Source organism: Micromonospora sp. R311, assembly GCF_056780015.1.
In genome coordinates this window covers 1-57,671 of record NZ_JBSWCE010000014.1, presented here as the reverse complement: position 1 = coordinate 57,671, position 57,671 = coordinate 1, and the positions used below count along the sequence as shown (strand labels likewise).

Below are 57,671 nucleotides of genomic sequence, written 5' to 3'. Positions count from 1 at the left end.
TCGTCGGCCGGCTCACCTGGGCCGAGATGGGCGTCCGGGTCACCTACTGAACCAGGCGGGCGGGTGACGGTCACCCGCCCGCGCCAACCCGGCCGCCGGAACGACCGACGACCGCCAGCCACACACCGAACGATCGGACATGTCCGGACGCGGCGTCGCCGCGACGGGCGGGGCGGGGAGCTGATGACCCAGACCGTGAGCGAACCCGGCGTGCGGGAAGCCGTCCTCGACAGCGTGGGGACGCGACGGCCGGAGCCGGTGGCGGTCAGCCAGGGCTCGACCACCAGGGTGCCGCACCGCCTGCTCCTCACCGGGCTGTACGAAGCCGTGGACGAGCTCGTCCCGTACGCGCTGGAGCTGCGGCCGGTGCGACGGCGGCTGTACGCCTGGGTGAACCCGGCCGCCGACGCGCCGGCACCGTCGGCGGCCACCCTGGCCCGGCGGGTACGCGGCGTCGAACGGGCCTGGGTGATGGTGGTGACTCTCGGGCCGACCCTGCGCCAGCTGGCCGACCTCGTCCGGCCCGGCCGTTACCTGCCCCCTTTCCAGCTGCAGCTGTGCAACCTGCTCAACCAGGCCCGGCGGGCGTACTGCGCCGCGATCGCCGCGGCCCTCGACGCCGCGCCGGCGCATCGGATCGAGGCCCTGCAGAACGAGGGCGACCGGCTCGTGCACGAGTTCTCGACCAGGATGCCGTTGCTCTACCTGCACGACAGCAAGGGCCTGGCCGGCACCATCCGGGAGCTGGCCGACCAGGTCGCCGAGCTGGTCGCGCTGCGGGCCGAACGGGAATCCGACGCCCTGCCCGAGCGCGCCGCGGACGCCGAGACCGGCGTCGGCATGACCGACCCGGGCCAGGAGTGGTTCCTGCGGCGCCGGCTGCTGGCCGACCTGCAGAGCGTGCGCGACTACCCGTTCCACGACTACATGCAGCCGTACCTGCGGTTCAGCCAGCGGCTGAGCGGGATCAGCCTGGCGGTGCAGATCCTGTTCGTGCGCGAGCAGCTGTCCTGGCTCGCCGACCAGCCGCTGCTGCCCAGCGACGCCGCCGACCGGGCGGACGGCTACGTCGTCGAGCTCGCCGTGGCCCTCACCCACGTCGAGCAGAGCATCCTCCTGCACAAGCAGGGCAGATACGTCGAGGCGGCGGACGCGGAGCGGCTGGCCCGCGCCGTGCTGGCCACCGTCACCGGGCGACCGCAGTACCGGGAGGACGTCAAGGACCTCACCGACACCGTCGAGCTGCACCGGACGGCCAAGGCGGTGGCCGCCGCCGTGGCGATCGGCGTCGCCACCGCCATCACGGCCGGCGCCGTGGGCGCCGCGGCCGGCGTGGCGCTGGCCGCCGTCGTCGACACCACCACGGTGTTCGGTTCCCTCGTCGTCTCGGCGGGCGTGGTCACCACCCGCCTGATGTGGGAGACGCTCGTCGCGCGCAGCGGATCGGAGCTGCTGCTCGGGCCGCAGTCGATCACCGGGTCGTCGTTCCAGGAGGACCTCGCCTGGCAGGCGCTGCAGACGGCGGTCGTCCGGGTCGTGCTCTTCGGCTCCGGGGACATCTTCAAGGCCATCGCCCGGTCGGGCGACCGGGCCGAGCACGCTGCCCGGCTGGCCGTCGAGCAGATCACCACCTTCGGCTTCGGCGAGGTGCAGCACCTGGTCAGGACGGGCGAGCTGCGCAGCCTGCGGGACAGTGTGGTGGCCGCGGTGACGCAGGCCGCCACCACCGGCACGATCATGGTCGGCGGCCTGCTGGCGACGAGGTTCGTCGACCGGCTCGGCGACGCCCGGGGCGCGCTCGGCGTCGACGGGGAGCGGCGGCTACAGGAGTTGGAGGCCGAACGCGCCCAGGTCGCCCGGGACTTCGCCGCCGTCCGCGACGGCACGGCCACCCCGGAGCAGTTCCAGGCCTGGGCCGGCCGCGCCGCGGACGCCTGGAACGGGCTCGTCAAGCTCGTCGACGAGATGGCGCCGGGGGCGGAACGCGACGCCGCCCGACTCCGGCTCGCCGCGGCCAAGGGCGAGATCGAGCTGCGGCTGGCCGAGGCGGGCATCAGCGCCACGCTGACCTGGCCGGGCGCCGTACCCACCTTCGAGGGCCTGCTGCCCGGCCTGGTGGCCTACAGCGAGGACGGCCGGCCGGTGCTCGACGCCACCTACCCGCCCGGCAGCCGGAAGCCCACGGACATCACGGACGCCGTGCTCGTCCACGGCTCCGGCGGCCGGCGACTGCTCCTGCTGCCCGAGGGCGACCTGCCGGCGCGACCGGCGCCGCCGGAGCGGCTGGCCCACGTCCCCGAGGTGGGCCGGCGACCCGGAACCCCGCCCGAGCCGGTGGTGCTGCCCGGCGCGGCCACGGTGGGGTTGGCGCTGCTGCAGGCCGCCTACAACGCGGAGAACGCGGCGGCCATACTCGCCCAGGCGGCCAGGGGGCGGGAGGCGTTCCTGAGCCTGCTCGCGCACCCGGACCTGGCCAGCGTCGGAAAGATCCAGGCCCGGACGACGTCCCTGTACGGCCTGGCGTCGCATCCGGAATCGATCGCGTTCGGCCGGCGGTGGGGCCCGTTGCTCGTGCTGCGGCTACGCGGCCTGGGCAGCGTCGGTATCGACGACGTACTGCTGCGGGCCGAGGCGTTGCTGGAGCAGACCCCGGAGGCGGACCGGCCGGCACTGATCGACCGGCTGATGAGACGGACCGGCGACAAACTGCGCCGGGAGCTGGAGCTGATTCCGCCGCTGCGCCGGCCCCGCCGCACCATCACCCCGGACAACCTGGGCATCGACCGCAGCCACCCGAGCTGGCACGCCCTCGCCGCCGAGGTCGCCCGCCACCACCCCGACCTGACGCCTGGGCAGCGCGCCACGATGACCGACTGCCGGCAGGTCATCGAGGTCGCCGAGTCCGGCGCATTCGACCGGTACGTGCCGTCGACCCGGCTCGGCATCATCGACGCGTTCGAGCGCCGGATGGTCGACGGGCAGATCCGCGTCCCGGCACTGACCGCCGTGGCGAACGGGATGCGCGGCCGCCTCGCCGAGCACGTCTTCCTCGGGCCGCTGCCCATCCAGCAGCAGACCATGTGGTACCTCGGCGCGCGGACCACCACCTGGCTGACCGGGCGGTCCAACCTCGACGGCCACTGGACGACCGGCGACGTCCGGGGGTTCCTGGAGCTGAAGTCCGACGACATCCACCTGCAGACCGCCACGGAGCAGCAGGCCACCGCCCGGTTGTACCTGCAGCACGCGCTCGGCGACTTCGAGAACATCCCGCCGAACTCGCACTACCACCTGTGGTTCGTGCGGGACCCGGGGGCGGAGGGACGACAGCGGATGCTGTCCATCCTCCTGCCGAGCGGCGGGAAGATCACCGGGGTGCACTTCGGGCCGCAGCCGCCGGTCGCGGTGCCGCAACGGTGAGCACCGGGCGCCTCGCCGGCGTCGCGCCGGCCCCCTCCCGGCGGCGCCGCGGTGGCGAGCCGCCCGGTCAGCGCCGCGTCACCGCTGCGCCCCGGTGGGACGAGCCACCCGCGCGGCCAGCTTCTTCGGGGCGAGCCGGCAGTAGCTCTCGGTGAGCAGCTCAACGACCTCGTCCCAGTCGACGCCGTTGTCGAGGACCATGCCCAGCACGTCGGCACCCCAGTCGGGCTTGAAGAACGGGTGGCCGCCGGCGACCAGCGCGTGCACCTCGTCGGCGGGCGCCCGGAAGGTCAGCACGCAGGTCGGCTCGTCGGTGGCGGCGGCCCGCGCGTACGCCATCTGGTGGTCGGGGTCGACGGTGAGCACGTGGGCGAAGGTGCGCTTGCGGACCCGCCACCGGACGCCCACCCACGCCGGCTCCTCGTAGGTTTCCGGCAGCTCGCGACAGATCGGCCGGAGCCGGTCGAGGAACTCGGGTGGAACGTCGGCGGGAGCACTCACGCGAGGCACGCTAACCCGCCCCCCTGACATTTCCGGTGGAGGGAGTCATCGTCAGGCCCATGCCGGGCCCCATGGCGATCATGCCGTCGTGCTGAACCTGCAAGAGGCGGGCTCCACGTGCTCGTCACGGGCCGCTGGTCGCCTCGCCGGACGATTCGGCGTGTGCCCGCTCTCCGTCCTGGTCGAACATGGTGAGGATCTCGACCGGCCCGCCCAGCGCGCCGATGGAATGCGGAATCATGGTGGAGAACTCCGCCGCCTCGCCCGCACCGACCGCGATCTGCCGCTCGCCGAGGTGCAGCAGCACCGTGCCGCTGAGCACCGTGAACCATTCCCGCCCGGGATGAACGGCCAGGTGACCCGGGCCGGTGCGCCGTTCGGGAGTGATCCGCATCTTGGCCACCAGGCGGCCACCGTGCTGCGCCGCGTCCCGCGACAGCACCCACGTGGTCAAACCGGGCTCCTGGTGCTGAACCGGCCGGATGATGACGTCGGCGTCGTCGACGGGCTCCACGAGATGATCGATGGTGGTGCCCAGCGCCCGGGCGAGCGCGACGAGCTGGTCGAGGTCGATACGGCGGTTGCCCGTCTCTATCCGGCTCAACGTCGACGGACTGATGTGGCACCGAGCGGCGAGCGAGTCGAGGCTCCATCCGCGGGCCTGCCGCAGTCCGCGGATGCGTTGGCGCACCACCTCTGACAGATCGACTTCTGGCACAGCTGCCATGCTACGACTCCTTGCGGAAACTGCAAGAGACCTTGCCGCGATTGCAGCAGCCCGTACCGTTGAAGCAGCGGCCGTCGCCGTTCCCTCCCGCACAACCTCGCCAGGAGCCGAGCAATGAGTAAGCCCCACGGCCAGCACGGATCGCCGCACGCGGACCACCCCGCGTTCGGCCCGCAATGGTGGGAGCACCACTACCAGGAGCACCCGGCGAAACACGACTCGCCGAGCCCTCAGCTGGTGGCCGAGGTGACCGCCCTTCCCGCCGGGTCGGCGCTCGACGCGGGCTGCGGACGTGGAACCGACGCGCTCTGGCTGGCCCGGCAGGGTTGGCAGGTGACAGCGGTCGACGTCTCACCGACGGCGGTCAGCGACGCCAGGGACCTCGCCGCGCTCCACGAACCCGACGTCGCAGCACGCATCTCCTGGGTCGTGGCCGACCTGACAACCTGGCAACCGCCGAAGCGGTACGACCTGGTGGTGAGCCAGTACGTCCACCCCACCATGCCGTTCAACCAGTTCGTGGCCCGCCTGGCCGAGGCCGTCGCGCCCGATGGAACGCTCCTCATCGTCGGCCACGATCACGCCGATGAGCACTCGGCGGCCCACGCCCCCGACCAGGCCTCGATCGGTGTCGACGGCGTCACCGCTTCCCTGCGCGGGGAGCTGTGGGATGTCGAGGTGGCGGAGTCCCGAATCCGCCACACCGGGCATGGCTCGACCCGGATGAGCATGCACGACCTGGTCGTCAGAGCCCACCGCAAGCCGATGTGAGAGGCGGCCGCTCAGGCACTCCAGCCAGACGCCCGGAGCCGGGCCCGACGAGCCACAGCCCTCGCGACCGGGGAGTCGTCCAGGCAGATCAGTTCGTCCACCCACGACGTCAACGCCGGCCGCGCCACCTCGTCATGGGATGTCCACGCCGCCCCTCTTCCCCGCCTTGTCCCGTGGGTTGGACAGGCGTAACGCGAACGGCCGCCGCGCACGCTCTCCGAATGACGGCATGATCAGCTTTTGATCACCGCCCGATCGGGGAGGAACAATCCGAGACAGCACGCAGGACGCACCAGCGGGCCGCACGCCCGTCCGGGACACCGGCGGCGCGGGCCGGGCGACCGGAGGATCACATGCAGGGTGAGCTGCAACGCATCGTCGACGCACTCGCCGCCCACGCCGGACGCCCGGCGTTGATCGAGGACCGGCGGCAGCGGGTCGTGGTCTACAGCGAGCACACCGGCGTCATGGACGACGTGCGCAAGGCGTCGATCCTGCGCCGGCAGACCACGCCCGAGGTGATGGCCTGGTTCCGTGGCGTCGGCATCATGGAGGCGCGGGAGCCGGTACGCACGCCGGCGTCGGAGGAGCTCGACCTGATGCCCCGGGTCTGCGTGCCGATCCGGCACCAGGACCTGCTGCTCGGCTTCGTCTGGTTCATCGATCCCGACGGCACCATGGCCGACGCCGACCTCGAGGCCACCGGCCTGGTGAGCGAGCTGTCCCTGGCGCTGTACCGGGAGAACCTGCTCGGCGAGCTGGCCTCACAGCGCGAGACCGAGGCGGCGCGCACCCTGCTCGCCGAGAGCGAGGCGACCCGGGACCGGTCGGTGCGGGCGCTTCGGGAGGCCGGCCTGATCGCCGGTGAAGGGCCGGCCACCGCGCTCGTCGCGCAGCTGGTGACGGCCGGCCAGCCGCCCGACGAGGTCGCCCGGCTGGCGTTGGAGCAGGCGCTGGTGACCACCCGCCGCTGGATCGGGACGCGGGAGGCGTTGCACGTGGTCCGCGACGACCACGGGGTGCTGCTGCTCTGCGGCGGTCGGGTCGCCGGGCGGCCCTCCCCCGACGCCGCCGCCAAGCTCCTCGACGACAACCTGCGCCAGGCCACCCGCGGGCTGGCCGCCGTCGAGCGCACGGTCGTGGGGATCGGCCAGGCCCGCGCCGGGCTGGTCGACGCCGTCGGGTCGTACGGGGAGGCGCTGCGCTCCGCCCGGGTGGGCGTACGGCTGCCCGCCCTCGGCCGGGTGGTCTCCTGGTCGGGGCTGGGCATCTACCGGGTGCTGTCCCGACTGGACAGCGAGCAGCTCGACATCTCCGACGTGCACCCCGGGCTGGAGCGGCTGCTGCGCGAGCAGTCGAACCCGGTGCTGCTGGAGACGCTGGAACGCTACCTGGACCTGGCGGGCAACGCCCACGCCACCGCCGAGCAGCTGCGGCTGCACCGCACCACCCTCTACTACCGGCTGCAGCGGATCGAGGAGCTCGCCGAGACCGACCTCAAGGACGGCAACGAGCGGCTCTGCCTGCACCTGGCGCTGAAGCTCGGTCGGCTCACCGGCCGCTACCGGCCGGACGGCTGACCCTCGCCGGCTGGACGGTCCGCCGGCGATGCCGGGGCGCCCAACCGGCTGCGACTGCCGTACCTCGTCCGTCGTCACGCCGTCGCCGACCAGCCGACCGGCGGGTGCCTCGGGCGGGGCGCCGGCCACCGGCGCCCCGCCCGGGCGTTGCTACAGGCCGGCGGCGACCGCGGCGGCCCGGCCGCCGACCACCGGCAGTTCGATCCGGCTGCGGTCGAAGTGCACGGTGATCTCGGCCTGGTTCTGCTTGGCCCGGCTGGTGTACCCGGAGTACGAGCCGAGCAGCACCACACCGATCTGGTGGCCGGCCTCGAAGACGTAGTCCTCGGGGAGCAGCCGCACGTCGACGGCGTTCTTCCCTCCGGGCACCAGCGGCGTCGACGCGGTCAGCGAGCCGAGGTTCAGGCCGTCGAGGATGCCCTTGGTGACGAGCTCCTGGGGGTTGCTGGCCACCGTCTTCTCGGTCTGCCGGTAGCAGGCCTCCTCGGCGTGCCCGCCCCAGGTGGCCGCCGAGCCCCAGCAGTCCTCGCCGGTCAGGGTCCGGATGCCGTCACCGGAGGTGCTGAACCGCGGCCGGGTGCCGTAGTCGACGAGCAGCCCGGCGAAGCTGGTGTCCACGTCGTCGACCGAGGCGTTGATCTTGACGATCGGCGAGCCGGAGATGTGCAGCGGCGCCTGCAGCGGCCGGGACAGGAAGACCAACCGGTTCTCGGTGTTCGCCTGTGGGTCCGAGGGGTGCCGGATGGCGTTGGTCTGGCTCATCGACGGGGTGTCCCGGAAGCTCACCCGCGCGTTGCCGGGGTGCGGACGCACGGACAGCCCGCCGGCCGCCCCCTCGGCGCCGGGCTGGAGGAACACCTGGGTCGACTGGGCCTCGGGCAGCGGCCAGCCGGAATGGGTCTCCCAGACGTCCGGCGCGCGCTCGATGTCGACCATCGGCTCGGCCATGATGCCGTTGGAGATGCCGTGCAGCCAGAAGTCGAACCACCGGTGCAGGGTGTCGACCCACTCGCCCCGGCGGAAGTCGAACGGGTCGACGTGCCCGGTGCCGGTCAGCCAGAGCTTGCGCGGGACGTTCCGCTCGGCCAGCGCGTTCCACCAGGTGCTGAAGTGGTCCGGCCGGACGTTGTTGTCGTTGATGCCGTGCACGACGAAGACGCTGGCGCGCACCTGGCCGGCGAGGGGGACGTAGTCCCGCTCCGCCCAGAAGTCGTTGTAGTCGCCGGTGACGTCGTCGACCTGTTGGCCCAGCCGCTCGCGCACCGGCGCGCAGTACGCCCGCCGGGCCGGGTTGGTGACCGTGTTGGCCAGGCTGCCGGAGTAGTTGTTGGCCCGGGTGACCAGGCCGCCGCTGCGCGAGTAGTCGTACCAGCTGGAGATGGCCGAGATCGGCACGATGGTGGCGAGCCCGTCCACCCCGCTGGCAGCGGCCGCGTTCGCCAGCGTGCCGTCGTACGACTTGCCGATCATGCCGGTCCGGCCGTTGTGCCAGTCGGCGACGACCTCGCGACCCGCCGCGTCCCGCCCCGGCCGGCGGCCGTTGAGCCAGTCGATCGCGGTCGGCGCGCTGACGTTGTCGGCCCGCCCGCCGGTGACCGGGCAGCCGGTCGAGTTGTTGGTGCCGATCATGTCCAGCAGGACCACCGCGTAGCCGCGCGGCACGAAGTAGTTGTCGTAGAACAGCGGCCACTGGTCGTTCAGGCCGTCACCGTCGAGGTCGGCCTTGCACTCCCCCTCGTTGCCCCGGCAGACCGTGGAGTAGTACGGGCTGGCGTCCATCACCACCGGTACGCGCAGGCCGTCGTCGCTGGCCCGGGGCCGGATGATGTCCATCGCCACCACGTCGGCCGCCCCGTCGGCGTCGGTGTCGACATCGGAGGTGACGAAGACCCGCTCGCGGATCGCGTCGTCGTACCCGAACACCGGCTGGGTCACCCCGCCCTCGATGACCGGCCCGAGGCGCTCGGCCACGGGCTGCGCGGTCGCGGTGGCCGCCGGCAGGGCGACGGCCGTGGCCGCCACGACCACCACCGCCGCCCGCCACCAGTTTCTCGTGCTTCGCATCGTGCTCCTCCCTCTCCGGCACCGGCCGTGGCCGCCACGCCCGGTCCGGACGCGCTCACCGTGAGCACGGCGCTGTGATCGAACCCTACGAATGGGCCCGCGACCGGTCATCGGACACGTGTGGGAGGTGCTCGGCGATGCCTCCTACGTCTGTCGCAGGGGACGCCGCCGCGGCGTCCGGCCCGGCCCCCGTCCCACCCCGCGCCGGCGGCGTCCGCGCGGCTCCGCCGGGTACGACAGGCGTAGGAGGCGGCGGCACGCGATTCCAACAGGTGCCCGATGTTTCGACGGCCGGGCGGCCCATAGGTTCGGCGTCGTGCGGTTGACGGGTCGCGCCACGGTCCCGCGGATCATCGGGCGTTTCGTGGTGCCGGCCCTGTTCGCGGCGGTGTTCGCCGCCCCGCTCTGGTTCATGGTGGTCGGTTCGCTGCGACCGGCCGGCCTGCCCCCGCCGCGGACGCTGGAACTTTTTCCGCCCGAGCCGACACTGGCCGCCTACACCCGGCTGCCGGAGCTGATCCCGCTCTTCCGCTACCTGGCGAACTCGGCGCTGGTGGTGGCGCTGGCCGTGCCGCTGACCGTCGCGGTCGCCTCGCTGACCGGCTTCGGGCTGCGGCTGCTCACCCCGGCCGCCCGCCGGCGGGTGGTGCTCGGCCTGCTGGCGGTGCTGCTGGTGCCGGTCACCGCGGTGTGGGCCACCCGCTTCGAGCTGTTCCGGCTGGCCGGCGTGGTCGACACGTACGTCCCGCTGCTGGCCCCGGCGGCGCTCGCCGGCAGCCCGTTCCTGGTGCTGCTGTACGCCTGGAGCTTCGGCGGCGTGCCCGACAGCCAGCTCTGGGCGGCCCGGCTGGAGGGCGCGGGGTGGCTGACCGTCTGGCGCCGGGTGGCGCTGCCCCAGGTCCGCCCGGCGACCCTCGCGGTGGCGGTGCTCGCCTTCACCTTCCACTGGGCCAACTTCATCGACCCGCTGCTGTACCTGCACCGCGGCGACCGGTACACCTACCCGCTCGGCCTGCAGTTCCTGCGCCTGCTGAACCCCACCGACTGGCCGCTGCTGATGGCCGGGTGCGTCGTCGCGACCGTGCCGTGCGTGCTGGTGTTCCTCCTGGCGCAGCGGGTGCTGTTGAACGACGATCCACTGGCCGCACTGAGATCTGGAGGACGCAGGTGACGAACACCCGGGCACGACGGTGGGTGGGCCTGGTCATGGCCGTGCTGCTGGTCGGCTGGGCCGCCGGCTGCGGCGGCGACGGTGACCGGGCCGACGACGCGGCGGGCATCACGGTCGTGCTGTTCGGCGACGCCGAGGAGGTGGCCGGCTACCGCACCATGGTCACCGCCTTCGAGCAGGCCAACCGCGACGTCGACGTCAACCTCTCGCCGGTGGCCAGCCAGGACGAGCTGATGGCCCGGCTGACCACCTCGTTCGCCGGCGGCAAGCCGCCGGACGTGTTCCTGCTCAACTACCGCCGCTACGGCCAGTTCGCCGCCCAGCGGGCGATCGAGCCGGTGCAGTCCTACCTGGACCGCAGCACGGTGCTCAAGGAGAGCGACTTCAGCCCGCGGGCGCTGGACGCCTTCCGGTTCGACGGCACGGCGCTGACCTGCCTGCCGCAGAACCTGTCCTCGCTGGTCGTCTACTACAACGCCGAGCTGTTCGCCGCCGCCGGCGTGCCGCTGCCCAAGGCCGGCTGGACCTGGGACGACTTCCTCGCCGCCGCCCGCGCGCTGACCCGGGACGGCCGCTACGGGCTGGGCGTGGAGCCGTCCGTGCCCCGGCTCGCGCCGTTCGTCTGGTCCAACCGGGGCGAGCTCGTCGACGACCCGAACCGGCCCACCACGCTGAGCCTCACCCGGGACGCGGCCACCCGGACGGCCGTCGACTGGTTCCTCGACCTCCAGCTCAAGCACCACGTCGTGCCGCCGGACGCGGAGGAACAGAGCGAGTCGAGTGAGGCCCGGTTCCTGCGCGGCACGCTGGGCATGTACCTGAACAGCCGGGTGGCCGTGCCGACGTTGCGCACCATCGAGGGGTTCACCTGGGACGTGGCGCCGCTGCCGGTCGCGCCGGGCGGGGTGCCCGCGTCGATCCTGCACAGCGACGCGTACTGCATGAGTGCCGGGCTGCCCGAGCACGGCGACGCCTGGCGGTTCATCGAGTTCGCGATGGGCCCGGACGGGCAGCGGATCCTCGCCGAGTCCGGCCGCACCGTCCCGTCCCGGCTCGACGTCGCCAACTCCCCCGTCTTCCTGGACCCGGCCGCCCCGCCGAAGTCGTCGCAGGTCTACCTGGACGCCGAGCCGCACCTGCGGGCCACCCCGCGCACCGCCACCTGGTCGCGGGTGGAACGCGAGACGGACACCCTGCTCGAGGAGCTCTTCTACGGCCGGATCGACCGCGAGGAGGGGCTGCGCCGGCTGGAGGAGCAGAGCCGGCAGCTGTTCGCCCTGCCGGTCGGAGGGGGTTGATGAGCGGGCGCGGCGCGATCCGGCTGGAGGAGCTGACCAAGTCGTACGGGCGGAGCACCGCCCTCGACGGGGTCGACCTGGACGTGCGGGCCGGTGAGCTGCTCACCCTGGTCGGGCCGTCCGGCTCGGGAAAGTCGACGGTGCTCCGGCTGATCGCCGGCCTGGACCGGCCGGACCGCGGCCGGGTCGTCGTCGACGGCCAGGACGTCGCCTCGGTGCCGCCGCACCGGCGGGCCGTGGCGATGGTCTTCCAGGACTACGCGCTCTATCCGCACCTGACCGTGCTCGGCAACCTGACCTTCGGGCTGCGGGTGCGCCGGGTCCCCCGCGCCGAGGCAGACCGGCGGGCCCGCGCGGCGGCCGACCGGCTCGGCATCGCCGACCTGCTCGACCGCCACCCCGACCAGATGTCCGGCGGGCAGCGGCAGCGGGTCGCCCTGGCCCGCGCCCTGCTCCGCGAGCCCAGCGTCTACCTGCTCGACGAGCCGCTGGCCAGCCTGGACGCGCCGCTGCGCTTCGCCACCCGGGCCGACCTGCTGGGCCTGCACCGTGACCTGGGCACCACCACCGTCCACGTCACCCACGACCAGGCCGAGGCGATGACCCTCGGCGACCGGGTGGCCGTGCTGGACCGCGGCCGGGTCCGCCAGATCGGGCCGCCGCAGCAGGTCTACGACGAACCCGCCGACACCTTCGTGGCCGGCTTCCTGGGCAGCCCGCCGATGAACCTGGTGCCCGGCGGCGGGGTGCTCGGCGGCCCGGCCGGGCTGACCCTGGGCGTACGCCCGGAGGACCTGACGCTCGACCCGGAGGGGCCGGTGGAGGCCACCGTCGACGCGGTGGAGGCGCTCGGCAGCGAGGCCGTGCTGCTGACCCGGTGCCCCGACGGCACCCGGCTGACCGTCCGCACCGGACCGCGGCCCGGCGTGCGCCCGGGTGACCCGGTGCGGCTGCGCCCCGACCCGGACCGGATCCACCGCTTCGACGCCGAGACCGGCCGGCGCCGATGACCCGCGGCTCCAACCGCCGGCCGTTGACCGGCTGGGCGTTCCTCGCCCCGTACGCCCTGGCGGTCGCGCTGCTGGTCGCGCTGCCGGCCCTGCTCAACGTCGGCTACGCCTTCACCGACCACACCGGGCTCACCCGGGACCCGCGGTTCGTGGGCCTGGCCAACGTCCGCCGCCTGCTCGACGACGGGTTCCTGCTGGACAGCCTGCGGGCGTCCCTGCTGCACGTGGCGCTGGCGGTGCCGGTGCGGCTGCTCGCGGCGGTGGGGCTGGGGCTGCTGCTCGCCGCGCCGCGCCCGGGCGGGCGGTGGTTCCGGGTGGCGGTCTACCTGCCGACCGTGGTCCCCGACGTGGCGCTGGCCGTGCTGTTCCTCTGGGTGCTCAACCCGATGTACGGCCCGCTGAACCAGTTCCTCGGCCTGTTCGGCCATCCGGGCTTCACCTGGCTCGCCGACCCGACCACCGCCCGGCTGGCGGTGGTGCTGATGCTGGCCTTCCCGATCGGTGAGGGCTTCATCGTGGTGCTGGCCGCCCGCCGGATGCTCGACGGCCGGCTGTACGAGGCGGCCGCGCTGGAGGGCTGCGGACCCTTCGGGCAGCTGCGCCGGCTCACCCTGCCGCTGCTGGCCCCGGTGCTGGTGCTGCTGGCGGTCCGGGACACGATCCTCACCCTCCAGGTGAACTTCGTCCCGGCGTACGTGCTCACCGACGGCCGGCCGGCCAACGCGACGCTCTACCTGCCCGTGTACATCTTCGACCAGGCGTTCGAGTTCTCCGGCTTCGCCTACGGCGCGCTCATCTCGATGGTGCTCATGGCGGTCACCGGCGTCATCATCACCGCCCTGCTGCTGATGGTGCGACGCTGGCGGGTGCTGCGCTGAGCGTGGCATCCTGCTGCGATGAGACTCCGGGTGTCCGCCGCCGTGATCGCCGTCGCGCTGCTGGCCGGCTGCGGCGGGTCGGAGGCGCCGGCGGCCGGCGACCGCGGTCGGGGCATGCTGGCCAACCTGCCCAGCTGCGACCGGGTGCCGCTGGACGCCGACGCCGAGGTCGACGCGGAGGTCACCGGCCTGGTGCTGCCCGACGGTGCGCGGGTCACCTCGGTGGTGCGGCAGGGCGCGCTGACCACGGTCGAGGGCACCGTCCGGATGACACCGCTGGACGTCCGCGCCCACTACGAGAGCCGCGCCGACATCGAGCTGCTGCGGGCCGAGGACGAGGTGTTCGAGGCCGAGGTGCTGACCCGGGCCCAGCAGCGGCGGATGTACCTGCGGGCCGGCGCACTCTGCGCCGACGGCACCATGCTGACCGCGGTGGTCGGCCCGGACTCGGACGACGCCGGCCTGCCGGAGTTCCAGAGCGGGTCGTGAGCCGCCGGCTCTACAGCTGTCCTAACCCGACGGCCGGAATCCCAACAGTTGCCTGGTGACGTGGATCACCGAGCTGTCTAGCGTGCGACAGACGACTAGTTCCGGTCGCACCCGCACGTGGACAGGGAGATGCCGTATGAGTCCCAGCCTCGTCCGAGGTAGACGCGTCATGCCGGTGGCAGCGGTCCTGGCACTGCTGACCGCGGCCGCGTTGACCGCCTCGACACCGGCGGCGAGCGGCGAGGAGTCGCTGGCCACCAGCACCCCCACCGGCCCGATGGAGCTGCCCGCCGAGTGGATGACCGCCCAGCGGCTCAGTGACGGCAGCACCGACCTGTCGGCGGCCAAGTACGCCCGGGCACGGGGCGAGGCCAACCAGCTCGCCGCGCACACCCGCACCGTCTACCGGCACCTCGGCGAGCGGGAGTGGAACTTCTTCGGCCCGAGCGACATCGGTGGCCGGGTGGTGGACATCGCCGTCGACCCGCAGGTGGCGAACCAGGTCTTCATCGCCGCCGCCTCCGGCGGCATCTGGCGCTCCGGCGACGCGGGCGCCACCTTCGAGCCGGCCTGGCCGGACACCTGGCAGCAGAGCATGGGCGCGGTCGCGATGACCAGCGACGGCGTGCTCTTCGCCGGCACCGGCGAGGCGCAGCCCGGCGGCGGCTCGATCACCTTCGGCGGCGACGGCATCTACCGCTCCCGCGACCGCGGCCGGACCTGGCAGCACGTCGGCCTGGCGGACAGCCACGCCATCGCCCGGTTCGCCATCGACCCGAGCAACCAGAACCGGATCTTCGCCGCGGCCGCCGGCAACCTCTTCGTGCCCGGCGGCGAGCGCGGCGTCTACCTCTCCGACAACGGCGGCGACAGCTGGCGGCAGGTGCTCGCCCCGCCGAACCCGACCACCGGCGCCACCGAGGTCGTCATCGACCCGGCGAACCCGGCCCGGGTGTACGCGGCGATGTGGGACCACCTGCGCGAGCCGCACCAGCGCACCTACGGCGGCCCCGGGTCGAGCCTGTGGCGCTCCGACGACGGCGGCCAGACCTGGCAGCGGATGACCAACGGCCTGCCGACCGACGCCGACCAGGGCCGCTGGGGGCTCGTGCTCGCCCCCAACAACCCCGACCGGCTGTACGCGTACGTCGGCACCGCCCTGGGCCCGTTCCGCGCCTTCTACCGCTCCGACGACGGCGGTGACAGCTGGACCCAGACCCCGGTCAACGCCAACCAGGCGTCCCAGTCCACCTTCAGCTGGTGGTTCGGCAAGCTCTGGGTCGACCCCGCCAACGCCGATCACGTCTTCCTCGCCGGGGTGAACCTGCGGCGCTCCACCGACGGCGGGCAGAGCTTCGGCAACGTCGGCGGCGTGCACGCCGACCAGCACGTGATGCGCTGGGACCCGAAGGTCCCGGGCCGGGCCTACCTGGGCAACGACGGCGGCTTCTACCGCTCGGAGGCCAACGGGGTCAGCGGCTGGGTCAAGTCGACCTACGAGCCGTACACCCAGTTCTACACCGTGGACGTCGCGGAGACCGACCCGGCGCTCAAGGTCGGCGGCGCCCAGGACAACGGCTGCAACCGCGGTTACCAGGGCCCGGGCGGGCCCTGGGACGCGATCGGTTGCGGCGACGGCCTCCAGGTGATCATCCACCCGGAGAACCCGAACATCGTCTTCGGCTGCAGCCAGTACGGCTCCTGCTACCGCTCGGAGACCGCCGGCGGCAGCCCGCGCCAGTCCATCGGCGCGGGTCAGACCACCTCCGACCGGCGCAACTGGCTCACGCCGCTGCAGTTCGACCCGAGCGACCCGGACGTCATGTACTACGCCGGGAACATCGTGAACCGGTCCACCGACAACGGCCGCACCTGGACGGCGATCAGCCCCGACCTCACCGGCGGGGGCCCGAACGACCCGAACGGCTACCCGTGGGGCACGATCACGACGATCGCGGCGGCACCGACCGACGGCGACAAGCTGTACGTCGGCACCGACGACGGCAAGCTGTGGTGGACCGACAACCTCGGGCAGAGCTGGAACGAGGTGGACCCGGGCCAGCTGCCCGGCACCTGGGTGACCCGGGTGGCGGTGCACCCGAAGGACGCGAACATCGCGTACGCCACGTTCTCGGCGTTCCGCTCCGGCAGCGACCGTCCGCACGTCATGGTGACCCGCGACGGCGGCCGCACCTGGACCGACATCGGCCGCGGGCTGCCCGACGCGCCGGTGAACTCGGTGGTGCCGACCTCCGACGGGCTGCTGCTGGTCGGCACGGACGTCGGGGTGTTCGTCTCGGCGTGGAACGGCGGCGGGTGGGCCGCGCTCGGCGCGGACCTGCCGGAGGCGGCCGTGATGTACCTGCGGTACCACGAGCCGACCCGGCAGCTGACCGCGGCGACGTTCGGCCGGGGCATCTACGACCTCACCGTGCCCCGCTGCCCGGCGGCGTCGACCACGCTGCCGCTGCGCGACCCGGGCGTCGGCGTCGTCGGCGCGCTGGCCTCCTGCCGGGCCGGGTAACCCGGTAGCCAGGGGCGGGGGTGTGGACGACGAGGTCCACACCCCCGCTCCCCTTTTCCCCACCCACGCCGCACCAGCGATCGTCGCCGAGCCGCGGCGCTGCCGGCCGGATGAATCAGCCAATCTTGCGAAGAAGATCCCTCAGGCCCTGCCGGAAAACTAATGTGAAGGTCACTCGGGCGCCTGGTCGGTGAAAACGTGATCTCGTCGTCGCCACCGCCCGCCGGCCCTTCACCACGCTCGGCCACGGGCGAGGTGCCCGATGCGCTGTCCACAACTTCCTCGTTAGGCGACGCGCCTGGCGCAACTCGAGCGAGGCGTTGGTGCTTCCCGCATCTGTGGCTGCCCGGACCGGCGTACGACCTCTGCTGGCGGTGTGCGTGCTCTTCGCCGCCGCCTCCGTGACGGCCGTGCCGGTGACCCTCGACCTCGGCTGGGACGAGGTCGTCTACGTGAGCCAGCACGGCACCCACGCACCAGCGGCGTTCATGAGCGCCCCCCGCGCCCGCGGCGTGACCGTGCTCGTGTGGCCGGTGGCCTCATGGCTCGATTCCACGGTCGCGCTCCGGCTGTTCCTCACCGCCACCGCCGCGGTGTCGCTCGGGCTGGGGTTCTCGGTCTGGTGCCGCGTGACCCGGCGGCCTGGCATCGTCACGCTGGCAGCCGGCCTCTACGCGAGCCTCTGGACCGCCCTGTTCTACGCGAACGCCGCCATGCCCAACCACTACACAGCCATGGCGACGGTCGCGGCCGTCGGCTGTTTCCTGCTCGCCGCGGCCGAACCGGGCCGATCCGGGGCGTACCTCGGGCTGGTCGCGGCTGTCGCGGTCGCCGCCCTGATGCGTCCGGCCGACGCCTTCTGGCTCGGGCTCCCCCTGCTCGGCGCGACCCTCGCCGTGCCGGCGCTCCGGCGTTGGCGGCTGGGCGCGGCGGTGGTCGTGGGCCTCGCGGCGGGCGGCGCGCCGTGGGCGGTCGAAGCCGGGTTGCGGTACGGCGGAATCCTGGAACGCATCCGGCAGGCCGGCCACGTGCAGGGCGGAACCGGCCTCCACTTCTCCCTCTGGCATGTGATCAGCACCCTGGACGGGCCGATCCTCTGCCGGCCATGCGACAGTCCGCTCCGGTGGCCGGCCGCCCTGTGGTGGGTGGCGCTGCTGATGCTGGTGCCAATCGGCGTCCGGGCCGCCCGCCGGGCGGGCGCGGCACCAGTGGCGTGGCTGCCCGTCCTGATCGCGGTCTCGATGGCCCTTCCCTACCTGTTCCTGATCGGTTACTCGGCACCCCGCTTCCTGCTCCCGACGTACGCGGCGGCACTCCTTCCCGCCGCCTCCGGGCTCGCCGCCCTGGTCGCCGCGGCCTCCGGAAACTGGCGGCGAGGGCTGGCCGCCCTGGTCGCGGTGGGTTTCGCCGGCCATCTCGTCATCCAGGCCGGCATCCTCCGTCATGTCGTGTCGGAGCAGATCAGGGGTCGTGGGGACTGGACCCGCATCGCGCAGACGCTGCGGTCGCACGGCGTGCGTCCGCCGTGCGTGATCTCCGGCCACGAGGCGATTCCCGTCGCCTACTACGCGGGGTGTCGGGCGCTGGAGGACCAGGGGTACAACCGCAACGCGAGCACCGCGGAGCTGCGGGAAGTCGCTGCGGCCGGGCCCTTCGCCCTGCTGACCAAGGGCACCGCCCCGCCCGACTGGGCCGAGGACTGGCAACGGGTTGCGGTGCCGGGTCCGCGCACCTCGGAGTGGATGCTGCACCTGCCGCAGCGGCCGCCGGGATCACCCAACTGACCGGCGAACCAGCCGCTGCCAGCGCACGATGGCGACCAGCACGCCGAGCGCCACCACCTGGAGGGCGGCCGTCACGGCCACCAGCAGCGGCACCGACGTCTCGTACAGCCCGCCGGCCAACGCGCCGCCGGCGGCGGCCGCGACCCCGACCACGGCACCGAACACCCCGTAGGCCGTGGCCCGCCGGCCCGGCCCCACCAGGTCCGCCACGGTCGCCTTCAGCGTCGACTCCTGCACGCCCAGCACCGCGCCCCACACCACCACGCCGGCCACCGCGACCCCGACCGTCGCCGAGAAGGCCAGCGCGGGGACGAGGGCGGCCGCGACCGGCAGGACCACGAGGACGAACGGCCCGTACCGGTCGTACGCCCAGCCGGTGGCCACCGCGGCCAGCGCGTCGACGACCATCGCCGCGGCGTACAGCACAGGCACCGCCGAGGCGGGCAGCAGGCCCGCGGACACCAGGTGGAACGAGAGCACGCCGAACGTGGCGAACCCGGTCATGGTGAGCCCCGCGAACCCGGCGAACGCCCAGAACCTGCCCGGCAGCCGGACGGCCTCCCTGGCGCCCGGCGCGCGGCGGGCGCTCTTCGCCGCCGCCGCCGGCTCCGCGACCCGCTCGTAGCCGGCCGGGCGGGGGACCTGGACCCGCAACCACACCACCAGGGCCAGGGCGAGCGCCCCGGGCACCGCGAGCGTGAGCAGCGCGGGGCCGTAGTCGTCGCCGGTGGCCGCCAGCACGCCGGCCACCGCGAGCGGCCCCACCAGCGCGCCGGCCTGGTCCAGCGCCTCGTGCACCGCGAACCCGCGGCCGCGACCCGTCTCCGCCGCGGCGTGCGACAGGAGGGTGTCCTTCGCCGGTTGCCGGACCGCCTTGCCGACCCGTTCCGCGATGATCAGGCCGCAGGCCACCCAGAGCACCGAGGTCAACCCGAGCAGCGGGACGCTGAGCACGGTGAGCCCGTAGCCGGCGATGGCCCACGCCCAGAACCGACCGGTCCGGTCGGCCAGCGGCCCGGACACCAGCCGGAGCACCAGCGCGGCCGCCTCACCCGCACCGGTGACCACTCCCACCACCAGCGCGCTCGCGCCCAGGTGGGCGAGGAATGGCCCGGTGATGGACCGGGCGCCCTCGTAGACGACGTCGGCCAGCATCGCCACGACGCCGAACCACACCACGAACCGCCACGCCGACATCCGCCCGGAGCCACCGCCGGCGGACCGTCCCGGATCTGGTGCCATGACCGTCAGTCTCCGGCCTGGCCACCGCCGCCGCCGGGCCTTCCCGCGGTGACGGTCGCGGGAGTGAGCGGCGGTTTCGGTTCGGCCGCGCGCACCGCCACAAATCGGTGTTATCGGACGACGGCGCGCTTCCTTGACTACCGTAGGTGCCGAGCCGCCCAGCCGCCCAGCCGCCCAGCCGTGCTGCCGGGCGGCCGGGCGGGCAGGGCTGACGGAGGACACCGATGGCTGGAGGCCGATACCGGTGACGATGGAAGCAGAGCGGGTGCTGCGGGCGGAGGACGTCAGCCAGCTGGCGGAGATCGCCGCCCAACTGCGGGTGGACTCGATCCGGTGCAGCACCAAGGCCGGGTCCGGGCATCCGACCTCCAGCCTCTCGGCGGCGGACCTGCTCGCCGTGCTGATCGCCCGGCACCTGCGCTACGACTGGGCCGATCCGCACGGTCGCGCCAACGACCACCTGATCTTCTCCAAGGGGCACGCCTCGCCGCTGCTGTACGCGGTCTTCAAGGCCGTCGGCGCGATCACCGACCAGGAGCTGGTCGACACCTACCGCCAGTTCGGGTCACGCCTGCAGGGGCACCCCACGCCGGCGCTGCCCTGGGTCGACGTCGCCACCGGTTCGCTCGGTCAGGGGCTGCCGGTCGGCGTCGGGATCGCGCTCGCCGGCCGCTGCCTCGACCGGCTGCCGTTCCACGTGTGGGTGCTGTGCGGCGACAGCGAGACGGCCGAGGGCTCCATCTGGGAGGCGCTGGACAAGGCCGGCCACTACGGGCTGCGCAACCTCACCACGATCGTCGACGTCAACCGGTTCGGGCAGCGCGGCGAAACCGAGCTGGAGTGGGACCTGGACACCTACCGGCGGCGGGTCGAGGCGTTCGGTTGCCAGGCCATCGTCGTCGACGGCCACGACCTGGTCGCCATCGACGACGCGCTGGGCCGCGCCCGCCAGGCGACCGGTCCCACCGTGGTGCTCGCCCGGACGGTGAAGGGCAAGGGGGTGCCCGACATCGAGAACCAGCCCGGCTGGCATGGCAAGCCGATCAAGCAGGAGGCGGCCGAGGCGGCCGTCGACGCCCTCGGCGGGGTGCGCCAGATCCGCGTCGCCGGACCGCGGCCCGAGCCGGTCCCGCCCGCCCCCGCCCCCGACCGCAGACCCCCTGAGCTGCCGCGCTACGACAAGGGGGCGAAGGTGGCCACCCGGAACGCGTACGGTGACGCGCTGCGCGCACTGGGCTCGCGGCGGGACGTGGTCGCCCTGGACGGCGAGGTCAGCGACTCCACCCGCTCCGACCGGTTCGCCGAGGCCCACCCCGACCGGTTCTTCGAGATGTTCATCTCCGAACAGCAGCTGGTCGCGGCGGCGGTCGGGCTGCAGGTCCGCGGGTACCGCCCCTTCGCCTCGACCTTCGCGGCGTTCCTCTCCCGCGCCTACGACTTCATCCGGATGGCCGGCATCTCCCGGGCCGACATCGCCCTCTGCGGCTCGCACGCCGGCGTGGAGATCGGGGCGGACGGCCCCTCGCAGATGGGGCTGGAGGACCTCGCGGCCATGCGCGCCGTGCAGGGCTCGACCGTCCTCTATCCCAGCGACGCCGTCTCCTGCGCGGCGCTCGTCGCCCAGATGGTCGACTGCAGGGGCGTCGCCTACCTGCGCACCACCCGGGGCGGGCACCCGGTGCTCTACGACAACGACGAGACCTTCCCGATCGGGGGCAGCAAGCTGCTGCGCGGCGGCGGCCACGACCACGTCGCGCTGATCGGCGCCGGAGTGACCGTGCACAACTGCCTGGCCGCCGCGGACCAGCTCGCCGGCGAGGGCGTCGACGCCCGGGTCATCGACCTGTACTCGGTCAAGCCGCTGGATTCCGAGCGGCTGCTCGAGGCCGTCCGGGAGACCGGTGGCCGGCTGGTCGTCGTCGAGGACCACTATCCGCAGGGCGGCCTCGGCTCCGCCGTGCTCGAGTCGCTGGCCGAGCTTGCGGTCCCTGCGCAGGTGACCCAGCTGGCGGTACGCGGGCTGCCGACCTCCGGGACGCCCACCGAGCTGATGGACCAGGCCGGCATCGGCGTGGACGCCATCGTCACCGCGACCCGCGAGCTGCTCGCCCGCACCAGCTGACGCCGCCGGGCCCGCCGACCGGCCGGCCGGCGACCCCCGCCGGCGCCACGCGTGGGCCGGGGCACGCCCACGGCGGTAGCGTGACGGAGGACACGATCGCCCCCCGCCGCTGACGCCGCGCCGACGGCGGGTGGTGTGGTGACGCTGGCGACGTCGACGCCGGACCTGGGGGGAACCAGTCATGGAGAGCCGTACTGATCTCGTCGAGGACCTGATGGGGCGGTTTCCCCACGTGCCGCGGGAAGCGGTGATCAAGGAGGACCTGCTGCGTGGGGGCATGGCGTTCGACGACTCGGCGCTGACCGACAACGAGGGCGGCGAGGTCAAGCCGAAGTCGTACTTCATCTTCTCCTTCGACCACCGCACGCTGCCGGAGCTGGGCACCGCCGCGCTCCGCCGGCCGCCGGAGGAGATCGTGCTCAGCGGCGGTCCGTACGGCCTGCGCCGGACGGTCGTCTCCGTCCGGGTGAACCCGGACTCGCCGTACCGGGTCGCCGACGCCGGCGACGGGGTGCTGCGGCTGCACCTCGACGGGCGCCCGATCGCCGACGTCGGCCTGCCGCCGATGCCCGAGTACTACCGGCACACGCTGGCCAACGGCAAGTCGGTGATGGAGGTGGCGCCGACGATCCAGTGGGGCTACCTGATCTACCTGACCGTGTTCCGGGTCTGCCAGTACTTCGGCGCCAAGGAGGAGTGCCAGTACTGCGACATCAACCACAACTGGCGCCAGCACAAGGCGGCCAAGCGCCCGTACACCGGCGTCAAGCCGGTCGACGAGGTGCTGGAGGCGATGGAGATCATCGACCGGTACGACACGCTCGGCGCCTCGCGGGCGTACACCCTGACCGGCGGCAGCGTCACCTCCACCGTCGAGGGGCTGGCCGAGGCCGACTTCTACGGCCGGTACGCCAAGGCGATCGAGGAGCGGTTCCCCGGCCGGTGGATCGGCAAGGTCGTGGCGCAGGCGCTGCCGAAGGCGGACGTGCAGCGGTTCCACGACTACGGCATCCGCATCTACCACCCCAACTACGAGGTCTGGGACAAGCGCCTGTTCGAGCTCTACTGCCCCGGCAAGGAGCGGTACGTGGGTCGCGAGGAGTGGCACCGCCGCATCCTCGACTCCGCGGAGGTCCTCGGGCCCCGCAACGTCATCCCCAACTTCGTCGCGGGCGTGGAGATGGCCGCGCCGTTCGGCTTCGCCAGCGTCGACGAGGCGATCGACTCCACCGCCGAGGGGCTGGAGTACTTCATGTCCCGCGGTATCACCCCGCGGTTCACCACCTGGTGCCCGGAGCCGACCACCCCGCTGGGCCGGACCAACCCGCAGGGCGCCCCGCTCGAATACCACATCCGGCTGCTCGAGGTGTACCGGGCGACGATGGAGGCCCACGGCCTGTCCAGCCCGCCCGGGTACGGCCCGCCCGGCCCCGGCAACGCGGTCTTCTCGGTCAGCTCGTTCATGGACAGCCTGCCCGCCGAACCCGAGCCCACCGCGCGCCCGGCCTGAACCGGGCGCGCGGGCGCGGCCCGGGCGGGCGGCGCGCCGCCCGCCCGGGCCACGGCGCTCAGCGGGTGAGCCGGTACAGCTCGCCGCCGCGGGCGTAGTACATGACGCCGGACGCGTCCATGGTCCAGACGTCGGTGATGCCGGTGGCCAGCTTCCGCACCGACAGCGTCGCCGGGTCCACGCAGGCGACGGTGGTCCAGAAGTTGCCACACACCGCGCCGTCCGGCGCGACCGCCAGGTGGTCGCTGCGCCAGACGTGGTCGACGTTCCAGTCGAAGGGCTCGACCTCGACGGTGTTGACCACCGTCCGGGTCACCGGGTCGAACTCGAAGAGGGTCCCGACCGTCGACCCCCAGACCCGACCGTCGGGCGCGACGGTCAGCCGGGTGATCGCCTTGGCGCCCGGCACCGCCGGGCCCTCCCAGACCTTCGTCGCGGTCGCCGGGTCCCAGAGGAAGAGCCTCGCCTCCGGCTGCGTCGGCGCGACGCCGAGCCCGCCCCAGACGCCGGTGCCGCCGAGCACCAGGTTCCCGACCGTGGCCAGCGCGGTGACGCTCTGCTGGGGTACGACGTCGCGGTGCACCTCCTTCGCCCCGCTGACCGGGTCGACGAGGGCCAGCGCCCCGCCGAGCTGGCCGTACTCGGGGATGGTGCCGAACGCGACCCGGTCGCCGACCCCGGTGATGGCGAACGGCCGGTCCTGGTGTTCGGTGCGGAGCGAGGCGAACTGCCGCGGGTTGGTGCCGCGCACGACGGGCCTGGTCGGGTCGAGCTCGAACAGGTTCGCCCCGGGATACACGCCGGCGTAGATCCGGCCTCGGTAGGAGAGCAGCCCCTCGGCCTGCCCCAGCGCCCCGGCGTTCTCGGTGAAGGTGCCGGTCGCCGGGTCGTAGGAGGTGATCCCGCCGCTGGGGTAGGCGCTGGACCAGATCCGGCCGTCCGGGCCGGCTTCGAGCGTCTGCAACTGGGCGGGCAGACCGGGGACCGGTACGGTCACCACCTTCTTCGCCCCGGTCATCGGGTTGAAGTAGTACATCTTGCCGCCGAGGTCGATCGTGACGAGTGTCCGGCCGCGCCACTCGGGTCCACCGAGGTGGGTCCACCCGAAGCCGCGGGACGTGCCGAAGCCGGTGAAGGCGGTCGGGGTGAGCGTCCGGGTCTTGAGGTTGTACGCCATCAGCCGGGCGGCGGTGGAGGCGAAGTAGACGTTGCCGTCGTCGTCCGGGGTGGAGAAGTCCAGGCCCCGGCCGTTGCCCAGCTCGGCGATCCACTCACCGGTGGTCAGGTCGTGCACGAGCACCCGGTTGCTGTTGGTCACCCGGGCGAAGAGCGTCCTGTGGTGGACGTCGAGGTCGTAGACGAACTGCTCGGCGCGGTACTGCTCGGGCAGCGGGATCTCCCGCCGGGCGCCGGACTCGACGTCGACCTCCACGACCCTGGCGACCGTGCCCAGGCCGGCGTAGATCTTGCCGTTCGCGACGCTGATGCTGCGCACGTACTGCTCGCCGGGCCAGACCTGCCCGTAGTCGCGGACGGCCCCGGTCCGGTGGTCGACGGAGTAGACCTTGCCGGTCGGGAAGGTACCGACGAAGACCCGCTGTCCGTCGTTCGCCAGCCGCCAGGTCGCGGTCTCCCCCGGCGCCGGCGAACCGAGGTCCTCCACGTGGTCCGCCCCGGGCCGGTAGCGGAACAGCTTGCTGTCGGCCCCGATGTACGCGGTGCCGTCCGGGGTGACGGTGCCGCCCCACGAGCCGCCCGCGCCGGGCAGCGGCAGGGTCCGGACCACCGTCGCGGTGCGGGTGTCGATGACGTTGAGCGCGCCGGTGGTCCCGCGTGCCACGGCGTACGCGTAGTCGCCGGACGGGGTGGATCCGAAGGTGGCGCCGTAGATCGCCAGGTTGTGGTGCGGCACGCCGACCAGGGTCTCGGTGGGCGTGGCGGCCCCGGCGGGAGTGGTGGACACGGCTGTTGCGGCGACGAGGGTCGCCACCATCGCGAGCGGCGCGAGACGGCGCGGAACGGTGAGCGGCATGGGCATCCCTTCTCCGATTACGGTCATCACCGTAAATCTCGATACATCGAAGGGTCAATCACCGACCGCTCGCCGAACCACCATCCCCCCGTGGTCATCTCGTCGGACCACTCGATCCGGGCTTCGATTTACGGTCGCGGCCTTATCTAGTGAGCGCCACGTCGCCCGGGTGGCGGGAGCTGGGCGCCCGGCCGGCCCACGAGCGGGTGCCGGGTGCGGAGGGGTCGCCCCCGCACCCGGCACCCGGGTCACCCGTGTCGCTACAGCTCCCGGACCCGGACGTTCCGGATCTCGATCAGGTCGTTCGTGCCGTGGTTCTGCAACCCGACGAACCCGCTGAGGAACTGGCGCAGGTCGGTCGGCGGGTCGCCCTGGCGGGACGACGCCTTGCCCGGCGTGTTGTCGAACTCGTTGATCACGACCCCGTTGCGGGTGATCGTGTAGTGCTGCCCGACCACCCGGATCTCGTACTCGTTCCACTGGCCCTTCGGCGTCACGCCGGCCTGCTCCAGCCCGATCGGGTCGAAGTTGTAGATCGACCCGGTCTTCTGCGGCTCACCGGTGGGCCCGTCGTAGATCTGGATCTCGTGACCGCAGTAGATCGCCACCCACGCCTGCGAGCTGCGGGCCGACCCGACCGTGCCGCAACTGCCGGCCGGTCGCTCCTCCAGCGGGGTGCGCGGGTCCGGGAACCGGACGAACGCGCCGCTGTTGGCGTACGTGTTGCCGGTGGAGACGTCCCGGAACTGCAGCCGCAGGGAGAAGTCCGCGAACTCCTGCTTGGCGTACCAGAGCATGCCGAGCCCGCCCGAGCTGCGGATCGAGCCGTCCGGCTGGAGCGTGAACGACCCGCCGGGCGCCTGCCGCCAGTCCGCCAACGACTGCGCCGTGCCGTCGAAGATGGCCTGGTAGCCGGCGACCTTGCCGATCGCCGACTGGGCCGCGGCCCGGTTCAGCGTCGCCGCCTCGCGGTTGTCGAGCACCCCGGCCGAGCGGAGGTCGTTGACCACGTCGCTGACGTGGCTGACGAACTGGCCGTGGTTCGACCAGCTGCGCTCGTCGTCGATCAGGTCGTTGACGGTGCAGCCGCCGCCGACCTGCCGGTTGGCCACTCCGGTGTCGGTGTCGAGCATCCGCACCGTCTTGCGGGTGTCCGGTGCGGCGCACCCGACGAACACCTCGATCGTGCCGGTGGCCACCTCACCGTCGGCGTAGGTCACCTTGACCGTCGCCTGGTAGGTGCCGAACTTCGCGTAGGTGTGGGTCGGGTTGGCCTCCCGCGACGGCGCGCTGCCGTCGCCGAAGTTCCACTCCCAGGCCACGCCGCCGGCCTTCGCGCTGGAGAAGGCGATGGTCTTCGGGTCGCTCTGCGCGACGGCCCGCGCTGTGGCGTGGCTCGGGTTCGGCGTCGCCGGGCCGCCCTGGTAGGCGATCCGGATCAGCTTCTGGTTCGAGTGCAGGCTGAAGAAGCCGCCGGCGTAGTCGAGCATGTACAGCGCGCCGTCCGGGCCGAACTTGGCGTCCATCCAGGACTGCAGTTGGGTGCCGCCGCTGCCGGAGCGGATGATGCTGCGCAGGTCCTCGGCGAAGGCCGGGGGCCCGTGCTTCGGCACGTTCGCCGGGTCCACGGTCACCGCGACGCGGTTGTTGGCGTTGGACTGGTCACCGATGAACCACTTGTTGTCCCAGTACGCCGGCCACGCCACGCCGCTGTTGACGTCGACGTTCTCCCGCTGGTAGGTCGGGCCGTCCATGATGGCCTGCCCGCCGCCCTTGAGGTACGGCTGGGTGAAGGTCTCGTCGCCGACCTGGTACGTCGGCAGCCCGCTGCCGTCGGTGCGCTTCGGGAAGACCGGGCCACCACCCTGCGGCGAGTACCAGATCATGTTGTCCCGGGCCGGCGGGATGTTGACCAGACCGGTGTTGCGCGGCGAGGTGTTCTTCAGGTTGTCGCAGTCGTACCAGCCGGTCAGCACCGTGGCGTCGGTGTTGCTGCGGTCCCGGTAGGGCTGCCGGTTGCCCATGCAGTACGGCCAGCCCTGGTTGCCGGCGGAGGTGATGATGGTGGCCGTCTCGTACTTCGCCGGCCCCAGGTCCGGGCTCGGCGCGCCCGCGTCCGGGCCGACCCAGGCGGCGGTCAGCCAGTCGTTGACCGGGTCCCAGGCGATCCGGGCGATGTTCCGCACGCCCATCACGTAGATCTCCGGGCGGGTCTTGCCGCCGCCCTCCTCCTTGCCGGTGAAGAGGTTGCCCGCGGGGATGGTGTACGTGCCGTCCGGCTCCGGGTGGATCCGGAGGATCTTGCCGTTCAGGTCGTTGGTGTTGCCGGAGGTGCGCCGGGCGTCCTGGAACGACACGCCCTGGTACTCCTGGGTCCAGTTGTTGCCGGAGTAGCCGTTCGAGCCGCCGGAGGAGTTGCTGTCCCCGGTGCCGATGTAGAGGTTGCCGCTCTCGTCGAAGGTCATCCCACCGCCGGCGTGGCAGCAGCTGTGGATCTGCGTGTCCCAGCGCAGCAGGTCCTTGCGGGTGCCCTGGTCGATGGTCTGCTTCGCGGCGTCGTAGGTGAACCGGGACACCGTCCGCTGACCGATCCGCTTGACCCGGTCGATCGACTCGTGCGGCATCCAGTAGACGTAGACCCAGCCGTTCTGCGCGAACTTCGGGTCGAGGGTGATGCCGACCAGGCCCTCCTCGTTCTTGACCAGTTCGCTGCCGCTGCCCCGGTTGCCCATCACGGCGAGCGTGGTCAGCAGCTTGACCTGCTTGGTCTTCGGGTCCCACTGGTGGATGGTGCCGCAGCCGAGGCCGACGTTCGGGTTGTTCCAGTCGGCGACCGGCCCGGTGGCGCAGGCGGCCTTGCCGATGTAGAAGACCTTGCCGTCCGGCGCGATGGTCAGCCCGTGCGGCTCACCGATCTGGTCGAGCTGGCCCGGCTGGTTGGTGGCGGTCAGCCGCTCGATCCGGTAGTTCGACGCGACGGTCGCCTGGCAGTCGCCGCGGACCAGGCCGGCGGTCCACCTGATCGCGCCGAGCAGGTGGCTGCGGAACTGCTTGTCGGTGGTGTAGCTGGCCTCGGTGCGGCCCATGCCGGTGTAGAACGACCGGCCACCCTCGTAGTCCTGGCACCAGGAGATCGGGTGGAAGGCGCCGTTGCCGCTCAGCCCCGGGTTGTAGGTGCCCTCCTCGACCTGCGCGACGGTGTGCACCCGGCCGGTCGGGCTCGGGTCCCAGTTGATCCACTGGTCGGACCGCTTCCAGGTCAGCGGCAGGCCCTGGTTGGCCGGGTGCTGCCGGTCGGTGAGGTCGACCACCGCCTCCTGCACCGTGGCGTCCGGCGGCGGGCCGGCGTCCGGGCCGATCAGCCACAGCTCGGCGAGCTGCACCAGCGGCTCCCCGCCGTTGGCGGTGACGTTGAGCCGGTAGTGCTGGTACGCCTTGTCGTTGGTGAAGGAGAACTGCCGGGTCTGGAACCGCTGCGGGAAGGTCTCGTTGCTGCGGGTGTCCAGGTCGGTCCAGGTGGTGCCGTCGGTGGAGCCCTGCAGGGTCCAGTTCTTCGGGTCCCGGCCGGGGAAGTCGTTGGCCGAGGTGAGCGCGTACCGGCTGACCACCACCGGCTTGGCCAGCTTCGCCGCGAGCCAGCCGGTCGGGTTGAAGGTCAGCCACTTGGTGCCGGTCGAGCCGTCGATCGCCTTCGCGGCGGTCTCGTTCGGCGGGTTCTCGGCGCTCGCCGTGGCGGAGACGGGCTTCTCCGCGTTCGGCAGGCCGGCCGCCGGCCGGGTGCCGATCAGGCCGGTGAACCAGGCGGAGCTGGGCTGGGCCCGGGCCGCGTCGTGGACGCCGAGGAAGCCCCCGCCGCCCTTGATGTACGCCTGGAACGCCGCCTCCTGGGCGTCGTCGAGGGTGACCCCGTTGGCGGAGAGGAACACCACGGCCCGGTACCGGGCCAGGTTGCCGAAGGTGAAGACGCCCGGGTCGGCGGACGCGTCGACGGCGAAGCCGTGCTCCGCGCCCAGGTCCCGGATCGCGTCGACGGCCTTGCTGACCGGGTCGTCCTGCTGGTCCACCGGACCGTGGAAGACCAGCAGCTTCACCGCGGCCGCGGCCTCGGCCGCGGCGGCCGGCGCCTGCGCCGGCGCCGGGGCGGCCGCGTTGGCGGGCAGCGCGAGCAGCCCGAGGGTCAGCACCGCGCTCGCGGCGAGCGCGCCGGTGCGTCCGACGGCCCGGCGGGTGGCCGGTGGTGGGGAGGCGGTGACGTCGGCGGGACGACGCCATCGGGACAGCCGGAAACGGCGTTGTTGAGCCATTTCGACTCCTTCACAGGTGAGGTGTGGCGGAGATGCGTTGTCCGAGCGGGTCGAGCGGGAGATGGTGCGGTCGGGACGGTCGGCGCGCCACGGCGGTGACGCGCTCCGGGTGGCGGCTGCCGGTCCGTTCAGCTCCGGACGGACCGGCGGCCGCGCCCCTCGTCGACGGCGCGGTGGCCGTCGGCGCTTCAGTTGTGCTGGTGCTGCCCGGCGTCGGCGGTGCCGGCGCCGGGGGCGCCCGCCGGGTGGGAGTGGTGGTCGTGGCCCGGGGGCATCGCCCCGTCCTCGCCGAGGACGTGCAGCATGGTCGACATGCCGCCGTCGGAGTGGAACTGCATGTGGCAGTGCAGCATCCAGTGCCCCGGGCCGACCGAGTCACCGGCGACCACCTGGAACCCGAACGAGTCGCCGGGGCCGAGCGGCTTGTTGTCGATGATCGGGACGCCGTCGGCGAACGGCTGCCCGTTGTCCACCAGGCCGGTCCGGGTGTCCGCCCAGGAGTGACCGTGCAGGTGGAAGGTGTGCATGTCGTTGCCGATGCCGACGACGACGAACTCCACCTTCTCCCCCTTGCGGGCGACCAGGCAGGTCGGTCCCGGCTGCGGGTTCTGCCCGTCGCAGGTGTCGGCTGCCGCGCCGCGGCGCAGGTTGATGCTCTGCCGGTCGCCGAAGACCACGGTGTAGGTGCGGTCCGGCTTCGGGTCGGCGGGGCGGCGGACCACCAGCCCGCCGAAGAGCCCCGCGCCGAGGCCCTGGGTGCCGTGCGGGCCACCCACCACGTGGTCGTGGTACCACCAGTAGCCCGCCGTGCCCGGCGAACCGGTCTTCCTGTTCCGCTGTTGGGCGAACCAGGTGTAGGTGCGCGACTCGCCGGGCGGGACGAACGAGCCGCTCTGCACGGTGCCGTCGGAGACCTGGGTGTACTTGACCCCGTGCACGTGCAGCGAGACGCCGAGCGGGTGCGCCGGGTCGGTACGCAGCTGCGCCAGGGTGGCCGCGGGCACCAGGTTGTGCAGCGTGATGGCGATGCACTCCCCCTCGGTCATCTCGATCGTCGGGCCCGGGTAGGAGGCCGTCTGCGGGGAGGTTCCGTAGCCGAGCCGGATCTGGGTGCCGTCCTTGGGCAGCTCCACCGCGTACAACTGCATGGTGCGGTCCGGCTTGACACAGCCCTCCGGCCGCTCGGCGAAGAACGCCCCGGTGCGGGCGGCCGCCAGGCCGCCGGCACCGACCAGGGTGAGCAGCACGGTGGCCGCCACCACCAGCAGGCGGCGGGTGCCCGACCCGCGGCGGGGCTCGGCCGGGCGGCCGTCCCCGGGCGCGCCGCCGTCCCCCGGCGGTGGCGGGTCCTCGACGAGACGCCAGGCGCTCACCGGTCACCCCGCAGGTCGACGATCCGCTGGTAGCTGCGCTCGGCGGCGCCCAACGAACCGGGCGGGTTCGGCTGGGCGCTCGGCCCGGTGTCCTGCTCCCACAGGTAGGTGAACCGTCCACCCCCGTCCAGCTCGGTGAAGAACTCGGCGAACGGGATGACCCCGGCGCCGAATTCCACGTCCAGGTAGGAGTTGCCCTGCTGCGGGTCGGGCAGCGGGACGCCGTCCTTGACGTGGAACAGCGGGAACCGGTGCGGGTGGGCGTTGACGTAGTCGACCGGCCGGAAGCCCGGGTACTTGCGGGCGCCCCCGTACGCCCACAGGATGTCCATCTCCAGGAACACGTACGCCGGATCGGTGAGCTCCAGGAACAGGTCGTACAGCCGCACGTCGGGCCGGTCGACCGCGAAGCTGAACTCGATGGTGTGGTTGTGCTGGTAGAGCTTGATCCCCCGGGCCGCCGCGGCCGCGCCCCACGCGTTGAACTCGGCGGCGGCGGCCTGGTACCCGGCGATGGTGCGGTTGCCGGTGGGCGCCTGCGCGGTGCCCAGCGCCGGCATGCCGAGGGTCTCGGCGACGTCCAGTTCCCACTCCAGGTTGTTCCGGAAGTCACCGAGCCCGCGGTGGCTGCCGGCCGCCTTCAGCCCGTTGTCGTCGAGCAGCTGGCGGATCTGCGCCGGCGTGATCGGGCCGACGTTGCCCTGCGTGTAGCCGGCGAACTCCACCTCCCGGTAGCCGATCCGGGACAGCTCCTCGAAGACGGCCGCGAAGCCGAACTGCGCGATCTTGTCCCGGACGCTGTAGAGCTGGATGCCCAGGTGCCCACGCGGCACCAGGTGGCCGTTCGAGGCGCCGCCGGACGCCGCGGCGGGCAACGCCCCGGCGAGGCTCGCCGCGCCGACCGCGACGGTGGAGCCGGCGATGCCGCGCAGTAACGCCCGACGGTCGATCCTGTTCTTCGCCATGGTTGGTTCCCCTTCGAGGGTCAGCAGCAGTTGCTCGGGTTGGCGGATGAGGGCGCGCCGCCGGGGCAGCACGCGGTCAGCGGCGCGATCCGCACGTTGCGGAAGCTCACGACGTCGGCGGTGCCGTGGTTCTGCAGGCCGATGTGGCCGCTGGCGTGCTGGCGCCCGGCGCCGCCCGGGTCGTCGGCCCGGGGCGGGCTGAACACCGCGTCCGGCGTGTTGACGTACTCGTTGATCAGTTCGCCGTTGCGGAAGACGGAGTAGTGCTGGCCCACCACCCGGATCTCGTAGTCGTTCCAGGTGCCCTTCGGGGTCACCTTCGCCCCGGCCAGGTCGACCCGGTCGAAGCCGTACACCGATCCGCTCTTGTACTGATCACCGTCGGGCCGGTCGTGGATCTGCAGTTCGTGGCCGTACTTGATAGCCACCCACTCGGGCCGGGACTCCGCGGGGTGCCCGTGCACGTCCGGGAAGCGGACGAAGACCCCGCTGTTGGCGCGGCCGGCGCCGGGGGCGTCGTCACGCCACTGCAGCTTCAGCGAGAAGTCGCCGTACTCGGCGGTGGGGAGCCAGAGCATGCCGAGACCGGGGACGGCGCGGCTGGTGATCGATCCGTCGGCGTTGCGGGTGAAGCCACCCGCGCCGACCTGCTCCCACCGGTTGAACGACGCCGCCGAGGCGTCCAGCAGCGGCTGGTAGCCGGCCTTGTCGTCCGCCTTGCCGACGCCGGAGCGGGCGGCGGCGCTCGCCAGGCGACCGTGCTCCTTGTGGTCGATCAGGCCCAGGTGGTGCAGGTGCTCCGCGATCTCCGTGACGTGCTTGACGAACTGGCCGTGGTTGGCCCACGCCCGCTCGTCCTGGATGGCGTTGTTGATCGTGCAGCCGTCGGCGACCACCCGGTTCGGCACGCCGCTGTCCACCGTGCCGAGCCACACCGTCGGCCGGGTGTCCGGCACCGCGCAGGCGCGGGGGCCGCTGGCGACCACGGTGAAGGTGACCGACGCGGTGCCCGAGGTGTTGCCGGCCTTGTCGGTGGCCCGGTAGCTGACCGTGTGCCCGCCGGGCTGGTTCACGGTGACCGGCGCCGAGTAGCGGGCGTACGGCTGCCCGTCGAGGGAGTACTCGACGCGGTCGACGCCCGAGCCGGCGTCGGCGGCGGTGAGGATGACGGTGGCGCTGCCGAGGTAGGCGCCCTGGTCGTCGAGCTGGCCGGAGAGCGCCGCCGTGACGGTCGGCGGGGTGGTGTCCGGCGCCGGCGGGTCGACCACGGTGAACGACACCGACTGGGCGGCCGAGGTGTTGCCCGCCTTGTCCGTCGCCCGGTAGCTGACCGTGTGCTGGCCCACCTGGTTGACCGTGACCGGCGCCGAGTAGGCGGCGTACGGCTGCCCGTCGAGGGAGTACTCGATCCGGTCGACGCCGGTGCCGGCGTCGGTGGCCGAGATGGTGACCGTGGCGGAGCCGAGGTACGCGCCGGCGTTGTCCCGCTGGCCGCTGACCGCGGCGTTCGCCGTGGGCGGCGTGGTGTCCGGCGCGGGCGGCTGCACCACGGTGAACGACACCGACTGGGCGGCCGAGGTGTTGCCCGCCTTGTCCGTCGCCCGGTAGCTGACCGTGTGCTGGCCCACCTGGTTGACCGTGACCGGCGCGGAGTAGCCGGTGTAGGCACCCCCGTCCAGGGAGTACTCGATCCGGTCGACACCGGACTCGGTGTCGGTGGCCGACAGGGTCACCGTCGCCGAGCCCACGTACGCGCCGGCGTCGTCGCGCTGCCCGGAGACCGCGGCCGACGCGGTCGGCGGCGTGGTGTCCGGCGCCGGCCGGCGCACCACGGTGAACGACACCGACTGGGCGGCCGAGGTGTTGCCCGCCTTGTCCGTCGCCCGGTAGGTCAGCGTGTGCTGGCCGGGCTGGGTCACCGCGACCGGCGCGGTGTAGGTGGCGTACGGCTGCCCGTCGAGGGAGTACTCGATCCGGTCGACGCCCGACTCCGTGTCGGTGGCCGACAGCGTCACCGTCGCCGAGTCCACGTACGCGCCGTTGTCGTCGCGCTCACCGGTGAGCGCGGCGGTGGCGGTCGGCGCGGTGGTGTCCGGCTTCGGCGGTTCCACCACGGTGAAGGCGACCGACTGGGCGGCGGAGGTGTTCCCCGCCTTGTCGGTGGCCCGGTAGGTCACCGTGTGCTGCCCCGGCTGGGTGACCGTCACCGGCGCCGAGTAGGTGGCGTAGGCGCCGCCGTCCAGGGAGTACTCGACCCGCTCCACACCCGACTCGGTGTCCGCGGCGGACAACGTCACGGTGGCGCTGCCGACGTAGGCGCCGGTGGCGTCGCGCTGCCCGGTGACCGCGGCCGTGACGGTCGGCGCCGTGGTGTCCGGCTTCGGCGGCTCCACCACGGTGAACGACACCGACTGCGGGGTCGAGGTGTTGCCCGCCTTGTCGGTGGCGCGGTAGCTGAGTGTGTGCTGCCCCGGCTGGTTGACCGTCACCGGCGCGGCATAGGTGCCGTAGGGGCCGCCGTCCAGGGAGTACTCGACCCGGTCGACACCGGAGCCGGAGTCGGTGGCGGAGAGCGTCACCGTCGCCGACCCCAGGTAGGCGCCGGTGTCGTTCCGCTCGCCCGACACCACGGCCGACGCGGTCGGCGGGGTGGTGTCCGGATTGCCGCCGGTGACGACCAGGAGGCCGCTCATCCCGCCGTGGCCCGGGATCGCGCAGAAGTACCGGTAGGTGCCGGGCGAGAGCACCACGTCGACGGTCCACCGGCCGCCGTTGGCGTCCGTCGGGTCGGCCAGGATGTTCACGTCGACGTCGCTGTTGTACGCCGGGTTCGTGGTGTCGAAGGTCAGGGTGTGCTGCATACCGGTGGTGTTACCGGTGGCGGCGCTGTTCTCGAACACCAGCGTCGCCGGCCCGGCGACGGCGGTGGTGGGCGCGGAGAGGTACGAGAGGAAGTTGTCACCGGCGGTCCAGGTGAGCACCTGGGCCTGCAGCTGGCGCGGCGCCTCGGTGGCGGTACCGGTCGTCGACCGTCCTGGGTCCAGCGGACGCGCGTTCGCCGGCGCGGCGGCCAGCGCGGCGGTCACCACCAGCAGGACCGCCGTGGCGACCGCCGTGATCGATCTGCGGAGCCGCCCTCGCGGGGGTCGGCTGGGCGGTGAGTACCCGTTCATGGATGCCTCTTTCACGGTCCAAGGGCTCATCTGATCGACATGGGTCGATTTATCTCGGTCCGTGCGCCCCCTCCCTGGCCGCACGAGGTCCCCGGCCGTGACCTGGCGTCACGGTCGTCCTGTCTGTGGTCGGGATCTGCCTGAGCTCAGCGGGCGAGCCGGATCGCCCGCGGTGTCAGACACGGTTCCGCGTCGGAGCTGACGGGGTGATCGAGAAAGGACGGGCATCGGTCAAGCCACGACGCTCGCGCGCCGGGGCGCCTACGTGGGGCGCCGACCCGGGGTGCCATCCCTGGTCCAGCTGTGGCCGCCGGACGTGTTGCGCCGCCTGCGGCCCTGGTCGAGAGTCACCGCGCCGTCGGTTCATCTCGATGAAACATATTGATGTGTCCCGACACTACTAAGTTGGCCTCGACGTGTCCAGACCTTTCGTCGACGCCGCCGCTACTTTTCTCCAGACGGACGAAAGTGCGCAGCGCTTTCGAACACAACGGCGTTACATCCCCCATTCGTCCTCTTCGGACGGTCGTTCCGGGGCGGCGATCCGGAGTGAACGGAGGCGGCCGGCGGCACCGCATGGTGCCGCCGGCCGGGTCCGGACTTCTGGGGTGGTACGCCGGTCAGGACCGGGCGCCGACCTCCTCGCCCAGCCGCGGGCCGGGCTCGGTGGCGTCGGCCGCCCGCCCCGCCGGCTCGTCGTGGCCGTGGTCCTCGTCGAGCATGGTGGCCTCGTCGAACGGTCGCTCGCCGGAGAGGACCGCCCGAGCCTGTGCCCGGTCGAACTCGCCGGTCCAGGTGCCGACCAGAATGGTGGCCACGGCGTTGCCGGCGAAGTTGGTCAGCGCCCGCGCCTCGGACATGAACCGGTCGATGCCGACGATCAGCCCGACCCCGTCGACCAGGTCCGGCCGGTGCGACTGGAGACCGCCGGCGAGGGTGGCCAGGCCGGCGCCGGTGATCCCGGCCGCGCCCTTCGACGCGATGATCATGAAGAACAGCAGCGAGACCTGCTCGCCCACGGAGAGCGGATCCCCCATCGCCGCGGCGACGAAGAGCGAGGCCATGGTCAGGTAGATGGCGGTGCCGTCGAGGTTGAACGAGTAGCCGGTGGGGACGGTGATACCGACGACCGGTCGGCTCACCCCGACGTGCTCCATCTTCGCGATCAGGCGGGGCAGTGCCGACTCCGACGACGAGGTGGACACGATCAACAGGAACTCCCGGCCCAGGTAGCGCAGCAGCGAGAAGATCGAGATCCGGGCGACGAGCCAAAGCAGCACGCCGAGGACGACCAGCACGAAGATCAGACAGGTCGCGTAGAAGCCGAGCATGATCTGCGCCAGGCTCTTCAGCGCGTCCACCCCGGTCGCGCCGACCACGGCGGCGATCGCCCCGAACGCGCCGACCGGCGCCAGCCACATGATCATCGTGAGGACCTTGAAGACCAGGCGCTGCGCGACGCCGACGGCCCGCAGCACCGGCTCACCACGGCTGCCCATGCCCTGCACCGCGAAGCCGACCAGCAGCGCGACCAGCAGGGTCTGCAACACCTCGCCGCCGGTCAGCGCGGACAGCAGCGAGGTCGGGATGATGCCGAGCAGGAAGTCGACCGTGCCCTCGCTCTCCGTACCGGCCGCCCTCTGCCCCGCCTCGGCCAGCTCGCCGCTGAGCTGCAGGCCGGTGCCGGGGTGGACCAGGTTGCCGACCACCAGGCCGATGGCGAGCGCGACGGTGGACATCACCAGGAAATAGCCGAGCGCCAGCCCGCCGACCTTGCCGACCTTGGCGGCCTGCCGGACCGAACCGACGCCGAGCACGATGGTGCAGAAGATCACCGGGCTGATCATCATCTTGATCAGGGCGACGAAGCCGGTGCCCAGGGGCTTGAGTTCCTGGGCCACCCCGGGGGCGACGAAACCCAGGGCGATGCCCGCGACGACCGCGACGATCACCGCGAGGTAGAGGAGGTGGGTGCGGTCCCGCCGGGGCCGCGTGGCCGCAGTGGTGGTGGGGGTCTGCATGGCAGAGACTGTGGCCCAGGTCTCAGCCGGAATCAGCCTTGCGTTCATTCTGTTCACCGACCTGGACCATGGCCTGCCTGTCAGCGCGACGGACCGTCACGACGAGGAGACATGACCGGACGGAAGTGGAGCATCGCCGGGCAGTTGTTCGCCCTCCAGGTCCTGGTGGTCACCCTGCTGGTGGTGGCCGGGACGGTGGGCGCGGCGCTGCTCGCCCGGTCCGACGCCCGGGACGCGGCCAGCAGGCAGGTGCTGGCGGTCGCCGAGACCGTCGCCCGCTCGCCCGAGGTTGCCGCCGCGCTGCGCTCGCCCGACCCGTCGGCGACCCTCCAGCCGTACGCCGAGTCGATCCGGACCGCGACGGGGACCGACTTCGTGGTGGTGATGGCCCCGGACCGGACCCGCTACTCGCACGCCGACCCGGCGCAGATCGGCCGTCCGTTCATCGGCGAGATCGGCCCGGCGCTCGCCGGCCGGCCGTTCACCGTCGTCAACACCGGCACCCTGGGCGAGTCCGTCCGGGCCGTGACGCCGGTACGCGACAGCGGCGGGACGGTCATCGGGCTGGTGTCGGTCGGCATCACCACCGAGGCGATCAACCGGGAACTGCTGCACCGGGCTCCCCTGCTGCTGGCCGCCACCGCCGCCGCGCTGGCCCTGGCCGCCGCCGGCTCGTGGCTGCTCAGCCGGCGGCTACGGCGGCAGACCCACGGCCTCGGCCCGGTCCAGATGACCCGGATGTACGAGTACTACGACGCGGTGCTGCACTCGGTGGGCGAGGGCCTGGTGGTGACCGGCCCGGACCGGCGGATCGCCTTGATCAACGACGAGGGGCGCCGGCTGCTCGGGCTGCCCTCCGACGCGACGCTGGTCGACCGGCCGGTGACCGAGGTCGACCTGCCGGCGGCGCTCACCGAGCTGATCACCTCCGGTCAGGCCGCCCGGGACGAGCTGATCCTGACCGCCGACCGCGCGCTGGTGGCCAACCAGCGGCCAACCGGTGCCGGCGGGCGGGCGCTGGGTACGGTGCTGACCCTGCGCGACCACACCGACCTGCGGGCGCTGACCAGCGAGCTGGACTCGGTGCGCGGGCTCACCGACGCGCTGCGCGCGCAGGCGCACGAGGCGGCGAACCGGCTGCACACCGTGCTCACCCTGGTCGAGCTGGGTCGCACCGACGAGGCGCTCCGGCTGGCCACCGAGGAGCTGGCGCTGGCCCAACAGCTCACCGACCAGGTGGTCGGCGCGATCACCGAGCCGGCGCTGGCCGCGCTGCTGCTCGGCAAGTCCGCACAGGCCGCCGAGCGCGGCGTCGAGCTGACCGTCGACCCGGCATCCCGGCTCGACGTCGGCACTCTGCCCGCCGGTGACCTGCTCACCGTCGTGGGCAACCTGGTCGACAACGCGCTGGAGGCCGTCGCCACCGGGGCGCCACCGCGGCGGGTCCGGGTGTACGTCGCCGAGACCGCGGGCGACGTGCTGGTGGAGGTGACCGACAGCGGTTCGGGGCTGCCCCCGGAGCGGGTCGCCGACGCGTTCCGCCGGGGCTGGTCGACCAAGGCCAACGGACGGGGCCTCGGGCTCGCCCTGGTCGGTCAGGTCGTCACCCGGTACGGCGGCCGGCACGAGGTGGCCGGTGCGGACGGCGGGACGGTGTTCCGCGTCCGGTTGCCGGCGCCGCTGGAGCTGGGCCGGTGACCGACATCCGGGTGCTGGTGGTCGAGGACGAGGAACTGATCGCCGAGGCGCACCGCGCGTACACCGAACGGGTGCCGGGGTTCCGCGTGGTGGGGGTGGCGCGGACCGCCCGGGAGGCGATGCGGGCGCTGCGCCGCACCGGCGAGGACGCGGTCGACCTCGTGCTGCTCGACTTCCACCTGCCCGACGTGCACGGCCTGGACGTCTGCCGGGCGATGCGGGCCGCGGGCAGCGACGCGGACGTGCTCGCCGTGACCTCGGCCCGCGACCTGGCGATGGTCCGCGCGGCGGTGGCCCTCGGGGTGACCCACTACCTGCTCAAGCCGTTCACCTTCGCCGCCTTCCGGGACAAGCTGGAGCGGTACGCGGAGTTCCGGCGGCAGACCTCGGCCGGCGGGACCGTCGCCGCGCAGCACGAGGTGGACCGGATGTTCGCCACCCTGCGTGGCACCGCGCCGGACACCCTGCCCAAGGGGTTGGGCGCGCAGACGCTCGACGCGGTGCTGGACGTGCTGCGCCGCCGCCCCGGGCTCTCCGCCTCCGAGGTGGCCGAAGAGACCGGCATGTCCCGGGTCACCGCCCGGCGCTACCTGGAGCACCTGGTCGACACCGGCCGGCTGGTCCGGGCTTCCCGCTACGGCACGCCGGGGCGGCCCGAGGTGGAGTACCGGCCCGCCTGACCCGAGCCGCAGGCCGGCCCACCGCCACGACCACCGTCCCCCGGGCGCGCCGTGGACGGACGCCCTGTCCCAGATTCCCGGCGGCCCCGGGTTGGTCGGCGACGGGATGCGCGACCGGGGCCGGTGGGTCGGCCGCCGGATCGCCCCCGGGGCCGGGCCTCCGCCGGGGGGTGGCGGAGGCCCGGCCGGCCCGGGGGCGCACCGTCGCCGCGGCTGTCGCACCCAGCCGCGGGGCCGGTCAGCACCAGCCGTTGACCGGGCCGTTCACCCCCGTCCACAGGTAGGCGTCGGACACCCAACTGCCGTCGGTGAGCCGGTCCCAGAGCGCGGTGGTGCCGTACCGGCCGGTGTGCGAGGTGCCGTTGGCCGAGCAGGAGATGCTCACCGTGGCGCCGTCGGCGACCGAGCCGAGTGCGGCGTATCCGGTGCCCGGGCCGGCCCGGCGGGTCAACGTGCCGCCGCCGTTGGCGTCGACCACCCCCTGGGTGAAGCCCAGGGCGCCGTAGTTGTGGACCGCGCCGCCGGCACCGACCCAGGCCGAGCCGTGCCGCGCCCCGCCCTGGTAGGCGGTGGCGCCGTTGCCGAACACCCACTTGCCGATGTCGTGCCCGGCGATCGGCACGTACGCGCTGTTCTGCCGCAGTCCGAAGTGGACGTGCCGGCCGTACGCGGCCCCGCCGCAGGTGACGTCGGTGCCGGTGTAGCCGAGGTAGGCCCCCTGGCCGACCGCCGCGCCGTTGACCGAGATGCTGCTCCACAGGTGGTAGTAGTCGGTGGAGTAGCCGCGGTCGTGGATCACCCGGATCCAGCCCTGGCACATGGTGTAGGCGGTGCCGGCCCGGGCCGCGCGGACCACCTGGTCGCCGCCGGCCAGATCGATTGAACTGTACGGGGTCTCGCTGCCGCCCCAGCCGTGCGGGCCGCTGGTCAGGGTCCAGGTCTGGCCGACGGCGAACGGCAGGGCCATCCCGGTCCGGTAGTCGCCACCGGCGTACATCGTGCCCGGAGCGGTGCCGAAGACGGCCTTCTCCGCGGCGCCGACCAGGGGTGACTCGGCGGCCAGCGCGCCGAACGCGGCCTCCCCGTCGAACGCCACCTGCCACCCGCCCGCCCCGGCGCGGGCGATGAAGACCGCGCCGACCGGGTGGGCGTCCGCCGTGCGGGGCGCGACCGCGACGGCGGTGCCGAACGCCCAGCGGCCACCCTGCCGGGTGACCGAGATCCGGGTTTCGGGCCGGTCGGCGGCCGCCGCCCCGGCGGCCCGGGCCTGCCCGAGCAGCTTCGCGGTCACCGCCGCCTCGACCGTCCCGGCCGCCGGCGCCGCCACCGCGGGGGGCGCGGTGGCGGCCAGGACCAGGCAGCCCGTGGTCAGCGTCGCCGTGGCGAGAGCGGCCCATCGTCGTAGATATCTCATTGCCGACCTCTCCTCATCGAAGACTGTCGTTGCATGATGTGCCGACGATAGGCAACCGATAGAAGGATGTCTACACGTGACGGTGGCGGCGCTGAAGGTATGTTTCGGCGACCGGGCGGCTCACCGCCCCGCCGGTCGCCGGCCCCGGGTCGACACGAACTGGTAGGACATCACGGCGAACCCCGGGTCTCGCAGCAGCTTGCGGAACGCCTCCAACTGGCCGGCCGACAGCCCCGCGTCGAGCAGCTCCGGCTCCAGCTGGCGGGAGTTCGTCACGTACAGCGACGCCCCGGTCGATCCGCCGGGCCAGCTCCGCGAGTGGGTCACCGTGTCGACGTCCACCAGACCCGCCGCCGCCAACTCCGCGTGCACGTCCTGTGCCCAGGCCAGGTCCGCGCCGTGGCTCTGCAGGATGCCGAGCATCGTGTCCGTCACCTGGGCGAAGAGCTTCGCCGCGTCGTCGCTCGGCGCGGTCAGCACCCGCAACGGCGCGGTGCAGTCGAACTCCTCGACCACCAGCCAGCCGCCCGGAGCGAGCGCGCCGGCCAGCGTGGCCAGCACCCGCCGCCGCTCCGGCAGGTGCAGCAGCACCAGCCGGGCGTGGATCAGGTCGAAGGTGTCCCCGGGCGGCGGCTCGCTGCGCACGTCGTGCCGGCGTACGTCGAGGTTGCCGGTCGGGGCGAGGTGCGCGGTGTCGATGTCCGTCGCCAGCACCCGACCCGCCGGGCCGACCGCCCGGGCCATGCTGCGGGCCACCGAGCCGCCGCCGGCGCCGATCTCCCAGCACACGTTGCCCGGAGTGAGCACCGGCGGGGCGATCCGTTGAGCGGTTATCGGGTCCAGGAACGACTCCAGCGCCCGCAGTTGGGGCACCGCCTCCGGGGAACCGTTGTCGAAGGTGTACTCGGTGTCACGGATGTCGGTCGGCATCGTTGTTCACCCCTGTCGAAGATGGTCGGGTCAGGTGCCCGGGATCGGCCCACAGCCCCGGCACCGGTCGTGGAGCCGGCGGCTCCGCGACCGCGGCGACGCTAAGCATCGCCGCCAGCACGCCCGGGTCGGCCCGGGCCTCGGCCGCCGGCCGGTCGTAGACCACCCGGCCGTACTCGAGCACCGCGATCCGGTCCGCGACCGCGATGGCGTGCTGGAGTTGCTGCTCCACCAGCAGCACGGTCAGCCCGGTCCGGGCCAGGGTGCCGACCAGGTCGCGCACCCGCGCCGCCAGGTCGGGGGCGAGCCCCTCGCACGGCTCGTCGAGCAGCAGCACCCGGGGCTGGCCGAGCAGGGCCCGGGCGATCGCCAGCATCTGCTGCTCACCGCCGGACAACTGGTCGCCGCGGTGGCGCAGCCGGGCCGCCAACCGGGGCAGCAGCTCCAGGATCCGGGCGACCGTCCACCCCTCGCCGCCGGGCGTCGCGGCCCGCCACGGCGCCGCGGCCAGGACGAGGTGCTCGGCCACGGTCAGCCGGGAGAAGACCCGCCGGCCCTGCGGGACGAGGCCGACGCCGGACCGGGCGATCCGGTGCGGCTGCCGGCCGGCGACCTGCACACCGGCGATCTCGATCCGCCCGCCGTACGGCCGCACCAGCCCGGCGACGGTGTGCACGAGGGTGCTCTTGCCCGCGCCGTTGCGGCCCACCACCGCCTGGACGGTGCCCGCCGCCACCTCGAGGCTCACCTCGTGCAGCACGATCCCACCGGCGTAGCCGGCGCAGAGCCGCTCCATCCGCAGCATCAGGCCACCCCTTCCGCGTAGGCCTGCCGTACCCGGCCGGAGGCACTGATCTCGGCCGGTGTCCCGGTGGCCAGCGTCCGGCCGTCCCGCAGCACGGTGACCGTGTCGCAGAGCGCGTACACCAGGTCCAGCCGGTGCTCGACCAGCAGCACCGCGACGGCGCGCGGCAGGGCCGCCAGGAACTCCACCAGCCGCTCGACCTCGACGGCGGACAGCCCGGCGGCCGGTTCGTCGAGCAGCAGCAGCCGGGGACGCCCGGCCAGCGCCATCGCGATCTCCAACTGGCGGCGCTGCCCGTGGGCGAGCTGGCCGGCCGGGACACCGGCGAGCTCCGGCAGGCCCACCCGCTCCAGCAGCGTCACCGCGGTGCGCCCGGCGGCACGTCGCTTCCCGCCCGGACGCCACCGGCCCGACCGCCCCACGTGGGGCAGCGCGGCGACCACCACGTTCTCGGTCGCGGTCAGCGTCGACCAGACGGCGGGACGCTGGTGGATCCGGCCGATCCCCCGCCGGGCCCGGGCGGCCGGGCCGAGCCGGGTGACGTCCCGGCCGGCGAGGAGCACCCGCCCGCCGCCCGCCGGGGTCGAGCCGCCGAGCACGTCGAGCAAGGTGGTCTTGCCCGCCCCGTTGGGCCCGATCAGGGCGTGCCGCTCACCGTGGTCGATCCGCAGGTCGACCCCGTCCAGCGCGGCCAACGACCCGTAGCGCACGGCGACCCCCCGGGCGGACAGCAGCGGTGTCATGCCCGGGCTCCCGTCGGCGCCGGCTGCTCCCGGTCGGGCGGGCAGGCCACGAGGCCCGGGAGCGGCCGCCCGCGCACGGCCGGCCGCCGGCGACCGCCGCCGGGCAGCAGGTAGACGGTGACCACGAAGGCCAGCCCGAGCACCAGGGGCGCCTGCCCCGGCAGCACGCCGAACAGCCAGTCCCGGGCGGCGATGACGATCACGGCCCCGACCAGGGCGCCGCCGACCGACGCGGTACCGCCGATCACCACGCCGAGCAGCAGCAGGGCGGAGGTGTCGAACCCGAAGTCGGCCGGCGAGAGGTACTGCTGGGCCACCACCAGCAGGGAGCCCGCGGCGCCCGCGACCGCCCCCGCGGCGACGTGGACGCCGGCCACGTGGACCGACACCCGGTGACCACTGGCCCGCAGCCGCGCCTCGTCGTCCCGGCCGGCCCGCAGCACCAGCCCGACCCGGGTACGCAGCACCAACAGCACCGCGACGACCAGCACCGCGACGACCAGCAGGGTGTACAGGTAGCGCGCCCGGTCGCTGGCCAGCACCGGCAACCCCCACAGCGGACGCACCGGCGTGACGCCGGCCAGCCCGTCGGTGCCGCCGGTCACCGAGCGCCAGCGGCCGACGACGGTCACCACGAGCTCGCCGACCGCCAGGGTGATCATCAGGACCACCACCCCCCGAGCGTGCACCACGAGCGGGACGGTCACCGCGGCCAGCGCCGCCCCGGCCGCCGCCGCGACGGCCAACTGCACCACCCCGACGTCGGAGAGCTGGCCGCCGACCACCGCGCTGGCGTAGGCGCCGGCCGCGTAGGGCGCGGTCTGCCCGAGGGTGGGCAGCCCGGCGACGCCGGTGAGCAGGGCGACGCTCACCCCCACCAGGCCGAGCGCCAGGGTGCGGGCGAGCAGCGCGGCGGTGTAGTCGTCGACCGCCCACGGCGCGAGCACCAGGCCGGCCAGGACGACGACGGCGACGCCGCGCCGCAGCGTGCGGACGACCTCCTCCCTCACACCGTCCTCCGGGTGGTGGCCAGGCCCCGCGCCCGCACCGCGAGGACGGCCGCCATGGCCGCGAACAGCAGGAACGGGGCGGCCGAGGGCGCGAGCGCGACCCCGAGGGTCTGGATCTGCCCGACGGCCAGCGCGGCGAGCAGCGTGCCGGTCATCGACCCGAGACCGCCGAGGACGACGACCACCAGGGACAGCAGCAGCACGGCGTCGGCGGTGTCCGGCCCGGGACCGATGATCGGCGCGCCGAGCACGCCGGCCGCGCCGGCCAGCGCCCCGGCGGCGGCGAGCACGCCGACCCGGATCCAGGCCGGGCTGACCCCGAGGACGGACACCATCTCGGCGTCGTCGACGGCGGCGCGGACCAGCATCCCGGCCCGGGTGCGGCGCACCGCGAGGTGGAGCAGGCCGGCGAGCAGCGCGGCGACCACGATGAAGACCAGGCGGTACGCCGCGTAGCGGTGGCCGGCCACGACCACCGACCCGTCCAGCGCGGCCGGGACGCGCACCGGTGGATCGTCCGGCCCGAACACCCGCACCAGCAGGCTCCCGCCGACCAGCGCCAGCCCGAAGGTCAGCAACGCCTGGGTGAGGTGGGTGCGCGCGGCGACCCGGGTGAGCAGCCCGGCGACCAGCGCGCCGGCCGCGGTGGCGGCGAGCACCCCGACCGCCAGCGCCAGCAGCAGGCTCGGCCAACCACCGTCCAGCAGCGCGGCGGCGGTGTAACCACCGATCGCGTAGAGGGTGCCGTGCGCCAGGTTGAGAATGCCGGCGACGCCGAAGCAGAGCACCAGCCCCGCCGCCGCGACGAACACCAGCAGCCCGTAGGCCACCCCGTCCAGGGCCGGTACCAGGTACGGGTCGATCCGGATATCGACCGCCACCGCGCTCACCCGCCGACGGTGGCGAGGTCACCCACGACGGTGTTGGACAGCGCCCGGCCGTCCTGGCGTACCTGGCGCAGGTACCACTTCTGCACGGGCGCGTGGGTGGTCGGCGAGAACTGCCAGGTGCCGCGCGGGCTGGCGATCTGACCGAGCTGGCCGATGGCCGCGTTGATGCTCTCCGGGGTCGGGTCGTCCCCGGCCGCCGCGATGGCCCGGTCCAGCACCGCCGCGGCGTCGTAGGAGGCCATGGCGTACGTCGTCGGGGAGCCGTCGTACTTGGCCTTCCAGGCGGCCACGAAGGCGCGGTTCTCGGCGTTGTCCAGGTCGGGCGAGTAGTTGAGCACCGAGTAGATGTCCCGCGCGGCCTCGCCCTGCGCGTCGAGCACCCCGCCCTCGGTCAGGAAGCCGGCGGCGTACAGCGGGAGGTCCCTGATCTCGGACTGGGCGTACTGCTTGACGAAGTCGACGGCCGCGCTGCCGGCGTAGAACGTGTAGACGGCGTCCGCGCCGGAGGCCTTGATCCGCGCGAAGTACGGGGTGAAGTTGGTGGTGGTCGGGAACGGGGTGAAGGTGGTCTTGCCGTCCGGGTTGGCCAGCGTGCCGCCGGCCTTGACGAACGTGTCGGTGAAGCCGCGCAGTTCGTCCCAGCCGCCCTGGTAGTCCGGGCCGATGGCGTAGACGGTGCCCTTGACGTTGTCCCGCACGTGCTGGGCGATCGCCTCACCCGGCTCGTCGGAGAGGTACGAGGTGTGCCAGATGCGGGAGACGTCCTTCAGCTCCGGCCGCCCGTTCGAGCCGACGAACGGCACCTTCGTCTCGTTGAGCAGCGGGTAGACCGCGGCCACCGAGCCGCCGCCGACGATGCCGGTGAGCGCGACCACGCGATCCTGCTTGAGCAGTTTCGTGGCGGCGGGCACCGCGGTCGGCGCCCCGTTGCCCTCGTCGGCGACGACCAGGTCCACCTGCCGGCCGCCGAGCTTGCCGTCGTGGGTGGACAGGTAGAGCTCGAAGCCGTCGCGGATCTCCTTGCCGACCGCCTGGTACGTGCCGGACAGCGACGCCAGCAGGCCGATCTTGATCGATCCGGCCGAACCGGCGCCCGGACCGTCGTCACCACAGCCGGTCGCGGCGAGCAGGACGAGGGCGAGGAGGGCGGCGGTGGTGCGGGCACGGCGGCGCCGAGGGATGGTCAGGGGCATTGTCTTCTCCTACAGAGGGGGTGGAAGCGCCGGCGTGGGGGCGCCGGGGGTCAGCGGCTGCGGGCGAGCGCCGCCCGTGCCGCCGGGGTGAGCGCGTCGCCGATGCGGTTCGCCAGCTCGGTCATCTCGTAGGAGACCTTGCCGACGTCGCACTGCGGGTCGGCGAGCACGAGCAGGGAGGCGCCGTCGTTGAAGGCCATGGAGAACATGAATCCGCCCTCGAGCTGCGTGACGTTGGAGATCACCGCGCCGGCGTCGAAGAAGGCGGCGGCGCCGCGGAGCAGGCTCACCAGCCCGCTGCCGGTCGCCGCCAGCTGGTCCGCCCGGTCCGGCGGAAGGCCCCGGGTGGCGGCCACCATCAGACCGTCGGCGGAGATGGCGATGGCATGGCTGACCTCGGTGGCGCGCTCGGCGAAGGCGTCCAGCAGCCAGCCGAGATCCTGTTGGTCGGTCACGTGCTCTCCCTGTCGGATCAGTTGTTGATCAGGTTGGGCCGACGGGCCGCCACGCCGCGCGCGTACGCGGCCATCGCGGTGGCCACCTGGGCCGGGTCGCGGTACTCGGACCGCTGCTGGGGCACCGTGACGCCGCCGGGCACCAGGTGCCGTTGCGGCTGCCGGCGCGGCAGGCCGGACGTGGTGGTGCCGACGACCTCGGGCTCGGTCGTCCGGGCGGCGGTGCGCCAGGCGTCGTCGGCGGGACTGGCCCAGGACGTGCCGTTGCCGCCGTGGTCGGCCTGGAACCAGTGGTTGACCTGGTGGAAGATGACGAGTTCCTCGGTGGGCGCGTCATCTCGCCGGGGCGGTGCGGGAGCGGGCCGGAACACCGGGGCCGCCGGCAGCACCCGGTCGGTCGCCGCTGCCCCGGCCCGCGGCTGCGCAACCGTCCCGTACGCCGGCGGCGCGGCGGTGGTGCGCGCCGTGCGCCGGGACGGCCGGGTGGGGGTGAGCAGGAACTCCTCCGGGGGCAGCGGCCGGATCATCGGGCCCGGCAGCGCCGCCTCCGCGATGGTGCCGCGGCGGGGTCCGGGACGGAGCTGCACGGTCACGCCCAGCCGGGCGGCGAGCTGCCCGACGACGACCAGCCCCATCGCCCGGACGGCGGCGACGTCGATGGCGGGCGGCCGGGCCAGCAGCTCGTTGAGCTGCTGGCGCCGTTGCGGCGACAGTCCCACGCCCTCGTCGCTGATCTGCACGATGACCCGGTCGCCGAGGCTGCGTCCGGTCACCCACGCCTCGGTCTCCGGCGGGGAGTAACCGGTGGCGTTGTCCATCAGCTCGGCCAGCAGGTGCACCACCTCGTCGACCGCCTCCGCCGCGACGGCCACGTCGCCGTCGATCATGCCGAGGCGGATCCGGGCGTAGTGCTCGATCTGGCTCTGCGCGGCCTGGAGCACCTGTTGCAGCGGTACGTCGTGCTGGCGGACCCGCCCGACCCCCACCCCGCCGAGCACCAGCAGGCTGGCGTTGATCCGCCCCATCCGGGTGGCCAGGTTGTCCAGGGTGTACAGCTGGTGCAGCCGGTCGGGGTCGGTCTCGTCCTGCTCGACCTTGTCGACCTGGGCCAGCACTGCGTCGACCAGCCGCTGCTCCCGCCGGCTGAGGTGGATGAAGATGTCCGCGGTGTTGGCCCGCATGACGGCCTGCTCGGCGGCGGTCCGCACGGCCGCCCGGTGCACCGCGGTGAACGCCTGCCCCAGCTCGCCGATCTCGTCGTCGCTGGACGGATCCAGGGCGTCGGCGGCCTGCCGGCGGGCCAGCTCGTCCGGGTCCACAGAGGAGCTGTCGGCGTGCTGGAGCCGGGCCACCACCTCGGGCAGCCGTTCGAACGCGACCGCGTTCGCCGCGTCCCGCAGCCGGCGCAACCGGCGGGTGATCTGCCGGGCCACCGCCCAGGTGACCAGGGCGGTGAGCAGCAGGGCCAGCACCGCGGCGGCCGCCTCGACAACCGTGCGCCGCCGCTGGTCGGCGTGCGCGGCCCGGATGTCGTCGAGCACCGCGGCGTCGATCCGCTGGCGCAGCTCGGCCAGGCGGACCGACCACTGCTGGGTGGCGCTGACCCAGGCCGCGAGGTCCAGTCGCAGCCGATCCCCCGACCGGGCCCGGGACACCTCGTCCTGCATCCGCTGCAACAGCAACGCGTCCTCGCCGCTGCCGGCCTGCTCCCACCAGCCCCGCCAGGCGGGCCGGGCGAGCGCCAGGAAGGAGAGGCTCGACTCGGTGAAGCCGGTGCGGGCGGCGGTGATGTCCTGCTGCATGGCCGGGGTCAGCTCGCCCGCCGCGACCGCGCGCAGCACGGCGACCTGCTGCTGGCCGACCGTCTCGGCCACCTTGGACAGCGCCGCGGAGGCCCGGATGCCGTCCGCGATGCGGGCGTTGACCACCCCGAGGGTCACGCTCTCGCGGAGGCTGAGCAGGTCGGCGATCGCGATCCGGTAGCTGAAGGTCATCGCTGACACCGAGGCGTGCGCCGCGGTGCGCACCTGCGCGCGCAGCGGCGGCAGGCCGTCCAGCGCCGCGTCGATCCGCGGCAGCACGGCCTGGTTGGCGGCGGGTCCGGCGGGCACCCCGGCCCGCTGCCGGCGGTAGCGGGCGACGGCGGTGTCGGTGGCGGCGGTCGCGTCGGCGAAGGCCTCCTGCTGTTCCGGGGCGCCGCGGGTCAACAGGTCGGCGGCGACGATCCGCTCGTGTTGCAGCCGGTGGGCCAGGTCGCCCGCCTCGGCGCCGAGTTGCGCGAGGATCCCGAGGTCGCTCGCCCGGGCGGTCTGGCGGGCGCTCTCGGTCAGGGCCAGGCCGGCGAAGCCCATCACGGCGACCAGCGGGGCCGCCACGATGAGGCGCATCCGGCCGGCAATCTTCCAGCCGCGGCGGCGGGTCGGGTAGGGTCGGGCCGCGTGGGACCTCGTGCTCGACGCCAAGACTGACTCCCGCGCTCATCTACGACGGTCTATCTGCACCTTGCCGATTGCACGTTTCATTGCGCCGGAATCCGCGCTCCCAGACCAGACCTGACGGTGGTACAAACAGCCCGTACCAGCATCTGTACCCACAGTCAGCAACGCCGACGGACCGGCCGTCCCCGGCCGGGCACAGGGCCCGCCGAGGTCAGCGCTGCCCGGCCCGCCCGCCCGACGGGTGCGGCGGGGCGTCCGCCTCCGGCTGGCCGCCGAGCACCTGGCCGATCAGCTCACGCAGCTCGTCGATCGCCGCCACGACGGCCTCCGGATCACGCGCGTCCCGCCGCGCGGCCGGCGCCGGGCCGCCCGGGTCGAGCCGCGCCACCTCGTCGAACCGGGGGCCGCGCCGGCCGTCCGCCGCCAACTGCTCCGCCGCGACCTGCGGCCACAGCGCCGCCAGCCGGCCGCCGGTGCCGAGCACCTCGTCGCAGCGCACGGCGAACTCGTGGCTGCCGAACCGGCGGCCGGACTCGACCGCGGCGACCGTCTCGCGGCTGAACCGCACCCGCTCCGCCAACGCCCGCTGGGTCAGCCCCTGCCGGGTACGCAAGCTGCGCAGTTCGGAGCGGAACTGACGGCTGGCACCGGAACGAGCGGCGCCCGCCGAGGGCGTGCGATCCATGTGGTCACCTTCACGACGCCACCGTCGCGGCGTTGGCGTCAGATCGAGGTTGGGCGATGACTGGGCACTCGCAGGGGACAATTCTTAACCCACGGACGGACGGGTGTGAAGACGTGACTGCGCTGAGTGGTCGTCCGGCGCGGCGGGACGGTAAGGGCCGGACGGCCCCGCGGCCCGAGCGTCGCGCGCCGCACCCCGGCCGGTCCGGGCCCGACGGCCACCGCCCGGCCCGGCTCTCGCCGCAGGTCAGCACCAGATGTGGCACGTCGTCAGGCCGCCGGCCGCTCGACGGCGGGTGCCGCCCGCCCGCCGACCGGCAGCGCCGTGTCGATGACCACCGGCAGGCCACGGTGCGCGCGGAACGCGACATTGGGTTTGTATGAACGGGCGTGGTCGGATGTTAAGCGCAGGCCGGGAACGGCCGCGGCGAGCCGGGCGAGGGCGATCTCGCCCTCCAGTCGCGCCAACGCCGCGCCGATGCAGAAGTGCGGCCCGTGCCCGAAGGACAGGTGGTCGTGCACGTCGGGTCGACCGGGATCGAACCGGTCCGGACCGGCGAACACCGCCGGGTCCCGGTTGGCGGCGCCGATCAGCAGCAGGCAGCGCGCTCCGGCCGGGATGGTGACCCCACCGAGGGTGACCGGCCGGTTCGTCACCCGCAGCCAACCGTCGATCGCGGGCGCGAAGCGCAGCGTCTCGGTCAGGAACGCGGGAATCCGCCGCGGGTCCTCGACGATCTCCCGCCACCTGTCCGGGCTGGACAGCGCCTGGTCCAGCGCGTGCACCAGCAGGCCGGCCGTCGTCTCGTGCCCGGCGACCAGGAGATTGAACACGATGCTCGACACCTCGGCCACGGTGAGCACCTCGTCGTCCCCGTCGCGGTACGCCAGCAGCTGGCTGACGTAGTCGTCGCCGTACCGGCCGCTGTCGAGCCGGGCGCGGACGAGTTCCTGGCAGTAGCGCCAGAACTCCAGCAGCCCCTGCGCGAGGCGGACCTGTTCCGCCGGGTCGGGCCGCCCCCAGATCAGCGCGATCTGGCCGTCCGCCCAGACCCGCACCTGCGCGATGTCCTCCGCCGGCACGCCGAGGATGTCGAGCAGGACCAGCAGGGGTAGTTCCGTGGTGAACTCCGGGACCAGGTCGACCTGCCCGCCGGAGCGGGCCACCAGCCGGGCGACCAGTTCGTCGACCCGGCGCCGGACGATCCGGCCGTACCGCTGCTCGACCCGGTCGGCGGTGTTGGCGAAGGTCGCCCGCAGCGCCCGGCGGGTCCGCGGGTGCACCGGCGGGTCCGCGGCGGCGGTGGTGGGGGGCGCGTCGATCTGCCCGATGACCTCCATCGCCTCGGGACAGACCTGGTAGATCGGGACGAGCGTGAGCGCGTTGCCGAAGGTCCCGGCGTCGCCGAGCGCGCGGCGGACGTCGGCGTGCCGGCCGATCAACCACAGCCCGAGATCCGGGTCGTGATGCACCCCGCCGGGGGCGTCGAGGATCCGCCGCCACACCTGCGCCGGATCGGTGAGGTACGTCCCGACGAACGGATTCAACCGCATGGCCGCCTCCTAGTGCCGTGCCGGCGGCGAAATTCAACCCGCTACCGGGTCTTCTGGCACCGCCGGAGACCTCAACGGTGCGCCAATTCGAGGAGCAAGTCAAGATTTATGTACTTCAATGCGTTGGCCCTGGGAATTGCGCGACGCTCGCATTGCGAGCTCCTTGCCCATGTGCAACTTGCGGCGCGGAGCTTGCGCGGCGATGGCCCTCGTGAGCAGGGCAAACCGCTGTCGCGATGCACCTGCCCGTGGCGTCCGGCCCGCAGGGGCCGGAGACCGCGACGCGACGCCGACACTGCCGGAGGGAGCCATCGACGGAACATTGCTTTCCGTTCTACCACCCGGCGTTCGAGGCGTTCGCAAAGGCACGCCGAACACGTTCCGACGCGTTCAGGAAACCGTCAGCCAATTTCGTCCGTGCCGGCGGGCGACAACCACCGCACCGGCCGGCCAGGCGGCGGCCGCCCGGCCGGCGGAGGGCTCGGGGGCACGCCGCCGGCCGACGTGAGCGGGTGTCAGAGCGTACGGGCGAGCCGGTCGGCGAGGATCCGGGTGAACCGCGACGGGTCGGCGAGTTCCCCGCCCTCGGCGAGCAGCGCGATGCCGTGGAGCAGCTCGGCGGTCTCCTTCAGCGACTCCTCGGTGCCGCCCTGCTCGTGCGCCTTGCGCAGCCCGGCGACCAGCGGGTGCCCGGGGTTGAGTTCGAGGATCCGCTTCACCGGCGGCACCTCGTGCCCCATCGCCCGGTACATCTTCTCGAGCGTCGGGGTGATGTCGTGGGCGTCACCGACCACGCAGGCCGGTGAGGTGGTGAGCCGCGACGACAGGCGTACCTCCTTGACGCTGTCGGCCAGCGCGCCGCCCATCCAGGTGAGCAGGTCCGCGTAGTCCTGGCGCTGCCGCTCCCGCTCCGCCTCGGCCTCCTTCTTCTCCTCCTCGGTGTCCAGGTCGACCTGGCCCTTGGCGATCGAGCGCAGGGGCCTGCCGTCGTACTGGCCGACCCGCTCGACCCAGACCTCGTCCACCGGGTCGGTCAGCAGCAGCACCTCGTAGCCCTTGGCCCGGAACGCCTCCATGTGCGGGGAGTTCTCGATGGTGGTGCGGGACTCGCCGGTGGCGTAGTAGATGTCGCTCTGGCCGTCCTTCATCCGCCCGACGTAGCCGGCGAGGTCGGTGAGCTCGGCCGGGTCGTGGGTGGAGGCGACCGACAGGATCTCCAGGAGGGTCTCCTGGTTCTCCGGGTCGTCGATCAGGCCCTCCTTGACGGCGGCACCGAACTCGCTCCAGAACGTCCGGTAGCGCTCGGCGTGGTTGGCCTTCATGTCCTTGACCGTGGCGAGGATCTTCCGCACCAGCCGGCGGCGGACGACCTGGATCTGCCGGTCCTGCTGGAGGATCTCCCGGGAGATGTTCAACGACAGGTCGTGCGCGTCCACCACACCCTTGACGAAGCGCAGGTAGTTGGGGGTGAGCGCCTCGCAGTCGTCCATGATGAAGACGCGCTTGACATAGAGCTGCACGCCGCGGCGGCCCTGCGGGGAGAACAGGTCCAGCGGGGCGTGGGACGGGATGAAGAGCAGGGCCTCGTACTCGAAGGTCCCCTCGCCCTTCATGTGCACGATCTCCAGCGGGTCGGCCCAGTCGTGGCTGACGTGCTTGTAGAACTCGTGGTACTCGGCCTCGTCGACCTCGTCGCGGGGCCGCGCCCAGAGCGCCTTCATCGAGTTGAGCGTCTGCACCTCGCTGGTGCTGTCGCCGTCGGTGCCCGGCCGCTCGACGGTCATCCGGATCGGCCAGGCGATGAAGTCCGAGTACCGCTTGACGATCTCCCGGATCGTCCACTCGGCGGTGTAGTCGTGCAGGTTGTCCTCGGCGTCGACGGGCTTGAGGTGCAGGGTCACCGAGGTGCCCTGGGGTGCCCCCTCCACCGGCTCGACGGTGTAGGTGCCCTCACCGCTGGACTCCCAGCGGGTGCCCCCGCTCTGCCCCGCCTTGCGGGTGACCAGCTCGACCTTGTCGGCGACCATGAACGCGGCGTAGAAGCCGACGCCGAACTGCCCGATCAGTTCCTGCGAGGCGCCGGCGTCGGCCGACTCGCGCAGCTTGCGCAGCAGCTCGGCGGTGCCGGACTTGGCGATCGTGCCGATCACCTGGACCACCTCGTCGCGGGACATGCCGATGCCGTTGTCCCGGACGGTCAGCGTCCGCGCCGCCTTGTCGACGTCGATCTCGATGTGCAGGTCGCCGGTCTCGACGGTCAGGTCCTTGTCGACCATCGACGCCAGGCGCAGCTTGTCCAGCGCGTCGGAGGCGTTCGAGATCAGTTCGCGCAGGAAGACGTCCTTGTTCGAGTAGATCGAGTGGACCATCAACTGGAGCAGCTGACGTGCCTCGGCCTGGAACTCCAACGTCTCGGCCCGGTCGGTCACACCGTGTCCTTTCTTCTCGCGCCACAGCGGTTCGCGGAAAGGATACGAGCCGTCGCCGACCGCACCCGCCGGGTAGTCCGGGGGCCGACACCGGGTGGCGTCTCGGCCCCCGGCCGGCGGGCGTCGCCGGCCCGGGCGGGTGCCGGCGTCGGCCCAGGTGAGTTCGGGTGCCAGGATGGGTAGGTAAGGCCGGCAGGGGTCATCGGGGCCCGGAGGTGAGGGCTGCGATGAGGTGCGGTCGAGGGTGAGGCGACCCACGGGGGATCTGTTCACCGGCGGTGGCGACACCGGGCGGCTGATGGCGCGCCTCGACTGGTCGACCACCCCCGTCGGCCCGGTCGAGAGCTGGCCGCAGAGCCTGCGCTCGGCCGTCCGGATGGTGCTCTCCTCCCGCTACCCGATGCTGCTGCTCTGGGGTGAGCAGTTCACCCAGCTCTACAACGACGCGTACGCCCAGCTGATCGGCGACAAGCACCCGCAGGCGCTCGGCGGTGACGTGCGGGTCACCCTGGCCGAGGGCTGGGACGTGCTCGCGCCGCTGATCGACGAGGCAATGGCCACCGGGGTGGCCAGCTGGGTGCCCGCCCTGCGCCTGCTGCTCGACCGGGCCGGCTACCGGGAGGAGGCGTACTTCAGCGTCTCGCACGCCCCCGCCCGGGACGACGCCGGCCGTACGGTCGGGGTGCTCACCGTGTGCAGTGAGGTCACCGAGCAGGTTGTCGGCGAGCGGCGGCTGCGGCTGCTGCGGGACCTCTCGGTCGGCGGCGACGGGCGCACCGTCGACGTGGCCAGCACCTGCGCCCGGCTCGCCGGGTCGATCGGCGGGCACCCGCTGGACGTCCCGTTCGCCGCGATCTACCTGCGCGAGGGCGGGCAGCTGCGCCGGGCCGCCTGCGTCGGCGGCGACGCGGTGGCCGCCGCGCTGCCCGGCACCGTCACCATCGCCGAGGGGTCGACGTGGGGGCTGCCGGGTGCCGCCGCCGGCGCCGCCACCGAGGTGCAGGCGGTCGCCGACCGGCTCACCCTGCCCGCCGGGCCATGGCACGACCCGGTCCGCTCCGCCCTGGCGCTGCCGCTGCCCTCGGCCGACCGGGACCAGCCCCTCGGGGTGCTGCTGGCCGGGGTCAGCCCCAGCCGCGGGCTCGACGAGGCGTACCGCTCGTTCTTCCAGCTGATGGCCCAGCAGGTCGCGGTGGCGGTCCGCAACGCGCAGGCGTACGAGGAGGAGCGGCGTCGCGCCGAGGCCCTCGCCGAGCTGGACCGGGTGAAGACCAGCTTCTTCACCAACGTCAGCCACGAGTTCCGCACCCCGTTGACCCTGATGCTCGGCCCGCTGGCCGACGCCCTCGGCGACCGCGACCACCCGCTGCCCGAGGCGCAGCGGGACCGGGTCGACACCGCCTGGCGCAACGCCACCCGGCTGCTCACGCTGGTCAACAGCCTGCTGACGTTCGCCAGCCTGGAGGCGGGCCGGGCGCACAGCGACGCCCGCACGGTCGATCTGGCCGGTCTCACCACCGAGCTGGCCGGTGTGTTCCGCGCCGCCGTCGAACGGGCCGGACTGCGCCTCGAGGTGGACTGCCCGCCGCTGCCCCGGCCGGTCGCCGTGGACCCGGTCAACTGGGAACGGATCGTCACGAACCTGCTGTCCAACGCGCTGAAGTACACCTTCGTCGGCGGGATCCGGGTCACCCTCTCCGCCGACGCGGAGGAGGTCCGGCTGACCGTCGCCGACACCGGCATCGGCATCGCCGAGCCGGACCTGCCCCGGCTCTTCGAGCGGTTCCACCGGGTGCACGGTGCCCGGTCCCGCAGCCACGAGGGCACCGGGATCGGCCTGGCCCTGGTCCGCGAGCTGGCCCGGCTGGAAGGGGGCGACGTCCAGGTGGAGAGCACGGTGGGCGTGGGGACGACGTTCACCGTGGCCCTGCCCTGGGCGGCGGCGGGCCGGCCCGACGCGCCCCCGTCCGCCGAGCCCGACCGGGTGGGCGACGCGGCCCGCGCCGCCGCCCAGGAGGCGGCCGGCTGGCTGGCCGAGCCGACCGCCACCGTGCCCACCCGTCCGGCGGCACCGCCCGACGGGACGCCCGACGAGCTGCGCGGGGCGCGGATCCTGGTGGTCGACGACAACAGCGACATGCGCGCCTACCTGACCCGGCTGCTGGCCGGGCAGGGTTGGCGGGTGCAGACCGTCGGCGACGGCCGGCAGGCCCTGGCGACGATCCGTCGGGATCCGCCCGACCTGGTGCTGACCGACGTGATGATGCCGGGCGTCGACGGCTTCGAACTGGTCCGCCGGCTCCGCGAGCAGCCGGCGACCCGGACGCTGCCGGTGGTGATGCTCTCGGCCCGCGCGGGCGGGGACGCCGGCGCGGCGGGACTCGACCTGGGTGCGGACGACTACGTGGTGAAGCCCTTCACCGCCGCCGACCTGGTCGCCCGGGTCCGGGCGACCCTGCGCCTGGCCCGGCTCCGCAGCCGGAAAGACTCGCCCTCCCGCCCGGCGGTGGAGCCGAGCCGCCCGACCGGGCCCGGGACCGGGGACCGGCCCGCCCACCCGATCGACGCCCCGGCCCCGGAGCCGCCCGCCGCCCGGCTGGTACCGGCCGGCACCGGGTCCACGGATTCCGCCCCGGTGCGTCGCTCCGCTCCACCGGCGGGCGGCCCCAACGGGTCGGCCCGGACGGCGGTGGGCGAGGTCGACATGGGCTGGGCGTACCCGTCGCGGCCCACCTCCGCCGGGGCGATGCGCCGGGACGTCCGGGGTGCGTTGGACGCCCTCGACGTCGATCCGGACGTCGTCCAGGACCTGCTGGTCGCGGCCTCCGAGGCGGTCAACAACGCGGTCGAGCATGCCCAGCAACCGACCCGGCCGGAGGTGCGGGTGCGGTTGCAGGTGCTGGATGACACCGTCCGCATCTCGGTGCGGGACTTCGGCACCTGGCGGGACCGACGGCCGGCGATGGACCGGGGGCGCGGCGCCACCCTGATGAACGCGTACGGAGACGTGCGGCTGGTCTCGACCGCTGAAGGCACCACCGTCACCATCGAGCGGCGGCTGACCGAGGCGGCCTGACCCGCGCCGGCGATCCCGGCTCGACCCGTGGCTGACTAGGCATCCGGTAGCTGGTCCGGCGTCCGGTGGCGGGGGTGGCGTCCGGTTTTTGGCTGGATGTCCGGTTCGGTGTGTCCGGGGTGTGGCCGGGTGTCGGGTTGTGGGGTGGGTGTGGCGTGGTCGGGGCCACCCTGGTGGCGGAATCGGTGGGCGGGTGGGGTGGTTGAACATGGCATACCCGCCGCGCTCGCCCGGAGCGTTCGCTAGGCGGGTGGACGGCCCCGGGCGGCGGGTGGAATGCCTGCCGGGTGCGGGTCGTTGAGACACCCGGACGGCCGCAGCAGACCCCCCTTCTTGCGGGTCGCGGGCCGGTCCTCGTACGAGTTTCCCTTTCGCGGCGCACCCGCACCCCCTTTGTCGCGTGTGTGCTGTTCCCCCGATCGAAAGGTTCTGATCATCATGCGTACCGACATCCTGCGGAAGACCGCGCTGGCCGTGGCCGGCCTCGCCGTCACCGGCGGTGCCATCGCCACCCCCGCCACCGCCGTGTTCGCCGCGCCCGCCGAGAAGCCGATGACCTCGGTGCAGGCCGACCGGAACAACGACGACCGCAACAACGACCGCAAGAACGACCGGAACAACGACCGGAAGAACGGTGAGCGGGAACTGGGCGTGCGCTACGAGGCCCAGCCGAACTTCTACTACTGCGGGCCCGCCGCGACCCGCAACGCCCT

General features: G+C 73.2%; 38 protein-coding genes and 1 pseudogene (1 of these 39 running past the window's edge). 17 read left to right on the top strand and 22 right to left on the bottom strand.

What is annotated here, in order from left to right:
* A protein-coding gene (locus tag AC1WTP_RS14120) for a peptidoglycan-binding domain-containing protein (RefSeq protein WP_481649697.1) crosses the window boundary here: on the top strand, positions 1 to 50 show its end. It extends 814 nt beyond the left edge of the window; only the last 50 of its 864 coding nucleotides appear in the window; the start codon falls outside the window, past its left edge; it ends in the stop codon at positions 48 to 50.
* A 133-nt stretch (positions 51 to 183) separates the two neighbouring features.
* The gene (locus tag AC1WTP_RS14115; protein ID WP_481649696.1) at positions 184 to 3,420 is read left to right on the top strand and encodes a hypothetical protein; all 3,237 of its coding nucleotides are present in this window, start codon (positions 184 to 186) and stop codon (positions 3,418 to 3,420) included.
* A gap of 78 nt (positions 3,421 to 3,498) precedes the next feature.
* On the opposite strand, the gene AC1WTP_RS14110 is transcribed toward AC1WTP_RS14115, so the two are convergent.
* Both AC1WTP_RS14110 and AC1WTP_RS14105 read right to left on the bottom strand, forming a co-directional pair.
* Positions 3,499 to 3,921, bottom strand: coding sequence for an MmcQ/YjbR family DNA-binding protein (locus tag AC1WTP_RS14110; RefSeq protein WP_481649695.1), 423 nt, complete (start codon positions 3,919 to 3,921; stop codon positions 3,499 to 3,501).
* Positions 3,922 to 4,045: 124 nt separating this feature from the next.
* Positions 4,046 to 4,639, bottom strand: coding sequence for a helix-turn-helix domain-containing protein (locus AC1WTP_RS14105; protein ID WP_481649694.1), 594 nt, complete (start codon positions 4,637 to 4,639; stop codon positions 4,046 to 4,048).
* Between the two features lie 123 nt (positions 4,640 to 4,762).
* On the opposite strand from AC1WTP_RS14105, the gene AC1WTP_RS14100 reads away from it, so the two are divergent.
* Together AC1WTP_RS14100 and AC1WTP_RS14095 are read left to right on the top strand one after the other, a co-directional pair.
* Positions 4,763 to 5,419, top strand: a complete 657-nt coding sequence (locus AC1WTP_RS14100) for a class I SAM-dependent methyltransferase (RefSeq protein ID WP_481649693.1) — start codon at positions 4,763 to 4,765, stop codon at positions 5,417 to 5,419.
* A gap of 353 nt (positions 5,420 to 5,772) precedes the next feature.
* Positions 5,773 to 6,999, top strand: coding sequence for a PucR family transcriptional regulator (locus AC1WTP_RS14095; RefSeq protein WP_481649692.1), 1,227 nt, complete (start codon positions 5,773 to 5,775; stop codon positions 6,997 to 6,999).
* 150 nt (positions 7,000 to 7,149) lie between these two features.
* Here the strand turns inward: AC1WTP_RS14095 and AC1WTP_RS14090 are convergent, their stop codons facing one another.
* Positions 7,150 to 9,063, bottom strand: coding sequence for a Xaa-Pro dipeptidyl-peptidase (locus AC1WTP_RS14090; protein ID WP_481649691.1), 1,914 nt, complete (start codon positions 9,061 to 9,063; stop codon positions 7,150 to 7,152).
* Between the two features lie 316 nt (positions 9,064 to 9,379).
* Here AC1WTP_RS14090 and AC1WTP_RS14085 point away from each other — a divergent pair, with 316 nt between their 5' ends.
* From AC1WTP_RS14085 to AC1WTP_RS14055, 7 genes are all read left to right on the top strand, one after another.
* On the top strand, positions 9,380 to 10,234 hold the full coding sequence (locus tag AC1WTP_RS14085; protein WP_481649690.1) for a carbohydrate ABC transporter permease: 855 nt from the start codon (positions 9,380 to 9,382) through the stop codon (positions 10,232 to 10,234).
* Complete coding sequence (locus AC1WTP_RS14080) at positions 10,231 to 11,532, top strand: ABC transporter substrate-binding protein (RefSeq protein ID WP_481649689.1); 1,302 nt, start codon at positions 10,231 to 10,233, stop codon at positions 11,530 to 11,532. The genes AC1WTP_RS14085 and AC1WTP_RS14080 overlap by 4 nt, the downstream gene beginning before the upstream one ends.
* Positions 11,532 to 12,542: an ABC transporter ATP-binding protein gene (locus tag AC1WTP_RS14075; RefSeq protein WP_481649688.1), complete on the top strand. Its 1,011-nt coding sequence runs from the start codon at positions 11,532 to 11,534 to the stop codon at positions 12,540 to 12,542. The genes AC1WTP_RS14080 and AC1WTP_RS14075 overlap by 1 nt, the downstream gene beginning before the upstream one ends.
* Complete coding sequence (locus tag AC1WTP_RS14070) at positions 12,539 to 13,420, top strand: carbohydrate ABC transporter permease (RefSeq protein ID WP_481649687.1); 882 nt, start codon at positions 12,539 to 12,541, stop codon at positions 13,418 to 13,420. Before AC1WTP_RS14075 ends, AC1WTP_RS14070 begins: the two co-directional genes overlap by 4 nt.
* 18 nt (positions 13,421 to 13,438) lie before the next feature.
* The gene (locus tag AC1WTP_RS14065; RefSeq protein ID WP_481649686.1) at positions 13,439 to 13,909 is read left to right on the top strand and encodes a hypothetical protein; all 471 of its coding nucleotides are present in this window, start codon (positions 13,439 to 13,441) and stop codon (positions 13,907 to 13,909) included.
* A 169-nt stretch (positions 13,910 to 14,078) separates the two neighbouring features.
* Positions 14,079 to 16,433 carry a WD40/YVTN/BNR-like repeat-containing protein gene (locus tag AC1WTP_RS14060; protein WP_481649685.1) on the top strand — a complete coding sequence of 785 codons (2,355 nt, stop codon included), beginning with the start codon at positions 14,079 to 14,081 and terminating at the stop codon, positions 16,431 to 16,433.
* 338 nt (positions 16,434 to 16,771) lie between these two features.
* Positions 16,772 to 18,217: a hypothetical protein gene (locus tag AC1WTP_RS14055; RefSeq protein WP_481649684.1), complete on the top strand. Its 1,446-nt coding sequence runs from the start codon at positions 16,772 to 16,774 to the stop codon at positions 18,215 to 18,217.
* On the opposite strand, the gene AC1WTP_RS14050 is transcribed toward AC1WTP_RS14055, so the two are convergent.
* Entirely contained in the window at positions 18,206 to 19,459 is a 1,254-nt protein-coding gene (locus AC1WTP_RS14050; protein WP_481649683.1) for an MFS transporter, read from the bottom strand. The two genes, AC1WTP_RS14055 and AC1WTP_RS14050, sit on opposite strands and share 12 nt — an antisense overlap.
* Positions 19,460 to 19,709: 250 nt before the next feature.
* On the opposite strand from AC1WTP_RS14050, the gene AC1WTP_RS14045 reads away from it, so the two are divergent.
* Both AC1WTP_RS14045 and AC1WTP_RS14040 read left to right on the top strand, forming a co-directional pair.
* Positions 19,710 to 21,581: a transketolase gene (locus AC1WTP_RS14045; RefSeq protein WP_481649782.1), complete on the top strand. Its 1,872-nt coding sequence runs from the start codon at positions 19,710 to 19,712 to the stop codon at positions 21,579 to 21,581.
* A 181-nt stretch (positions 21,582 to 21,762) separates the two neighbouring features.
* Entirely contained in the window at positions 21,763 to 23,091 is a 1,329-nt protein-coding gene (locus AC1WTP_RS14040) for a radical SAM protein (RefSeq protein ID WP_481649682.1), read from the top strand.
* A 58-nt stretch (positions 23,092 to 23,149) separates the two neighbouring features.
* On the opposite strand, the gene AC1WTP_RS14035 is transcribed toward AC1WTP_RS14040, so the two are convergent.
* The 6 genes from AC1WTP_RS14035 to AC1WTP_RS14010 form a co-directional block, all read right to left on the bottom strand.
* Positions 23,150 to 25,123: an NHL repeat-containing protein gene (locus AC1WTP_RS14035; RefSeq protein WP_481649681.1), complete on the bottom strand. Its 1,974-nt coding sequence runs from the start codon at positions 25,121 to 25,123 to the stop codon at positions 23,150 to 23,152.
* A gap of 260 nt (positions 25,124 to 25,383) precedes the next feature.
* Entirely contained in the window at positions 25,384 to 29,427 is a 4,044-nt protein-coding gene (locus AC1WTP_RS14030) for a ThuA domain-containing protein (RefSeq protein WP_481649680.1), read from the bottom strand.
* Positions 29,428 to 29,615: 188 nt separating this feature from the next.
* The gene (locus tag AC1WTP_RS14025) at positions 29,616 to 30,800 is read right to left on the bottom strand and encodes a multicopper oxidase domain-containing protein (protein ID WP_481649679.1); all 1,185 of its coding nucleotides are present in this window, start codon (positions 30,798 to 30,800) and stop codon (positions 29,616 to 29,618) included.
* On the bottom strand, positions 30,797 to 31,765 hold the full coding sequence (locus AC1WTP_RS14020) for a sugar phosphate isomerase/epimerase family protein (protein ID WP_481649678.1): 969 nt from the start codon (positions 31,763 to 31,765) through the stop codon (positions 30,797 to 30,799). Before AC1WTP_RS14020 ends, AC1WTP_RS14025 begins: the two co-directional genes overlap by 4 nt.
* Positions 31,766 to 31,785: 20 nt before the next feature.
* Positions 31,786 to 34,938, bottom strand: a complete 3,153-nt coding sequence (locus AC1WTP_RS14015; RefSeq protein WP_481649677.1) for an OmpL47-type beta-barrel domain-containing protein — start codon at positions 34,936 to 34,938, stop codon at positions 31,786 to 31,788.
* Between the two features lie 620 nt (positions 34,939 to 35,558).
* Positions 35,559 to 36,959: a cation:dicarboxylate symporter family transporter gene (locus AC1WTP_RS14010; protein ID WP_481649676.1), complete on the bottom strand. Its 1,401-nt coding sequence runs from the start codon at positions 36,957 to 36,959 to the stop codon at positions 35,559 to 35,561.
* Between the two features lie 111 nt (positions 36,960 to 37,070).
* On the opposite strand from AC1WTP_RS14010, the gene AC1WTP_RS14005 reads away from it, so the two are divergent.
* On the top strand, positions 37,071 to 38,657 hold the full coding sequence (locus AC1WTP_RS14005) for a sensor histidine kinase (RefSeq protein ID WP_481649675.1): 1,587 nt from the start codon (positions 37,071 to 37,073) through the stop codon (positions 38,655 to 38,657).
* Positions 38,654 to 39,337: a response regulator gene (locus tag AC1WTP_RS14000; protein WP_481649674.1), complete on the top strand. Its 684-nt coding sequence runs from the start codon at positions 38,654 to 38,656 to the stop codon at positions 39,335 to 39,337. Before AC1WTP_RS14005 ends, AC1WTP_RS14000 begins: the two co-directional genes overlap by 4 nt.
* 238 nt (positions 39,338 to 39,575) lie before the next feature.
* Here the strand turns inward: AC1WTP_RS14000 and AC1WTP_RS13995 are convergent, their stop codons facing one another.
* From AC1WTP_RS13995 to htpG, 12 genes are all read right to left on the bottom strand, one after another.
* Complete coding sequence (locus AC1WTP_RS13995) at positions 39,576 to 40,751, bottom strand: M23 family metallopeptidase (protein WP_481649673.1); 1,176 nt, start codon at positions 40,749 to 40,751, stop codon at positions 39,576 to 39,578.
* A gap of 120 nt (positions 40,752 to 40,871) precedes the next feature.
* Positions 40,872 to 41,681: a class I SAM-dependent methyltransferase gene (locus AC1WTP_RS13990; RefSeq protein ID WP_481649672.1), complete on the bottom strand. Its 810-nt coding sequence runs from the start codon at positions 41,679 to 41,681 to the stop codon at positions 40,872 to 40,874.
* The gene (locus AC1WTP_RS13985; RefSeq protein WP_481649671.1) at positions 41,662 to 42,486 is read right to left on the bottom strand and encodes an ABC transporter ATP-binding protein; all 825 of its coding nucleotides are present in this window, start codon (positions 42,484 to 42,486) and stop codon (positions 41,662 to 41,664) included. Before AC1WTP_RS13985 ends, AC1WTP_RS13990 begins: the two co-directional genes overlap by 20 nt.
* Complete coding sequence (locus AC1WTP_RS13980; protein ID WP_481649670.1) at positions 42,486 to 43,229, bottom strand: ABC transporter ATP-binding protein; 744 nt, start codon at positions 43,227 to 43,229, stop codon at positions 42,486 to 42,488. Before AC1WTP_RS13980 ends, AC1WTP_RS13985 begins: the two co-directional genes overlap by 1 nt.
* Complete coding sequence (locus tag AC1WTP_RS13975; protein ID WP_481649669.1) at positions 43,226 to 44,239, bottom strand: branched-chain amino acid ABC transporter permease; 1,014 nt, start codon at positions 44,237 to 44,239, stop codon at positions 43,226 to 43,228. The genes AC1WTP_RS13980 and AC1WTP_RS13975 overlap by 4 nt, the downstream gene beginning before the upstream one ends.
* The gene (locus AC1WTP_RS13970; protein ID WP_481649668.1) at positions 44,236 to 45,129 is read right to left on the bottom strand and encodes a branched-chain amino acid ABC transporter permease; all 894 of its coding nucleotides are present in this window, start codon (positions 45,127 to 45,129) and stop codon (positions 44,236 to 44,238) included. The genes AC1WTP_RS13975 and AC1WTP_RS13970 overlap by 4 nt, the downstream gene beginning before the upstream one ends.
* Positions 45,126 to 46,322: an ABC transporter substrate-binding protein gene (locus tag AC1WTP_RS13965; protein WP_481649667.1), complete on the bottom strand. Its 1,197-nt coding sequence runs from the start codon at positions 46,320 to 46,322 to the stop codon at positions 45,126 to 45,128. The genes AC1WTP_RS13970 and AC1WTP_RS13965 overlap by 4 nt, the downstream gene beginning before the upstream one ends.
* Positions 46,323 to 46,372: 50 nt before the next feature.
* Positions 46,373 to 46,777: a roadblock/LC7 domain-containing protein gene (locus tag AC1WTP_RS13960; protein ID WP_088994396.1), complete on the bottom strand. Its 405-nt coding sequence runs from the start codon at positions 46,775 to 46,777 to the stop codon at positions 46,373 to 46,375.
* Between the two features lie 17 nt (positions 46,778 to 46,794).
* Positions 46,795 to 49,164, bottom strand: coding sequence for a sensor histidine kinase (locus tag AC1WTP_RS13955; RefSeq protein ID WP_481649666.1), 2,370 nt, complete (start codon positions 49,162 to 49,164; stop codon positions 46,795 to 46,797).
* A gap of 262 nt (positions 49,165 to 49,426) precedes the next feature.
* Positions 49,427 to 49,900 carry a helix-turn-helix transcriptional regulator gene (locus AC1WTP_RS13950; RefSeq protein ID WP_481649665.1) on the bottom strand — a complete coding sequence of 158 codons (474 nt, stop codon included), beginning with the start codon at positions 49,898 to 49,900 and terminating at the stop codon, positions 49,427 to 49,429.
* 269 nt (positions 49,901 to 50,169) lie between these two features.
* Positions 50,170 to 51,453: a cytochrome P450 gene (locus tag AC1WTP_RS13945; RefSeq protein ID WP_481649664.1), complete on the bottom strand. Its 1,284-nt coding sequence runs from the start codon at positions 51,451 to 51,453 to the stop codon at positions 50,170 to 50,172.
* Between the two features lie 515 nt (positions 51,454 to 51,968).
* Complete coding sequence (htpG, locus tag AC1WTP_RS13940; protein WP_481649663.1) at positions 51,969 to 53,882, bottom strand: molecular chaperone HtpG; 1,914 nt, start codon at positions 53,880 to 53,882, stop codon at positions 51,969 to 51,971.
* Between the two features lie 244 nt (positions 53,883 to 54,126).
* Here htpG and AC1WTP_RS13935 point away from each other — a divergent pair, with 244 nt between their 5' ends.
* Entirely contained in the window at positions 54,127 to 56,958 is a 2,832-nt protein-coding gene (locus AC1WTP_RS13935) for an ATP-binding protein (protein ID WP_481649662.1), read from the top strand.
* A gap of 438 nt (positions 56,959 to 57,396) precedes the next feature.
* A pseudogene (locus AC1WTP_RS13930) lies at positions 57,397 to 57,671 on the top strand (hypothetical protein); the annotation flags it as partial.

Coding starts and splice junctions, on each gene's coding strand:
- AC1WTP_RS14115 (WP_481649696.1), top strand. CDS start 184: ATGACCCAGACCGTGAGCGAACCCGGCGTGCGGGAAGCCGTCCTCGAC.
- AC1WTP_RS14100 (WP_481649693.1), top strand. CDS start 4,763: ATGAGTAAGCCCCACGGCCAGCACGGATCGCCGCACGCGGACCACCCC.
- AC1WTP_RS14095 (WP_481649692.1), top strand. CDS start 5,773: ATGCAGGGTGAGCTGCAACGCATCGTCGACGCACTCGCCGCCCACGCC.
- AC1WTP_RS14090 (WP_481649691.1), bottom strand. CDS start 9,063: ATGCGAAGCACGAGAAACTGGTGGCGGGCGGCGGTGGTGGTCGTGGCG.
- AC1WTP_RS14075 (WP_481649688.1), top strand. CDS start 11,532: ATGAGCGGGCGCGGCGCGATCCGGCTGGAGGAGCTGACCAAGTCGTAC.
- AC1WTP_RS14070 (WP_481649687.1), top strand. CDS start 12,539: ATGACCCGCGGCTCCAACCGCCGGCCGTTGACCGGCTGGGCGTTCCTC.
- AC1WTP_RS14065 (WP_481649686.1), top strand. CDS start 13,439: ATGAGACTCCGGGTGTCCGCCGCCGTGATCGCCGTCGCGCTGCTGGCC.
- AC1WTP_RS14060 (WP_481649685.1), top strand. CDS start 14,079: ATGCCGGTGGCAGCGGTCCTGGCACTGCTGACCGCGGCCGCGTTGACC.
- AC1WTP_RS14050 (WP_481649683.1), bottom strand. CDS start 19,459: ATGGCACCAGATCCGGGACGGTCCGCCGGCGGTGGCTCCGGGCGGATG.
- AC1WTP_RS14045 (WP_481649782.1), top strand. CDS start 19,710: ATGGAAGCAGAGCGGGTGCTGCGGGCGGAGGACGTCAGCCAGCTGGCG.
- AC1WTP_RS14040 (WP_481649682.1), top strand. CDS start 21,763: ATGGAGAGCCGTACTGATCTCGTCGAGGACCTGATGGGGCGGTTTCCC.
- AC1WTP_RS14035 (WP_481649681.1), bottom strand. CDS start 25,123: ATGCCGCTCACCGTTCCGCGCCGTCTCGCGCCGCTCGCGATGGTGGCG.
- AC1WTP_RS14030 (WP_481649680.1), bottom strand. CDS start 29,427: ATGGCTCAACAACGCCGTTTCCGGCTGTCCCGATGGCGTCGTCCCGCC.
- AC1WTP_RS14020 (WP_481649678.1), bottom strand. CDS start 31,765: ATGGCGAAGAACAGGATCGACCGTCGGGCGTTACTGCGCGGCATCGCC.
- AC1WTP_RS14015 (WP_481649677.1), bottom strand. CDS start 34,938: ATGAACGGGTACTCACCGCCCAGCCGACCCCCGCGAGGGCGGCTCCGC.
- AC1WTP_RS14010 (WP_481649676.1), bottom strand. CDS start 36,959: ATGCAGACCCCCACCACCACTGCGGCCACGCGGCCCCGGCGGGACCGC.
- AC1WTP_RS14005 (WP_481649675.1), top strand. CDS start 37,071: ATGACCGGACGGAAGTGGAGCATCGCCGGGCAGTTGTTCGCCCTCCAG.
- AC1WTP_RS13995 (WP_481649673.1), bottom strand. CDS start 40,751: ATGAGATATCTACGACGATGGGCCGCTCTCGCCACGGCGACGCTGACC.
- AC1WTP_RS13990 (WP_481649672.1), bottom strand. CDS start 41,681: ATGCCGACCGACATCCGTGACACCGAGTACACCTTCGACAACGGTTCC.
- AC1WTP_RS13985 (WP_481649671.1), bottom strand. CDS start 42,486: ATGCTGCGGATGGAGCGGCTCTGCGCCGGCTACGCCGGTGGGATCGTG.
- AC1WTP_RS13980 (WP_481649670.1), bottom strand. CDS start 43,229: ATGACACCGCTGCTGTCCGCCCGGGGGGTCGCCGTGCGCTACGGGTCG.
- AC1WTP_RS13965 (WP_481649667.1), bottom strand. CDS start 46,322: ATGCCCCTGACCATCCCTCGGCGCCGCCGTGCCCGCACCACCGCCGCC.
- AC1WTP_RS13955 (WP_481649666.1), bottom strand. CDS start 49,164: ATGCGCCTCATCGTGGCGGCCCCGCTGGTCGCCGTGATGGGCTTCGCC.
- AC1WTP_RS13950 (WP_481649665.1), bottom strand. CDS start 49,900: ATGGATCGCACGCCCTCGGCGGGCGCCGCTCGTTCCGGTGCCAGCCGT.
- AC1WTP_RS13945 (WP_481649664.1), bottom strand. CDS start 51,453: ATGCGGTTGAATCCGTTCGTCGGGACGTACCTCACCGATCCGGCGCAG.